We start from the raw sequence: 57,671 nt of genomic DNA on the forward strand, positions 1-57,671 counted from the left end.
GGGCCGTCGCCCAACCATTTTTTAGATTGCATTTTGTCTTCTGGATAATCGAAATATACCCCCGCTAAATCAACTACCCCATTGTATTCGTATTCGTATGCCAACTGAATTAACCCCTCGGCATCAATCGTCCAAACCACCTTTTGAAGAATACCGTGGTAATTCGCTTCAACCACCACTTTTCCTTTTTCTTCCTTTGCTGAAATATCCAATAGGCTTTCAGAACAATTCACTTCTTCATCCCAACATTCAAATTCTTTATAAATACGGTCTTCACCTTTTAGGAATTTCGGGTCGATGGTACCATCCAAGGTTCTATCCCCACGACGTGCCATAATGATTTTAGGACCATTGGCTAAACTGATGGTATTTCCGTTTTGTTTTACTTCAACTAATTTCCCGGAAACTTTATCAAATTTCACTTCGGTTTTAGAGGCTGAAACGGTGTAGGCTTCATCGGTTTCTTCCAGTTTTACTTTACCTGAATCTAGTTTTCTACCAGCTTTTTTATCCCAAGTGAAATCCCAAGTCCATAATTCATGGCCATTTTTATCCGTAACTTTTACATACAACACATCGGCATCCTGCCAATTATTTGGTAAATCTAATTTCAATTCACCTGTTCTGTGAGGCTCAATATTTGGTGCTTTTAGCGTTCCTTTTTTAAAGGTTTTACGTGCTACTTTTCCATCTAAAGGCGAAGCAAAATTAACCAACTCCCATTCAAATGTACACGTATTTGTGTTGGTGAAATCGTAACGGTTTTCGATTGTAAATGTTCCATCGAAATCATTGGGTAGTTCTGAATGATTCATAAACATAACTGGAGACCAAACTTCTTTCACAGTAAAGAAACTTCCTTCTTTTTCGTGATGCGGTCCTACTATACCATCGGCACCGTAATTGCCTTGGTTATCAATTCGACCGTCTTGGTCGGTGCGGGCAATGCCTTCATCAGCAAATACCCAAAGATACCCCCCAGCACTACGAGGGTGTTTACGCATCACTTCCCAATAATCGTTAAAACCAGCACCGTGACCTCCATCGTAAAGACCGTGAAGATACTCGGTTGGCATAAAAATATTGTCGTCTCTATAATACTCTAAGGTTTCACCATACGAACGGTAGTGCATGGTTTCAACACCATTGTGTTCCTGTTGGGGATGCAACACGGGACGTTTTTGTAAATCCCATATATCAAATTGATTGTCTAAATTGGTGTTCCAACCGCCTTCATTTCCATTAGACCAGAAAATAATACTCGGATGATTTAAATCGCGGGTTACCATTTCTTTTACTAACTTTTTCCCAACGGCATCATCGTAATGACCATGCCAACCACCAAGTTCATCCATTACATATAACCCTAATTCATCACAAGCTTGAAGGAATTCTGGATCTGGCGGATAATGCGATAAACGTACCGCATTCATATTCATTTCTTTGATTAAGCGAACATCGGCATAATTCAATTCTTTGTTTAGAGTTCTACCAGATTCTGGCCAGAAACTATGGCGGTTAATCCCTTTCATTAATACCCGTTGACCGTTTACATAGATACCATCACCTTCACGGATTTCAATTGTTCTAAAACCGATGGTTTCGGTAATTTGATGCACTACTTCGCCATCTTTTAAAAGTTTAATTTCTGCGGTGTATAAATTGGGGGTTTCTGCCGTCCACTGCTTTACATTTTTAAAATTTTCTGCTAAATGAATTTTATCGGCACCATCAATACCATCAGCTTTTATAGTTGAACCTAGCTTTTTTCCACTTTCATCTAAAATGGTGATTTCTGCTGAAATATTTTTTGCGCCACTCCCAAGGAATACATTGGCCTCAAAAGTTCCATCAGCTTCCGCTTTTAAGGCTGAATAATCAATATGCGTTGCAGGAAGTGCCTCTAAAAACACCGGACGGAAAATCCCGCCAAAATTCCAATAATCGGCACGTCTTTCTGCTAGATTAACACTGGCATTTTTTGATTCCTTACTTACCGTAACTTCAAGTAGGTTTTCTTTTCCGTATTTCAGTAAATCGGTGATTTCGTATTTAAAACGGTAAAAGGCACCTTGGTGTTCGTCTCCAGTAACTGAACGATCATTTATACGCACCTCGGTATCGGTCATGGAGCCATCGAAAACAATTTTGACGCGTTTATTTTCCCATGCTTTTGGCACTTCAAAAGTGTATTTATAGTAACCGACTTCGTCCGCAATGCCTTCAGGAAATGGTTTTCCGTAGAAACGGATACCATATTGATAGGTTCCAAAACCTTCCTGTTCCCAAACTGATGGTACACTGATTGTTGACCACTCGCCACTTTGTCGCCCATCGGAAACTTTAAATTCCCACTCTTTCGTGTCTTGGTAGCCTGTACCGGATAAATATTGAATTTCGGTGTTTTGAGCTATTACAGAAAATCCTGCAACCGCTAAGAAATAAGAGAGTTTATTGATAAATCTATTAATTTTTTTCATTTTTTAAAACTTGTTATTAAACCTAAGTCTAGGTGTGTAAAACAATCATATTACAAACAATCAAAATAAAAGAACAAACAAAAAATATAAAAAACCATCCATTTATAGTCAGACTATTATTTTTTAATATTTCTTCTCTATTTAAAATAAGGAATCTAATTTCAATAATACCTAAAACAATAAATATCCATAAATAAATGGTATAAAAAAGATACAAACCAATATGTTCTGCTCCTTTAAGATTTGTTAGAAATAAAAACAACAACAAAATTAAAATGTTAAGTATTCTTATTAAAGGATATTTTAGTTTAGAATCTTTTTCCATTAAAAAGTTAAAACATTTATAGTGCTTTATATTTGATTGAATATTCAGTATTTGGTTTAATTGTGATTTGATATTTATTTTCACCCAATACCGATAAAGTGCCATTATTTGCTGAAGGCTTGGTTTCACTATTGATAATTAGCGTGCCCTCGCCTTCTGAAGCTTTTACTTTTATCTCCTTTGTATTGCAGTAGACAGATACTTCGCCATTTGGTGTTGGTACTTTACCTTCCATCCACTTCAATCCACCTAAATTTGGCTTGATTTCATATTTGGCATATCCTGGCGCGGTAGGTTCTACTCCTAAATAATAGCGTCCGAATAAATAAATAGGACTTGCTCCCCACGCGTGACAAAGGCTTTTTCCATAAGGTCTGCCATACATAGCTAAATGTTCTTCTCCGCTTTGTTTAGGGTCGTACTTTTCCCAAAATGAAGTCGCTCCTAAATCTATCATGCCACCCCAATAATTGCGGATTTCATTTAAAACGAACTCCTGTTCGCCCATCGCACAAAGCGCTTCCAATTCGTAAAAACGCATGTATGGCGTGGTGATTTTTAAAATATCATCATTCAACAATACTTTGTTTTTCACATTCAGTTTTTGGTCTTCATTAAAATAGTTAAAAAAGATACCGAACATATTCGCATATCGCGTAACAATATCTTGCATTTCCCCATCAATACGCTGATGTTTCATGACGTTTGCTTCCTCATCCCAAAACACATCAAACAGTTTTTCTTTTAAATCATCAGCCAAATTTTTATACTTCTTTTGGTCTTCAGATTCACCAGCAATTTCTGCACTCACAGCAATCGCTTCCAAACTTCTTGCCAATAACATTTGCTCAAAACTAACCTCTCCTGTTTTTGGTAAACCGTCCGCCCAATCGATAAACACCCAATCGCCTTCCAATGGCTCTAAAAATCCACTTTCATTTCTTCTTCCCAAACAATAATCCATTAAGCTTTTCATGCGTGGGTAAAATGTTTTGATAAACTTCGTATCGCCCGTATATAAATAATAATCATAAATACCTACAAACCAATATAGTGAATAATCCATAATGATATTGATGTGTGCCGTTACAGGTTCTTTACCACGAAGTGCCGACAGCGTGCGTTCTACCGAAGGCGAATCGAAGAACAGATAATAGTTCATCAAATAACTTTGGTGGGCATCGCCGGCCCAAATCCAGCGGTCGCGTTTAATGCCATCGATAAAAAATTCGCGTGTGGTTAAGTGCATGGTGTATGCAGAAACATCCCAGATTTGGTTCAACAAATCATCAGAAGACTTGAAACTGCCACGGTACTCTAACGGCAGATATTCGTAAAGCATAGAAATGGAATCGTACTCTATAGAAGTGTCTTTTTGAACCTGTACGTAGCGGAATGCTTTTGAACCTTTTAACGTAAAGGTTTCTGGTTGTTTTCCGTCGAAAGTCAAGTTATCTAAGGTTTCACATCTATCAGTACTTAAGGCTTCTTCACGAGATTCGCCATAGTACAATGTTAATTTGCCCTTGCCTTTTAATCCATTTATTTTAATGTAGCCGAAGGTTTCTTTTCCGAAATCGATGAGCTCACCGCTATCGGCTTTTTCAGTAGACTTGGCTTTCCAAGGTTCTGTAGCCAATTGAAACTCGGACGGTTTTGCTTCCGGTGTATCAAAGTTCCATGACCCAACAGGCACCCATGGTGTACCGGATTGCTGCGCTTTACCTGCTTCATCAATCCAAAGTTTATCTTCGTTTGTTACTATCCAAGATGGGTTTGATTTCACGTATGTTCCATCAATATAAATAGCAGGCAATACTTCTTGATTATATACTTTAAAAGAAATTTTGTGTTTTCCGGCAGAAATTTTAATCGATTTGGGCTGCCCGTAAATCTGAACGTCATCTATCAATAGCTGAAAAGGGCCTTCGGAATGTATTTTCACATCATCTTCCTCCGGTAAATCAACCTCAGTTTGAAAAGTTACCAAAGGGTACGGAGTGTAATAACGCCACAGCGGTGGAAAAACCGCTTCACGCTCAGTACGCCTTACTTGCATTTTATTACTCAACCAAATTTCGAAATCGCCCGGATACCAAATCCAAGTTGAATTTGAAGTGGTATTCGGTAAATTAGATTTTTCCATCTGTTTAAATTTCTTTGTTTTAAAAATTTTGCTTTAAATATCGTCTCCGTATCGTTCTTCTGTTATCTGCTCCAGAGTTTTACCACGAGTTTTTGGGGTCCAAATTGTTCCAATTATTAACGCAACAATTAAAAGTCCAATCATAATGTGGGCCGCCATGTAAAATCCTTCTCCATTTTCTCCGTATATATAAACAAATCCAAATCCCCATACTGCCGCTATAGCTCTAACAACAAAGAACATAATACCTTGTGCTCCAGCACGATATTTAGCGGGAAAGAGTTCTGAAGCCCAAAGCGCATAAAATGCTTGTACACTTAGGCCTGCGTGAACGCCCCATAGAATGGTGAAAGCCCATAATGCGATATAGTTTTTAATACCAATAAAAATGAGGATACCCCAAGCGATAATTCCTATCAAGGTTCCAATAAAATAAAACCAACGTTGATTTACTTTATCTATAAACATGGAAAATCCAAAATAAGTAACTGCAATAATCACAATCCATTGAACCGCTGAAATCATATTTGCCTGCTCGTTGGAAAGTCCTCCAGCAGTTTCATAAATATGCTGTTGAAAAAAGCCCATTACAGAAGCAACCATGTTCCAGGTAACATAAATACCTGCAAGAAAAAGCATGGTGCGAATGTTTACTTTTTTGGTGAAAAGTGTTCCAAATGATGCAAAAACACTCGGCTGTTTCTCTTTACTTTGCTTTTGCCTTTGCTTAGCTTCTTTCCATTCTTCAGACTCATCAAGTTTTCGTTGCAGATTCCACGCGATAAACGCCACAATGAACAACGAACCAAAAATAAGTCGGCTACTGAATACATCAAAAGATTCAACACTGGCATCATTTCCTATAAAGAATGCTGCTATTTTTTTCACATAACCGAACAAAACACCGGCTGAAGCATCACCTTTGCCTGGCGCGAGCAACATTCCTAAAATTAAAATAATGGTTGGCCCCACACCCCAAGCAAACTGAGAAATACCCATATTGCGTCCACGATTTCTAACTTCTGAATTTTCAGAAATATAAGTCCATGACGCAGGAACACCAGCTCCTACGGATATACCCGTGATTAAAAACCCTGTCAATAACATCGGGAAATTTACAGTGAACATGATTATGGCTACCCCCAACATATATACAAGCATATTGTATGTATAAATGGTTTTCCGCCCATATTTATCCGCCAAAAAGCCACCTATAATCGCACCAATAGCAGCACCGAAAGCATTGGCACTAATTGCATTAAGTAAACCGAGGCTGCCCTCTGTAAGTCCGAGATAATTTTGCCAAAGTGTTAACCCACTTGCCCCAGCTACAATGGCACCCGCATCTAAATAATTAGTAAGTGATACCGTTATTGTACTTTTTAAACTTCCTTTTTGTTGTTCCATATTTTTTTGTGGTATTTTAAAGTAATTCTTTTTGGGCATCTTCCCAACATTCCTGAATAATCTCTTTATACAATAACGCTTGCTGCCAACGATCACCTTCTTCTTGTTCGGTTCCTTTTGCGTTTACAACAGTTCTTTCGTAAAATATTTCGGCTTTAAGCAATTCTACCGTAAAACAAATATAGTCTCCCGGTTTCGCAGACTTTAAAAAGCCTAAAAACGAACGTTTCCACATTTCTTTAAAATGCTGAACATAACTATCGTTTTTATCTTTTACATCAACTTGTATACAACCCGGATTTCCTATTCTGCCATGCATAAAACGCACCCGGTCGAACACTGGCTGAATGAATTCCCACTTATTTTCGATACCGCCATACACCATTTCCTGTCCGGTATACCAATGTGAAAAATCGCCATTAAAGCGAACATCGGGGAAACGTTTAGTCAGTTCCACCGTTCTGAATAAATCTTGTGTTATTGTAGCACGATGCGTTTCGATGTAAATAGGAAAGTTGAATTTTTCTGATTTTTCCATCACATAACGTACCAATTCATCCATTTCCTTATCAGATTCCATACCCCACCCTAAATGGATACTGGCGCAGTTATAATTTCCACTTTTCCAAATAGGCATCAAGTCGTCCAAATCACCCACTTCATTAATTCGGGCATGTGCAGTTAATTCTAAATTGAACTCTTCACACAGTTTTGGGTCGCCATCTTGAATACCCTTAAAACCTGCTTTGGCAATAGCTTCGTGTTTTTCCCTATCACTTCCTTTTGGTCCCGTTGAAATTGCAGGTAAGTCTTCACAGGTTCCGTAATTTATATCGATACGTAATGATGGTGCATTATTACTACCATCGTTGGTATTCTTTATCATTCTATTATAAATTTAATTTTATTTCTACTAGTTTCCGTTAAAGTATATATATAAACATATCATTGTTACAATGAGCGCTGCCCATAATATTTTTACTTTAGGAGCTACTTTGGTTAAGTTACTAAAATCCAATGTTGATTTAAATGGTTTACTTCTTTTATCCAACAAACTGATAACAACAATTACAGCCGACAAGAAAACAAAAATGTAAAATGACAGTAATAAAAAGTGCGGCCAGATTTTTACTGCGCTTTCAGGGTCGTTTGGAAACACCCATAAATATAGAATTCCGACTGTCAAACTAAATAAGGTTCCAAAAACCAAAATGCTGTTAGCCGCTTTGGCAGTTGTTTTTTTCCAAAGAACACCAAACAAAAATACCACCGACATAGGCGGAGCGATAAAACCTAAAACTGATTGAAATACGTCAAATAGATTTAATCCTTTAATACTATCGATGGCCAACGTAATGAAAATAGACAAAATAGCTCCTACCACCGTCACTATGTGCCCTACCTTCACAATACGCTTTTGACTTGCTTTAGGTTGAAATTTCTTTACATAAACATCCATGGTAAAAACCGTACTCAAAGCATTTAAGGATGAATCGATGGTGCTAACTAAGGCGGCAATTAAAACAGCCATAACCAATCCTTTCATTCCTGTTGGAAATAACTCGGTTACCATAGTCATGTATGCTGCATCTGGGTTTCCTAAATTTGGAAACAGTACAAAACACATAATACCCGGTAGAATAAATAAAGGGACATCAATGATTTTCAACCATGCCGTAAAATTAGCTCCCAACTGCCCTTCTTTTAAATTTTTTGCACCCAAAACCGATTGTACCATAGATTGGTCGGTACACCAAAACCAAACTCCCATAACTGGATACCCTAAAAGAATAGCGGTCCATGGGTAATTGGCATCATCACCGGGCAAAAATAAATTCCAGTAATTTGATGGTGTTTCGTTCACTAATTGACCAAAACCACCCACTCTGTCTAATCCTACCCACATCAGTGCAAATGACACTACAATAAGCAGCACCATTTGAATAACATTCGTATAAACTATAGTTTTTAAACCGCCTGCTAAAGTGAAAAATCCCGCTATCAATAAAAGGACTATTACTGATAACCACATAGGTAAATTAAGAATTTGTTGAATTAAAACACCGCCAGCAAACAACGTTAGTGATAGCCAACTAAGCAATATGGTAACTATAGTGTACCATGCTAATATATTTTGAGTTGAATTACCAAAGCGCTTACCCATAAATTCTGGTAGCGTTTGCACTCTTGCTCCTAAATATCTGGGTGCAAAAACCACAGCTAATAAGAGAATAAATATGAAGGCGTACCAAGAAAAATTTCCTGCAACAATACCAGTTGTGTAACCAATACTAGCATTGGCAATAAGCATAGAAGGACCTACATTGGTTCCCCACATATTAAAGCCTATACTTTTCCAACTTAATGAGTTGCCTGCCAAAAAGTAATTTTCGTCGGCACCTCTTTTATTTCTTAAACTAAACCATGCTCCCAAGCCCACTAAAACTATTAAATAAATGCCTACAACGGCAAAATCAAGGATATCTAATTGGTCGTATATATTCATGTTAAAACGCTTATTTTTTTGGTTAGTTTGGTTGTGGTATTGGCTGTTGGTATTTAAAAAAGCAAATACCCAAAATATGTTAAACAAAATATTTTGGGTACTTTAAAACTGCACTAATATGCACTAATTTTTTCACCTTCTTTTATGAAAGGCTCTGCCCAATACAATGGTTCGTTATCACTCTTCAATATAGGTTCGGCTGAATATTGAATTAAAAGTACACGCCTTGATTTATTTGTTGAATTAGAACCACTTCTATGGAAACACGTGCTTGAAAACAATGCCACATCACCTGCATTTAAAATTGCTGGGATACCTGGATTATCTCCAAAATAGCCAATTTTATCGTTGGTTCCTTCCTGCAAAACGTGATCAATTCTCTTCTCGGTTCCTGCTTCTTTGTATGGCAATAAATAAACTGTTCCGTTTTCTTCGGTAACATCATCCAACGGGCACCAAACAGACAGATAAGGTTTATGGTCAAAATCTAAATACCCAGAATCTTGATGCCAAGAGAAGGTCATGCCTTTATCTGCTGCTTTTACAACAAATTGCTCTAAAAACAAGTATACTTCTTCACCAAGAACCTTACGTGTAATTTCCTCTAATTCATTACCAAAAATAAGGTCTTGCATGGTTTTACTGTCTTTATAGCGCAGGGCTATAAAGTAGCGTTTTCCTTTGTGGTTAATTTCATCAACCTCAACCCCTTTTTTGTCCATTTCGTCATCTTTTTCCTTAATGAATCTTTGACATTCGTCTCGTAAACGCTCAATAAGTTCTTGAGGAATTACGTTTTTTACAATGCAAAACCCATCTTCTTTAAACTGGGCTAATTGCTCATCGGTTATAACTGCACTCATTTTTATTAGTTTTTAGTTAATAATATAATTGGTATTCTAATTTATGAAACCTAAATGTTCCCAGATTCCTTTAAAATTATGGTCTATTTTCAATATTATTGTTTTTTCTAAATCCATATCGTCTGTACAATTAACGTGCTCTGGATAAAGAGGAATTTCAGCACCTTCAACTATCCAAACAGGCATGTCTTTCATCGCTGCTTCAAAATTGCTTAGCCATTGGCCTCCTTTGGTTTTTTCACCTGTAAAAAAGTTAACCCAATTGCCCTCGGGTAAATAAACGTCTCTTTTGTTTTCTGAATTCATCATAGGGGCTACCAAAAAGTCATCACCAAAACAATATTGATCATCGATATGCCATGCCATTTTATCTTTAGGGTAATGCATTAACAAAGCCCGGATAACCGGAAAACCTGAAGATATTGTTTTTTCACTTTCCTTTAAAATATATGGAAGCAATGCATAGCGAAGTTTCCACCATTTTCTAACTATTGGAGCAATATTTGGGTAATAATACGGCTCGCGTTTAGAAGTGCCATGATAGCGGATATGCGAGGTGAAAACCCCAAATTGGGTCCATCGCACATATAAATCGTCTGGAATTACAGAATTCATAAAATTAGGCACACCATGAAAACCTGGTATATCATGGCTCCAAAAACCAAAGCCAGATAAGCCTAAATGCAAGCCTCCTTTTAACGACCCGGCCATACCATCCCATGAAGCTGCGGCATCGCCTCCCCAATGTATAGGGTAACGTTGGCAACCACTCCATCCAGCACGAGCCCAAATGATACCATCGCCAGTGACTTCTTTTGTTACTTCAAATGCAGCTTTTTGATATAATAAAGCATAAAGATTGTTGAGTTTCTCTGGCGACATATTGTAGTAATTGGCATCCAAATGAATTTCTTCACCAAAGTCCGTCTTTATACAAGTTACACCCATTTCCAGAAGTTCTCGCAATAAACCCTTATACCATTCTACGGCCTTCGGATAGGTGAAATCAATGCTTCCTGCATAATCTAGATTACTAAAATTAGAACCACCGCCCATTACTTCAGCATTTAATTTTCCGATATAGTTATTTGCTTTGGCTTCTTCGTACTGTTCGGCATCCTCAGATATATAAGGCATTTGCCATAAACTTACGCGATATCCATTTTTCTTTAAGTTTGAAACAAAACTTTTAGGGTCTGGAAAACGTTCAGCATTAAATTTCCATTCACACAACCAATCCGTTTTAAACCAGCCTGTATCTAAATGAATTACATCGCAAGGGTAATCTTCCTCTCGTAATCTATCGCAAATGGTATTCACTTCTTCTTCTGAAAAGTATGTCATTCTACTCATCCAAATGCCATAACTCCAAAGTGGTGGCATCGTAGGGAACCCTGTAATTTTTTTATATTGATGAATAATTTTATCTGGAGTATCATCTCCAATTAAAAACATATCAAGTACTGGTTCTTCTGTTAGCAATTGAACCGACCTGGTTGAAAAATCGGCCATTGAAAACTTACAATAAGTAGACGTGTGCAAAAACAGACCGTACATTTCACTGGACAAATAAAACGGAATGTTTTTGTAAGTCCGCTTGTTATTTACACCTTGCCCGTCCTGGTTTTTCATTTGAAAGGTGTTACCAGACAAATCCATTTTACTAAAGCGTTCTCCCGTACCAACAAATTTTTCATCAGGTTTGGCATGAAATGAAATGGAAGCTTTACTGGGTTTACCGTGTTGCTCTACAAACGATAAACACATAGCATCCATTCTACCAGGAAAAAATTGATCGTATGTACTTACTTTTATTTCTTTTTTTCCATCAGGGTAAAATGTGGCTTGCATAGACTCTTCAGGACTAGGCAACAAATCGCTCCAATAATCAATTTCAGGATTTGATAAATCGAAAATTGCTCGTGTTACTCCGTTAGAATCTTTAACTTTCCATTCACTTTCAAGCTTCTCGATATTCAATTTCATTTCTTTAATATCGTTGGCCATCTCAATCATAGGAGATGTTTCTTCTATTTCCTTTTCAAAGCCTATACTTACTCTTAGAATCTTATCGCTAAACGCCCTAACAAAAAGGTAAAAATCCTTTCGCGGTACACTTTCATCTGGTGTAATTTCGTTGGATAATAATTGGCATTGGAATGGCACCGTCAACACCACACCCAAGCCCGATATAGAAATATCGGTGGGCTTACATGCTTTCCAAAGTTTTGAAACGCCTTCTTCTAAAGAAAGGTCGGTGTTAAAATCTAGAAAGTCATAAAACTGATGGTTAGTTTGCTTCATTTAGTTTAATTTGTCTAAAAAGACCCAGGTTTCGTCAGGATTCGTTCCTTCAATTCCTGTTTGATATTTTTGCATTAACGCATTCCAATCGTTAACACGTGGGTTATTCTCCGTTGTTTTTGGATTTAATTTATCTAAGTTTTCTCCTTTAGGAATACTGATTACCAACATGAGTTGCCTACCATTTTTAAACACCTGTAATTGCTGGAAATTGGCGTTACAGAAGCCTTGAGCTACCTCGGGCCACTCTTCAAATTGAGTTTGGTGGTATTGCAAATATTCGTTTTGTAAATTTTTGTCTTCTACCAAATTTGCCGTTAAAAGTATGTGCTCCCACTCACTAGCTAGTTGGTTATCTTCACATCTTTCAGATTTACTGTAATTATAAATAGGAGTATTGTAAATCTTTATTTTAGCTTTTGGATATACGAGAGCCAATTCGTTTTTTAAATGCTCGATATGATTCAATTTGGCATATAAAACAGTGTGGTTTTTCCATTGATATAGCTGCGCATCAATAACACCATTAGTTTTTGCAATCTTTTTTATTTCAACTGAATCGAAACCTTTACCAATTAATTCTACCGCTGCAAAATGTGGCACCTCCTCCATAGGCCAATCGCTATCTACAACCATTTCTTTTAAAAGGTTTTTGTACGGACTACGAATTCCTGCATTTTGCTTTATAGAATCATTTACAAAAGCGTTGTTGTTTGTCCATAAGTTATTAGGTCCATTAGCATTTTGCAAAAACTTTTCAGCTGGAACCCAATTATCTTTTACCGTAAAATATGCCGACCCTTCGTCGGTGTACAAATAAAACCAATGGTACGGGTCGTGTGCATAAGGATTAAAATAAATGCTGTCAATTACATTTTCCTTTATAACACTTCCTGGTTGAGCTGATAGCGTATAAATACCGGCTGTATCATACAAATGCTTTCCGTAATGGTGAATATTGTTGGCAATGACTTTATTGCCCGACATGGCATTTATGGATTTGGTCCATCCCCAGCCTAACCCAATTCCCGTATAGGACACTTCGGAAATTTCATTGTGGGCAATCATAATATTTTTTACAAACCCAGCACTAATACCAACACATCCCCAGTCTTCATTGGTAACATCAGTAATAAGGTTATCCACAATAGTTTCGTTTGTACAAACCTCCCGAACATCTTTAGGGTTATAAGGCAAATGGGTTTCAAATGCTTCTTCTGAAAACACCCCAATATTTATGGCGCTCCCCCCAATATCTTTAAACAAATTCCCTTGAACCAAGTTGTTGCTTGTGCCTTTATTTAAATCTAAACCGGTTGACGATAAATACTGAAATTTACAGTTTTGAAAACGAAGGTTATTAGCAAAATTCACTTCGACGGCTGCTCGAGGCCTTCCTATCCAAGCTTGGTTTTCAAGTCCTGCTTTATCAGGTGTTCCGGGAGTTTTCAACTTATAGGCATCTAAAAGGTACATGCCTGCCTGAATGGGAACATGTCCTTGTTGAGATGGGCGCAACCAATTACTGTACTGAAACGAAATACCTTTAAAATTCACATGACTAACGGGGTAATCAACGGTTCCTTTAATTTCTACCAAAGATTCCAAAACGGGAGCTACTATTTTGACCGAACGTAATTTTTCTCCATTTTGTGGATAATAGTAAATCTTGGCCTTTTCTTTATCCAAATACCATTCCCCTGGTTCATTTAAAAGCGATTTGGCATTATTTAAATAAAACGCTGAATTACCTGTTTTTTCTGAAATCCATGGCGCTGGCCAAGGGTGCTCACTTTGAATACGACTTTCAGGCTGATGGAAATAGAGTTTTGCGCTATCGCCTTTAACCTCCATATCTTTAATCCTAAGATTGGCAATAGCCCACCACTGCTGAATGAACATTTCCATTCCTGGTTCGAAGTTTACCGATTTATCTTTAAAGGGAATCCAACAGGTTTGAGATGTTTTATCCCATGACAAAATCCGGTCCATTTTATCACCCGAAGTGCTTTTTGCTCTTGTAGCCTTCTTCTCGTTTACCCAAAGCTGTCTAAAATCCAAAAGATTACCTGCTTTTTTGGGGGCATCGGCCACCCAAACCACTTCTGGATTTAAACCACTTACCTGACTTGCTTTTTTCCAGCCAGTGATTTCTACCCCTCCATTTATTACCACCAAGGCATTACCATCTGCCTCAATAGTTGTTGGGCTTGTGGCAGTTCCTGAATCTTCCGGTCTAATAAAAATAGGCTCTTCAAGATTGTAATTACCGCCCTTTAAAACAATGCGGATACCGTTAGTTATTTTAGGGCTATTTAGCCTTCGCATATTCCTGGCTTTCCTCAAAGCCATATTTACAGTAGCAACTGGACTTTCCTTGGATCCGGAATTAGTATCTATTCCGTTGTTACTAACCCATATTTCTTGTGCGCTGCTTGAAAAAGCAACAGATAAAAGAAACAGGTAAATGGTTAACTTAAAATTGTTATTTATCCTCATTCTAATGCCTAAAAATTATAGTCAGTTGGTTTTTATTTCGTTCAACATGAACCTTGTTAAAAAACAAGCTAAGTAATTTAATAAATTACAGTTGAAAAAAATGGTTTTTGAAACAAAATCACACCTAAATTGGTGCAAAACGGACGAAATAATTCGTGCCCATTGTTACAATCAGCTAATATTTGCAATTTAACCCAAAAACAATGTTATTTTTAAGCGTCGGTCAATTTTATAAAGACCATCATTATAAGCCGTATTCTAAATTGATATCGGCAATTTTAACGGGCTTTCCGGTTTCCAAACTTCTTTCCATAGCCTGCAATAAAGCGACAGTACCTATCCCTTCCTCCATATTAGGATAAGCTGTATAGTTTTGCTCAATGCTGTCAACAAAATACTCTAGATAATTTTGGTATTCACCGGCATGATGAGATTGCCCTTCAAAACGGTAGTAATATTTAAGTTTTTCGTCGCCCCAGTACACTATTTTTTCTTCCCCATCCTTTGAAGTAAGCGAATAGCGCAGCTCATGGTAATCGGCTTGACTTGCGCCGAGTGTTCCTCGTAAAATACAACTCAATGGACTATCACGCTTTGTTGGTTGGGTTGGTGATGAATATACCCCACTAACTCTTGCTATATGTCCGTTTTTAGCCTTGAAGATAAAATGCATAGTATCCTCATTTTTCAACCCCGCTTGGCTTCCAGTTTGGCTAATCATACCATATCCCATTACCTCTTCAATATCCTTTAAATACCACCGTACGAAATCCACTGGGTGACTCAATCCTCCATAAAGCCATTTAAATGAATTTAACAACGCCCAATCTTTCTTTAAAAACCAGCGATTATCTGCATGATAATGAGCTTCAACCGTTATTAAATCACCTATATCACCTTTATCAAAATCCTTTCTTTGGCGTTTCATAGGTTCTGAAAAACGTGAACTCTGACCAATAAAAACCTTTTTGTCTACTTTATTGGATAAATCTAAAAGCTCTCTGGCATTTGCCAAATCGTCAATAAAAGGTTTTGTGCAAACAACATGTTTACCATGTATTAAGGCCTGCTTAACATGCTCGGCATGCAGATGATCTGGAGTATAAATAGCAACTATATCTATTGAATCATCTCCTAAAATATCGTGGTAATTAGTAGTCCATTTGTTAAAACCGAATTCTTTAGCGCGTAATCTACAAAGTTCTTCGCTTAAATCGCACACCTTTACTAGTTCTAATTTCTTACTCTCTAAGGCGGCCGACATAGTGCTACGCCCCTCTCCAAGACCTAGTATAGCAATGTTTAACATAGTTTTTTGTTTAGTTGAATATGAAAATTTTCACCACACATTATAGAATGTAGAAGTGGTAATTATTTAAACATAAAATTAACATTTTTACATTTTAATTATATTAATTTTATGCGATGGTCAATTTTATAAATTCTCTTTTGTTAAATAGATTTTTTTGATTATCATCGCATAAAACTTAACCCTTTTCAAACTAATTTTTTATCAAGAAAAAACCACTTTTAGTGCGTGTAAAACAAATAATAAAATGAGCAAACCTGGCATTTGGTGGCACAAAGACAATCCTGGACCTTTAGAAAATCTGCCTTTCATTATTCAGTTTGGTAGTATGAAGTTTTCAAAAGTACAATTGGATGAAACCATGCGTCCGCATTTTAATGACGGAATTGAAATTCATTTTGTAAATAGTGGTAAGTATAAATGGGTTGTAGATGATAGAGAAGTAGAATTATTACCTGATAATTTGTGTGTTACGGCACCATGGCAACTTAACGGAAGCCCAACGGGAAAAATGGATATTGGGCAAATAAACTGGATTGTCATCAAGCCTAAAAAATATACAAAGAACAGCCCACTCGATTTAGGGTCTTGGACAAAACTTTCCAGTAAGCTTCAAGAAAGTTTAGGGGCAATGATTGCTGATGATGATAATTTGGTGATTGAAAAAGCAAAACTTTTTAAAAAATACTTTGTTGAGCTTGAAAATGAATTACTCAATCAAGAACCTGGCTTTGAAATAATGGTTAGAAATATTATTGAGAACTTCTTTATTGACCTACATAGAAACCTGTCATTTAGAAAGCAAAAAATATATGAGGAGAACAACTTCATAGACAACCTTACTCAACTTGTTATGAAAGATTTGAACAAAAAATGGATAATTGACGATCTTGCTTACAAATTTGGAATGGGAAAAACCAAGTTTACTTACGAAGTAAAAAACCTAACTGGCTATCCGCCTAACAGTTTTATAATCAACCTAAAAATAGAAAAGGCCATTGATATGATTATGAAAGACGAATCGAGCATGTCTGACATAGCCTATGCTTGTGGCTTTTCTTCACTTCAGCATTTTACCTCAACTTTTTCTCAGCGAATTGGCATTAGCCCTGGTAAATACAAAACGCACAAGAAATAACAGTCGCTTCACTGTATTGTTAATCTTTTTAGGCAAATAATACTCTTAGTTTTTATTTTTACATTATAGCTTAGTTAATTTCATTTTTGCAAACCATAACCTATACCCTATTTACCTTTAAATTAAGGCTAAATAGCGTGATCCGTTTTTGGGGTGTTCAATACTTTTGGACTAATAAGTTGCTGGTCTTCTAAAACAGCCATAACAAGATTAACGTAATTGTTGATAGTCTCGTTTATCGATTTTGGGTCTACAATATCAATATAGCCTTTCCATATAAGTTCCCTATCTTTTGTTGGACAGATACAATACATTGAAGTTTCAGCATGATAAACCGTGTATTCATTGTAATAATCGGGGTTATAATATGCATCTTGATATTTTAAATAATCTTCACTAAACCTTTTATATGTTTCATCATAGCCATCATAATTTTCCTTATACGCGATTACGTCTTCTACACCAATTACTTTTGTAAATAAAATGGTGTCAAAACCATTAGACAGAAGCTTGTTTTCTAATTTTTTAAGATTTTCCTCTGTTTTCTCTTTTGTAGAAAATGAGTCGTCAAAAAATTCAAGACTCGTTACAGATTCTATTCCCCTCTCCGTAAATTCTGTTTTCAAATAATTTTCAAACTGCTTTCTAGCATTAGAATTAGAAGTCATACCTACCAACAAAACCTTATTGGGACTATATGAATCTATATCTGGATTTTTCCAGTTTTCAACTAGTTCCGTTGTTGAACAGCCTGATAGAAATATTATAACAATTATGAATTTAAATAGTTTCATTATATTTTTTATTGAAGCAACCGTCTTTGTTTACCCTCTTTTATAATATTTTTTACAAGTTCGAATAATTGTGATTTTAACATCCTGTAGTTTTCTGTAAACCTAGTTACTTTAGTTATAAGTTCTACGTGCTCGTTTTTATAAGCATCCTCTTTTTCCAATTGGTCCTTGCCATCAACCATAACTTTCAATTCTTTTTCATGTTTCAACACTTCTTTTAATAAAGTTTCGGTTTCCCTTTGTGAATCACTTAAACGTGCTACTATTTTTTTACTTTCTGAAAAGTGTGAAGAATCTATAAGTTGGAGTGTGTATGATTTGACCAAATCATCAAAAAACAATTGTTCATCTTTAATAAAATTCAATTCAGATAACCACTTAAGCGAATCATTATGCATAATTTCTGCGCTTAACCATGGTTGGTATTTTATGTTAATTTCTTTCGTTTTCATATTTATCTGCTTAAAATTCATGAAAAGCAGAAAGCACCGTGAGCGCAAAGCACCTTCTGCTTTAATCAACCTTTATTCTACCTCAATTACTTTTTTAGGAGTTTCTTTTTCTAACGACTCTTCTTTTTTAAGTAGTTTAAGTTTTAGGACACCATTTTTATAAACGGCTTTCAATTCTTGGTTTAAATCTACAGTCGGCGGAAGAACAATAGATTTTTCAAAGGATTGATAGTTGAATTCCTTGCGAGAATATCCATTTTCATTTTCCTCTTCTTCCTCTGTTTCTTTTTGTGCACAAACATGAAGCACATCGTCTTTAATAAAAACCTCAAAGTCCGACTTATTAAAACTAGGCGCGGCAAACTCAATTACAAAGTCTTTTTCATGTTCCTGAATATTCATTGCCGGCATCATACTGTCTTCTTCTAAAAAGTCATCATTAAAAATATCATCAAACTCCATTAATTTATTTAATCTTGAGTTAAATAGTCTACTTCCCCATGGTTTTAAAATATTAGTGTTCCACGGTGTTGGTAATTGGTTCTCAAATGGAGACAACCTATTACGTTTTCTGTGTTTTGTTAGTGTTTTCATAACATCGTACATTTTGGGTTAAACTAAATTTTTTCAAGTATAATGTATTAATTCAAAAAGTAACATACAATGATATATATCAGTTACTTAAAAATATTTTTAGTGTTTTTCACATCATAAAATCACTTTTTCTACGTCTGATAATTTAGGGATTTTAACCTGCCAATTATAGGTATCTGTTAGCTTAAGCCTAAAAGCATCTAAAGCATTTGGCTCTCCATGAACCAAGAAAACCGTTTCCGGAATATTTTTTATGTTCTGCAACCAATCCATAAGGTCATTTTGATCGGCATGTGCCGAAAGACTTTCAATACTGTGGATGGTTGCTTTAACGGGGTAATATTTTCCAAAAAACCTAATTTCGTGAGCCCCCTCTTGCAACTGCCGTCCTCTGGTGCCTTCGGCTTGATAACCAACTAACAAAACGTTAGTGGAGGGCTCATCAATAAGCTGCTGCAAATAAGTAAGCACACGACCACCAGTTACCATGCCACTTCCAGCTATTATTATTTTGGAACGCTTGTCGTCAATCGTTTCCCATGTTTCTCGATAAGATTGCACAATATTTACATGGTTGCACATGGCTTTGTAATCTGCCATTGACAGTTTGTGCCACTTTGGGTAACGTTGGAAAACCTCTAAAACATTATTGCCCATAGGGCTGTCAATAAATATGGGGATATTCGGAATTTTATTTTTCTTGTAAAGATTCCAAAGGAGGTACATGAGGGTCTGTAAACGTTCTACTGCAAAACTTGGGATAATGAGATTTCCTTTTTTAATAATAGTTTCTTTTACAAGTCGAGATAATATGTCTTCAATGTCTTCTTGCGGATGCAGTTTGTTCCCATAAGTGCTTTCTAAAAACAAAAAATCTGCCCATTCTGGTTTTTTGGGGTCATCGAGTAAATAATCATCCTTTCTGCCAATATCGCCCGAGAACACAAATCGTTTTCCGATAATATCCAATTCAATAAATGTAGCCCCTATTATATGACCATTATACTGAAAACGACAGGATATGTTCTTGGATATAGCTATCCATTTATCTGGCATTTCCACTTGAAACTGGCCTATAGTTTTTTCAGCTTCAAACTTAGTATAGAAAGGCAATGCTGGGTTGTGTTTGGTGTATTTCTCATCATTTGCTTTTTTGGCTTCTTCTTCATGTATTTTGGCACTATCTTTTAAAATAATTTCTGCAATGGCCAATGTAGGGGCTGTTCCCATTATTTTTCCTGTAAAACCTTGCTTTAGCAATCGAGGCAAATAACCAACATGGTCCAAATGGCCATGTGTTAGCAATACAACATCAATGGCCTCAACATCAACGGGTAAATCTTCCCAGTTAAGCTCTCTTAGTTGCTTTAAACCTTGAAACATTCCACAATCTATTAATATGTTTTTCTCTGAAGTTTCAATAAGAAATTTAGAGCCCGTTACAACTCCCGAAGCACCTAGAAAGTTTATTTTACAAAAATTGTCCATGGGTTTTAGCTATTGCATAGCATTTTTATTTCATTCAAAATTTTTTCTTTTCTAGTTTCTGAAACCCCAAGATGATCTAAATAAAAAACATCACCTATCAATTCTCTGCACAGTACAACTTCCCTACTTAATAGAAATTGTTTTTCTCTATTTGTTAGCAAAGTAGAAACTGTAATTGGGTAAAGGCCTAAGCGATCAATGCGGTCTTTTAGACCATCATTTTCTGGGTAATCCCAACTAAGCAAGTATAGATTAGCACAACTTCCATACTTAATGGCATCTTCAGTAAAACGGGTATTGGTAACCACCCACCCCTTTGTTAGCGTCGATTCATTTTCTGGATTAGTTTGCCATTGCGCTTTAATGTCCGTGTAACGTGAATTTATATAAAGTGGAATTTTTACATTGCACTTTAAACCTTCTTCATTGTGAAATTTACATTCTATAACTGTAGTCTCGTTATTTTTATGGGCAACAACATCTACTTCGTGCGCTACGCATTGACCCTGCAAAATTTGACCTACCTGCGTGTTATAACCAGAGTATTTTAAAATAGCACTTACAAAACGCTCAAAAGGAAATCCGGTAGGGCCCAACTCATAAATCGCTTTTTTAAGCTTATACTTTGAGGCTAGGTAACTTTTTTTCTTTTTTAGTAATGCAAATGCCCTATTATAGATTTCTTTGGTAGATATGCCTTGATACAATTCTTCTCTAACTTTATCAATAATCTGGTTAACCGTTGTTTCGTCTGCACTTGTACGTTTTAAGGAGGCCTTTAACTTACCTAGAGAAAACTTTACCTTTTCACCTGAAGACTTAATAATATCAATAGTACTGGGTTTCATAATCGGTATTTAAATATTTAAAAATAAGTCTGAAATTGAAAAAATCAATTTCTTAGGTCATGCATTACCAGCAAGGGCACTTTAGAGTCTCCCCCCATTTTCTTTGCCAAAGGATTTGTTAATATACTTTCAAAAAAGCTGTGCTTTTTATTTATAAAAGCGACCATATCGCTATCTCTGCTTTCTACAAAACAGTTTATAGCTGTTGGTATTTCTGTGTTACTAATTGTATGGAAGGTATGAGGAACACGATTAAAATATTCTTTTAAAAGCGCTTTATTACTAAGTTGCTGATCACTCAATTTATTTTCTTCTGAAATGTGCAGCACCCTAATGGCAGCATTACAATGATTAGTCAAATCAATTAAATAGTCAAGCTCTTTTCTTTTTAAATGGGTTTTATAACTTGTTGGGAATACAATTTCTTTTGGCAAGTTATGCTTTGCCAACTCTGGCACGACTATTACTGGACAATTCCTAACTTTTTCCATAACCATAATGGCCACACCACCAAATATTCTTGATTTTGATGCGGTTTTACCCTTGGTTCCCATAACAATCAAATCGATGTCTTTTTCTTCTACCACATTTTTAATAGCATCAACAGCGTGCGCATTAACTGAAACCGTTTCAAAATGATGTTTTGGGTTACCATAGTCTCTAAAAGCCAACATGTCTAATACCCTGGCCAAGCCGTTTTCCGACTCCAATTTGGCTGTTTCATACAATTCGCTTCCTGGTTCGGTACTAATTAAACCCTTTATAGCATGGCCAACCACCGAAAATGAATTTAAAACATAAAAGTCGCAATGCTCCTTTACGAATAATTTTAAAGCATAACCTATAGCTTGCCATGCATTTTTGGAAAAGTCGGTCGGCAATAATACTTTACGCTTCATGATATTTAGTTTTTCATGATTATTCAACTATAAACCAACTTATTGAAACAGTAAAATCTATATTAGTTTAGAGTTCATTCGGGAATGACCAAAAATGGAATTTTGGTTTGAAACCCTATTTTCTTAATTACTGGTTCATTTAGTATATTTTCAATAAAACTGTGCTTGTAGTTTACCATAACTAAAATATTAACATTCAATTCTTCAACAAAATCATGTATCTCCACTGCCTTTTTTGCGTAATTAGGCATCCAATGTAAACTGTACTGATAATCGCTTAAAGCATTTTGTAACGCCTTTAAATTATGGTTTTGAACCTCATTGAGCTCGTCATTATCGTGAATGTGCACCACCCTTATTTTAGAATTGTACAAATCTGCCAATTCTTTTATTGGTCCTAATTCTATCTCATTATAAAAGCGGTTGTAATCTGTTGGAAAGGCTATTTGCGAAGGTACTATGAAATCATAATCTTCTGGCACAATCAAAACAGGACATATTTTTAGTGTTTTTGCAATGTGAACCGTATTGGTACCAAAAAAATATTCTTTTGCTCCAGTCGCTCCTTTGGTTCCCATAACAACGAAATCGATAGATCTCTGTCTTACCACTTTTTTCACGGCTTCTTCTAGCTCATCGGTGCTCAATATTATTTGAAAATCGTGATTTGCATTGGCGTTGGATGTTTCAGCTAGGTTTTTTAGATCTGCCAACTCTTTAAAGGCTTCATCCTTCATAGTATTCAACAATTTATTTGAAAGATTGGAGAGCATGGAAACCCTAATGTAAGTGGAATTTAAAAAATAGAACGTACACACTTCATCCTCAAATAGTTTCAGGGCATAAACCGTAGCATTCCATGCGTTATCTGAAAAATCTGTTGGCAATAAAATATGACGTGACATGGTTTTAAGTTTTATAAGATTTAGTAGGAATGACCAAAAATGGAATATTTAAATGAAAGCCGATATGGCTAATCGTGGATTTGAAAAACAAATTCTCGAAAAACGAATGTTTATTATTAATCATAACCAACAAGTTCACCTTGGTCTTTAACTGAAAATTAGTTATGGCTTCAGGTACATCTTGGTTGCTTATACTGTGATACAAATGTGTGCTTTTGGAAAAGTATTTTTCTAATATTTCTTTGTTTTCCTTTTGTGTATCTGACAAATCATAACCATAGGATGCATTTAATATATTAATACGTGAATTGAAAAAGGATACTACATCAATTAGCGGTATTAAATGATGTTCTTTATATTCTATTTCATAATCTGTTGGAAACAAAACTTCGCTTGGCCTTTCAAAATAAAAACCATCTGGTATTGCTATTATAGGGCATTTCACATTATTAATTACATGGACGGTATTAGACCCCAATAATACCTCTGTAACTCCAGAAGCTCCTTTGGTACCCATGACCACATAATCTATGTTCTTTTCTTCAACAAGATTATTTATCTCCATTACTAAGGTATTGAATGCGGCTATACTCTCAACAGAATGTTTAGTGTTGTTAAAAGTTTTTTTTATCTTATTTTCAAAATCATTCAATTGTTTTAATACACTTTCGCGGATGGCATCTTCCAAACCAAACTGAGCCGGACTAACCAACAAGTATTCTACATGGTAAACCGCGGGTGTATAGGTATGTAACAAAAAGAATTTGCAATCTTCATTTTGAAAAAATTTTAATGCATATTCTATAGCATTCCATGAATTATCTGAAAAATCGGTGGGTAGCAGTATATTTTTCATTGTATTGTATTTTTAAACTCTTACCAATTTATAAAATCATTACTGTTTATAAAATGACATTAGTCACTTTTGGTGGCATGTTATCATAGTTTTTATCAATTTATTTATGCCATAATTGAGACTTTTTTAGATAAGCAAAAGCACAGTCAACTTATGGGCTTCTGCTGAAAAACCATACATAAAAGGATACAAATATCACCGCTACACAAAAACTTAAATAACCTGTTGCCTGTTGCCTGATTAATATCATAAACACATAGCCAGAAATTATGTAATTTTAATCAATAGAACTTTGGATAAAATGAAAACAAAAAAGAATACTCCAAAGGATTTTTACCAAAATCTAGGAAAGCTCTTTTATGCTATTGCGGCAGCTGATGGCAAAGTAGAGGAAGTAGAATTTAGAGAGTTAAAAAAGTTAGCAAAAAACCAATGGCAGCAAGTGGATTGTATTGACGAATCTGAAGAGGAATTTCACGAAACAGAACTAATTTTCGAGTATTTAAACACTAAAGATTATAACGCAGAAAAGTGTTTTAGTGATTTTGTTGAATTCAAGAATGAGAATCCTATTTTATTTACCCAAGACGTTAAAAAACTTATTTTAAAAACCGCGAGCGCCATTGCAAATTCTTTTTCAAGTTTAAACAAATCGGAATTGATTATGCTAGCAAAGCTCGATATTGAATTTAAAAAATGATATCGCAACCTTTATAAATCCAAACCTATGAGTATTCATATAGAAGCCAAAAAAAAAAAGAACAACCGCAGACGAAAGGGAGACCTCATTTAATATTATGATAAAAATTGCTTTGAATACACTTTAAATTTATTTTAACGGATGCAAAAACAGTACTCTACATAAACTATAATATGAAATTTTTCAGTTTTATAATACTAATTTTTATAGCGATGTCCTGCTCAGGTAAGCAGGATAAAATATTACCAGAGCAAAGAAGCTTAACAGAATCTGTTTATTCCTCAGTCATTATTCAACCAGATAGTTTATATCAAGTTTATGCCAATGTTGCAGGTATTTTAGATAACAATTTAGTTGAAGAAGGTGATGTGGTTTCAAAAGGAGAATCTCTTATCCAAATAATAAATAGCACACCCGAACTTAACGCTAAAAACGCAAAGCTTACTTTACAATTGGCCAAAGAAAATTATTATGGCAGCTCGGCCATTTTAAGCAGTATTCAAGAAGAAATTATTGCTGCAAAACTAAAATATACCAACGACTCCATAAACTATTTCAGACAAAGAAGTCTTTGGGAACAAGAAATCGGTTCCAAAGCTGTTTACGATACCAAAAAGCTTAATTACCAATTAGCATCGAACAGTTTAAAACTTTTACAAAGTAAATACGACCGAACAAAACATGAGCTCGAAACCGCGGTACAACAAGCGCAAATCAATTACGAAACGGCTTTAATTAGTTCTGAAGATTTTACAATAAAAAGTAAAATTGATGGTAAATTGTATGCATTGTATAAAGAACCGGGGGAAATAGTAACCACAATGGAACCACTTGCTGCTATAGGTAGTGTCAAAAATTTTGTGGTTGAAATGCTGGTTGATGAGGTTGATATTGTTAGAATTTCAAAAATGCAAAAAGTTATCATCCATTTAGATGCCTATAATGGAAAGGTTTTTACAGGGAAAGTTTCCAAGGTTTATCCCAAAAAAGATGAACGCAACCAAACATTTAAGGTTGAAGCTGTTTTTGAAAACCCTCCAGATATTTTATACCCTGGACTATCGGGAGAAGCCAATATCATCATTGACGAAAAAGATAAGGTCCTAACTATTCCCAAGACTTATTTGATTGACGACAACAAAGTAAAAACTGATGACGGGCTAATAACCGTTACAACCGGTTTACAAAACATGGAGCACATTGAAATACTATCGGGCATAACAAAAGATACGCCTATTTACAAACCTACGGAATGATTAATTGGAAGGTCATACTAAGCATTGCCAAAACCCATTTGCTCACTAAATTAAAGCAAACGTCAATAGCCGCTTTAGGCGTAACTTTTGGTATTGGGGCTTACATTACCTTAGTATGTTTCATGACTGGTTTAAATGCCATGCTTGATAATTTAATTCTTAACCAAACGCCCCATATTCATATTTATAACGAGATTGAACCTTCAGAAAAACAACCCGTTACTATGTACGATGGCGTTAAGGGAGGCTTCAATGTGGTACATTCCATAAAACCAAAATTAACTCAGAAAAAAATCCATAATGCTTTACCTATTATTAAATATTTGGAAGAAAACCCAGAGGTCCGGGGAGCGCTTCCACAAGTGAAAACACAAATTTTTTATATCGCTGGCTCCATCGAACTTGGTGGAAATCTAACAGGAATAAATCCCATTGATGAAGCCAGATTGTTTAACATGGATGATTATATCGTTGAAGGTTCTGCAGAAGATTTACACACTTCAGAAAACGGAATTTTATTGGGCATAGGTATAGCTAAAAAAATGTCGTTGAAAGTTGGTGACCGTGTTCAAGTGAGTCCAATTAACGGTGGTATTTTCCCTTTAAGAATTGTTGGACTCTATCAAAGTGGTATTGCCGATTTAGATGCTATTCAAAGCTTTACAAATATAAAAACGATACAACGTATTTTGGGTGAGGCAAACAACTATGTTACCAATTTAAATGTTAAGCTATTCGATATTGAAAAGGCCGTTCCTTTATCAAAAAAAATTGAACAGCAATTCAATTTAACGGCCATCGATATTAAAACTGCCAACGCCCAATTTGAAACAGGAACAACCATTAGAAACTTGATTACATATGCCGTTTCAATAACCTTGCTTATTGTGGCAGGGTTTGGTATATATAATATATTAAACATGCTCATTTATGAAAAAATGAACGATATTGCCATACTAAAAGCCACAGGTTTCTCTGGAAAAGATGTACAGTACATATTTATGAGCCAAGCCATGATTATTGGTTTTGTTGGCGGCACTTTAGGCTTAATTCTTGGATTTGGTTTAGTTAATATTATAGATAATATTCCGTTTAAAACTGAGGCCTTACCAACCGTTGAAACCTATCCCATAAATTTAAATCCCGTGTTTTTTATCATAGGTTTTTCTTTTGCCATGTTATCAACATTTTTGGCGGGCTATCTTCCAGCAAAAAAAGCAAAACGAATAGATCCAGTAAAAATAATAAGAGGCCAATAGTATGAGTACGGTTTTAGAAGCAAGACATATTAACAAATACTTTAAAAAGCCTGTTCTTTTTCATGTTTTAAAGGATATTAATTTCAAAATTGAAAAAGGTGAATTTGCCTCAATTATGGGTAAATCGGGCTGCGGAAAGTCCACATTGCTCTATATTCTTTCAACCATGGATACCGATTACGAAGGCGAGCTTTTTTTAAATAACAAATTGGTTTCAGGCCAAAACAAAAACCATCTTTCACATATCAGGAATAAACATATCGGATTTGTTTTTCAGTTTCATTATTTATTATCTGAATTTTCAGTTTTGGAAAATGTGATGCTACCTGCTAAAAAACTAGCTAAAAAATCAACTGAAGAAATTGAACATAACGCCTACGAAAAACTTAAAATGTTGGATATTGAGCATTTGGCAAAAAAACGAGCATCGAGAGTTTCTGGTGGCGAAAAACAGCGCATAGCCATTGCACGGGCATTAATAAACAATCCCTCTATTATAATGGGCGATGAACCCACAGGTAATTTGGATAGTTATAATTCTCAAAATGTCTTTAATATATTCAAAAGGCTTTGCAAGGAACAAGGCTTATCACTATTAATTGTTACCCACGATAAAGATTTTGCAAAAAAACAGATCGTATCATAAACATGGCAGACGGTGAAATCATGTTATAACATTTCCTTGATGATTAATATCATTTTTTTTATCTTAGAAGGATAGTATCTTTCAGATTAAATTTTTACGAAAATGGCCTTCTTAGACTACTATAAAATTTTAGGGATTGCAAAAAGTGCATCAGAGAGTGATATCAAAAAGGCATATAGAAAATTGGCTCGAAAATATCACCCTGATCTCAACCCCAATGACACTGTTGCCGAAAAAAAATTCAAGGAAATTAACGAAGCCCACGAAGTATTAAGCAACCCGGAAAATCGTAAAAAATACGACCAATATGGCGAGCATTGGCAACATGCTGAAGAATATGAAAAAGCAAAACAACAGCAATCACAACACCAAGGAAGCTACCAAAGCAGCTCTGGCAGATATTCGGCAGAAGATTTCTCTGATTTCTTTCAAAACATGTTTGGTGGTGCATCTCGAGGAACTGGCGGTAGACAGGTTAAATTTAGAGGCCAAGATTTTAATGCCGAACTTCAACTTGACTTAAAAGATGTTTATACAACCCACAAACGTACATTAACCGTTAACGGCAAAAATATTAGAATTACTATTCCTGCCGGAGTTGAAAACGGACAAATCATAAAAATAAAAGGTCACGGAGGAAAAGGTATAAACGGTGGCCCAAATGGCGATTTATTTATTCAGTTTTCAATAGTCAATCATTCAAAATTCAAAAGAGATAAAGCCAATCTTTACGTAACCGTGAATCTAGATATATACAAAGCCTTATTGGGCGGTGAGTTAATGGTTGATACGTTTGACGGAAAAGTAAAACTTAACATAAAACCTGAAACCCAAAATGGCTCTAAAGTAAAACTAAAGGGCAAAGGGTTTCCTGTTTACAAAAAAGAAGGACTATTTGGAGACCTGTATATTACCTACAACCTAAATATACCCACCAAGTTATCAAGTAAAGAGAAAGAATTAATTAAGCAGCTGCAAAAACTACGGTCATGATGGAAACACAAAATTTAATTCCGGTAAAACTGATTTGCAAACATTATAAAATCCCTGTATCCTTTATAAATACTTTACAGGAATTTCAGCTCATAGAATTAACTATTGAAAAAGATGACTTTTTTATCCACAAAACTCAAATAAAGGAGGTTGAAAAAATAGCACGTTTACATTATGACCTTGATATAAATATAGAAGGCATCGATGCTATTTACAATTTACTAAAGCAAGTGGACGACTTAAAACAAGAAATAAGGAGTCTACACAACAGATTAAGACTATACGAAGACTTATAAATAAAATGGAACAACTGAACAATTGGATTATTGAGAACCCCACCTTATACAGTATTTTCAAATTCATACTACTGGTTGGCTTTGTAATGCTTATAATTCAATTTGTTAGGCGATTTTTAAGAAAGCAAGTTGCAGATACATCAATACGGTATAAATCACAGAAAGGGATTGAAATTATTGGATACATTATATTAGTCCTCCTATCGCTTTCATATTTTACGGGTAACATAAAAGATTTTACGCTTGCCATAGGCCTTTTAAGTGCAGGTATTGCATTAACGCTTCAAGAACTTATTTTAAGCGTTGCTGGGTCGCTATACATCTTTATCGTCAAATTGTACAAACCTGGTGATAGAATCGAAATTAACAACATTAAAGGCGATGTTATTGATGTAGACGGCGTTTATACCACTATGATGGAAATTGGAGAATGGGTGAGCAGTGACAACTATAGTGGCCGTATTGTAAAACTAAGCAACGCTTTTGTGTTTAAAGGCCCCATTTACAACTACTCTCAAGATTTTCCATTTATATGGGATGAATTTAACCTTCCCATTAGATATGGTTCTGATGTAGAATTAGCAAAAGCAATTATCATTAAAACTGCCGAAGAAATCCTTTCTGAATTCTCCACCAATTCTGAAGCACAATGGCAATCTGTTGTCAAGAAATATTACATTGAAGATGCCATAGTTGACCCTACATTAGCTATTTCCATAACAGATAATTGGATTCAGTTCAACCTAAGATATATTGTCGATTATAAAAAGCGGCGTTTTACCAAACATGCGTTAAATGATAAAATAAACACAGAAATTGAAAAAACAAACGGTAAAGTAGTTTTAGCATCTTCTACTTTAGAAGTAATAAAACTACCGGAAGTAAAAATAGACCTCAAAACAAAACAATAATTAATATGCTCACCTTTAAAAACTTTAATGTAGCTGATTGGTTTTCGTTTTACAGAATTATAGCAGCGCCAGTATTGGCAGTTTTTATCTTGCTAGACTGGCGTTTGATTTTTGCATTTTTCCTCTCCATCAGTTACGCAACAGATGCTATTGACGGATTCTTAGCTAGAAAATTAAACATTACAAGCCCCAGAGGTTCTCAACTTGATTCTTTCGGTGACCAAATTACCCTAATTATTGGTCTGGCCGGGTTATTTTATTTTGAAACCGAATTTATAAAAACCAATTCTACCCTTATAGGCATTGCGTTCATACCTTATATCGCACAAATGCTAATTGCCTATTTTAAATATGGGAAGGCAACCGCTTTTCATACCTACTTAGCTAAAGCATCAGCTGTAATACAAAGCGTATTTATTCTGTGGTCGCTATTCTTTACACCAGAATATGCACTTTTTTATATCATGATTGCTATGGGCATTTTAGAAACTATCGAAGAAATCTCCCTTATCTTTATGTACGATGAATGGGTTTCTGATGTCAAAAGTATTTTTTGGGCGAAAAAAGATAAAAGGCGAAAAAAATATGATAAAAAATTATAAACTGATTATTATCATTTATTAAAAACATAACTTTTGATAAATTCACTCAATAATCTAGGAGTTTTAATCATGATATTCTAAAAAGGAATAGCCGCTCCAATACACCTTTTTTTAATATGGAACCCCTCACTGAGCTGATTCCTTATCAGCCTCACCTTATACTAACTGAATAATATAGAAATCATGATAAAAAGTATAACAAAAGCGGAATGTTTAAAAATACTTGAAAACAATTGTATAGGGCACTTGGCATATATTTATAAAAACTCGCCTTTTGTTGTTCCTATTACTTATTTCTATGATAAAAAAAGTAACTCAATTATAGGTTACACGGGTGAAGGGCATAAAACTAAAGCATTAAAAAAAAATAAATTCGTCGCGCTCGAAATCGCTGAAATTAAATCCATTGACCATTGGAGAACAGTTTTGGTACACGGTACTTATGAAGAACTTAAAGGGCCGGATGCCAAATTTGAGTTGCACGAATTTTCACTAGCTGTTAAAAACCTCATTTCAGAAAAAGAACAAAAAGAATATCAATTTATTCCTCAATTCTCAGATAAAACACATCCAGAATCACAACCGATTGTTTACCGCATAAACATTATGGAAGTTACAGGGAAATCTAAAGGTTAATCTTTATACGATTCGCTTAAAAACAAAAACACTGTTAATCAAAAGACTAACAGTGATTTTTATTATTTGAATTTGTCGGGGTGGCAGGATTCGAACCTGCGACCTCCGCGTCCCAAACGCGGCGCGATAACCGGGCTACGCTACACCCCGAGTAAGATTGAAATTGAATTTTTATAATTTAAAAAACAAATTTCAAAATTTATTGTACCTATCAGAGCGTAGTTTATGCCGCACATAATGCGGTACTACTCCCCGAAAGAAATAAAATTTGCGGAGAGACCGGGATTCGAACCCGGGCAACACTTACGCGTTGACAGATTAGCAATCTGCTCCATTACCACTCTGGCACCTCTCCTAAATTTTAATAAGAACCTATGCAATAAAATTGCGGTTGCAAATGTAATTCATACCTAAGAAGCACACAACTATTTTTCAACTTTTTTATAAATTTTATTCGGGATATTCAATTCTTAAATGGTAAATATTTGCAAGCTTGTGTTTTAGTACTTTTTTTATGGACTCAATTTCTTTAAACGTAATGTTGGCATTTAAAAATTGGCCTTCCTCAATCTGTTTATTTATAATATTTTCAACAAAAGCTTCAATTTTAGTCGAGGTGGGTTCTTTCAAACTTTTTGATGCAGCCTCAATACTATCGCACATCATTAAAATAGCGGTTTCTTTACTAAATGGCTTAGGACCAGGGTAACTAAAATCCTTTCGGTCCGCTACCTCAAAATCCTCTTTTTCCTTCATATAAAAATAATACACCAAACTGGTACCATGGTGGGTTCTTATAAAATCAATCACCCTATCTGGTAGATTGTTTTTTCTGGCGATTTCAATACCATTTAAAACATGATCTGTGATTATTCGAGCACTTTCTTTAGCCGAAAGCTCATCATGTGGATTGATTCCGGTAGATTGGTTTTCTGTGAAATAGGTTGGATTTTTCATTTTACCAATATCGTGGTACAATGCTCCTACTCTCACCAACATGGCATTGGCCCCTATTTCATTAGCCGATGCTTCAGCTAAATTTGCAACATTAAGGGAGTGGTGAAACGTACCAGGAGCTAGATTAGAAAGCTCTTTTAAAAGCTTTGTATTAGTATCTGACAACTCTAAAAGCGATACATCTGAAACCAAACCAAAAAGTTTTTCATACGCATAAATTAATGGCTGAACGAATAAAGTGGCCAAGCCGCCCAAAATAAACCAAATAAAGGTTTCCCAACGTAAAGTTTCCACGCTACCTTCATGTATCACAAAAAAAGCAAAATATGCAATGATATAAATGAGCGTAATTTGACCAACGGAAATAAACAAATTAGCTCTTTTATACAATTCCGAAACGGTGAGAATAGTAACAATTCCAGCGATGGTTTGAAGAAATACGTATTCAAAACTATTGGGTACAATAAAACCTAAAAGCAATACGGTTAATACATGAGCAAAAAGCCCTAGCCGTGCATCAAAAAATGCTTTAAAAACCAACGGCAAAATACAAATGGGAACGATATAAATATACTTAGCATCATAGTTTACAACCAATGTTGTAATGAAAATAAGCAACGAAATATTAAAGAAAATAAAGGTGACTTTAGTATTATCTTCAAAAACTTTAGGCCTGTATTTTCGTAAAAACAACAGGAGCATGAGCAACGCCAGAGCAACAAGTAAGGTATAGGCAAACAGAATCCAATTGTAATTGGATTGACTCCAAATCTGAGACTCGTATTCAGACTGTAGCGACTTCAGGATTTGATATTTGTTGCCTTCAACCACTTCCCCTTTTGATACAATTAAGGTTTCTTTCGCAATACTTCCTTTTGTATATGAAATTTTACTTAAGTCGTCCTGAAGAACATTATCAGTTATCGATTTGTTATACAATAAATTAGGTTCCACCAAATCAAAAAATAACGAAACAAAGGCTGTTTTGTAATTAGTAAGATTATTTTTTATTAAAACTTGTTCAATTACTTGGGTTACACCTTCTTGTTCAATTAAATTTGAATAAAACCCTTCTTTTATTTTTTCGCGACCATCAAGTATGGCGACTCTCTTATTTTCAGAAAAATCATGACTTTCATTTAGTATTCCGAAATCGTAGAGTTGAGAGATTATTGTTGTTCCTGCGTCATTCAGTTTATCCGAAATACTTCTGGGTAGGGAGTCTGAAATGTTCGATTTAAACTGAGCTTTATAATTTTCTCTTACCTGCTCTTCAACCGATGTATCCAAATCAAAATACAGAACGGCATTATCAACAATTTCCTTTTTTTCAGTAGAGATTTCCTCATCGGTCTTCTTTATAGCAAAATCAAATGGCGCCTGTAAGCTTTCAGACTGCCAAGGTTTTCCTTTTTCAAAACTGTACCTAAACTTTCCGCTTTTCGGAAATAAATACACAATCAAAATGGTTGTGCCTAAAAATAGTAGGGTCTTATAGATTAAGGAATGGTTTCTATATAGCTTATTTATAAAGTCTTTCATCTAGAAATCAAATGTAATAAATTTATAGAGGTTTAGGTTCTTTTATAATGGTGCAATCGTTCATATATCTGTCAAAAAATCGTTATTTTCGCAAGTACTAAAGTAAAGATTTTAAACTAATGGATAACGAAGTTGTTATTGTTTCTGCTGCAAGAACACCAATCGGTAGTTTTTTGGGTGCTTTGTCCACCATACCAGCCCCCAAATTAGGAGCCATCGCCATTAAAGGGGCATTGGCAAAAATCAACCTTAAGCCAGAACTTGTTGAAGAAGTTTTAATGGGCAACGTGGTTCAAGCAGGTACAGGACAAGCACCAGCAAGGCAAGCTGCTATTTTTGCCGGCATACCTGATAGTGTGCCTTGCACAACGGTAAACAAAGTTTGTGCCTCGGGCATGAAAGCCGTTATGCAGGCTGCGCAAGCAATTTCTTTGGGAGATGCCGATATTGTGGTAGCTGGTGGCATGGAGAATATGAGTTTAATTCCCCATTATTTACATGCGCGTACAGCAACGAAATTTGGCCCTGCTACTTTGATTGATGGTATGCAAAAAGATGGGCTGGTTGATGCCTACGACCAAAATGCCATGGGCGTTTGTGCCGATGCTTGTGCTACCAAATATGAGTTCTCAAGGGAAGAACAGGACGCTTATGCCATTCAATCTTACCAGCGCTCTGAGGCAGCTTGGAAGACTGGTAAGTTTAACAATGAAGTAGTTCCGGTACAAGTACCTCAGCGACGTGGCGAACCCACCATAGTGATTGAAGATGAAGAGTACAAGAATGTAAGAATGGACAAAATTGCGCAGTTACGCCCAGCTTTTTCAAAAGATGGAACCGTTACTGCCGCTAATGCTTCTACAATAAATGATGGTGCCGGAGCTATGGTTTTAATGAGTAAAACCAAAGCAGATGAATTAGGTTTGAAAGCTTTGGCCACAATAAAAAGCTATGCCGATGCAGCCCAAGAACCCGAATGGTTCACTACAGCTCCAGCAAAAGCATTACCTAAAGCTTTAAATAAGGCTGGAATAACCATAAAAGATGTTGATTATTTTGAGTTTAATGAAGCTTTTTCTGTGGTAGGATTAGCCAATATGAAAATTTTAGGGTTAAATGACGCTAATGTTAATGTAAATGGCGGCGCGGTTTCTTTAGGTCATCCACTTGGCTGTTCGGGTGTGAGGATTTTAATCACTTTACTGAACGTTTTAGAACAGAATAATGCAAAAATTGGTGCAGCGGCCATTTGTAATGGTGGCGGCGGTGCATCAGCAATAATTATTGAACGGAATTAATAGTATTTAATGCAATACGGAATTTGTAATTTAAGCATTGTTCCTCTAAGATGTGAACCTGCAGATACCAGCGAACTTGTTTCACAGGTGCTTTACGGTGAGTTTTTTAAGGTGCTGGAAAAACGTAAAAATTGGAGTAGAATACGCCTTTCTTTTGATAAATATGAAGGCTGGATAGATAACAAACAATATATTGAAATCAGCGAAGAGCATTATAAAAGTTTAAACAGTAAACCCAATAAACTTTCTACCGATTTAGTTGAATTCATTGAAGATACCGAACATCAAATTTTCCCTATCCCTATTGGTTCTAATTTAAAAGGACTATCGCTTTTAGGCCACACTTACGACGGGCAATTTTCTGAAAGCAGAAAGGATAAATCAAACATTGTGAAAACAGCATTTTTATATTTGGGAGCACCCTACTTATGGGGTGGAAAAACGCCTTTTGGTATAGATTGCTCTGGTTTCACGCAAATGGTTTATAAACTTAATGGCCATAAGCTTCTCCGTGATGCTTCACAACAGGCCACACAAGGCGAAGCGCTTAGTTTTATTGAAGAAAGTGAGCCCGGTGACTTAGCTTTTTTTGATAATCAAGAGGGAGTAATCACTCATGTAGGCATCATTATGAAAGACAACTACATTATTCATGCCCACGGAAAAGTGAGAATTGACCGATTGGACCATTCTGGTATTTATAATGCCGACCGAAGGATGCACACCCATAAACTTCGCGTCATCAAGAAAGTTATCTGAGCCATACTGCTAATCCTTGTTTACTAGCGTTAAATAAAAACAAAAAAGCACCTAAATAATTAGATGCTTTTTAAAGATTTATTTTTATTCGTAATTACTTTACTTTCATCAACTCTACATCGAACACTAAAGTTGCGTCAGGTGGAATAACACCTCCTGCACCTCGGCTTCCATAACCTAAATGACTTGGTATTACCAAACGTGCTTTATCACCTACTTTTAAAAGCTGAATACCTTCATCCCAGCCCGGAATAACTTGCCCTACTCCTATTGGGAATTCTATAGGCTCATTGCGTTTGTATGAAGAATCAAAAACTGTTCCATCAGAAAGTTGACCTTTGTAATGAACGGAAACGGTTTTGCCTTTTTCGGCTTTCACCCCATTTCCTTCCTGTAGAATTTGATAACGCAGTCCGCTATCTGTCTTTTTAAAACCTGCTGCAATTTTATCCAACTCGGCTTCGGCGGCTTTTTTCTCTTCAGCCAATCTTTCTTTTCTAGAACCTTCAAAAACTCGGAATGCCTCAACAGCGTTGAATCCTTCTGCGTCTTCTCCTACTCTAACAATCTCCAAAGATTCAATTTTATCACCCTGCTCAATGGCATCAACCACTTCTTGACCATGTGCAACCTTACCAAAAACGGTATGTTTATTGTCTAACCATGGGGTTTCAACGTGCGTTATAAAAAACTGGCTTCCGTTGGTTCCTGGTCCTGCATTGGCCATAGATAATACTCCTGGGCCATCATGCTTTAAATCTGAATGGAACTCATCATCAAATTGGTAACCTGGATTTCCGGCTCCAGACCCCTGTGGGCATCCACCTTGAACCATAAAATCTGGAATTACCCTGTGGAATTTAAGTCCGTCGTAATAAGGCGTTCCTTGAGGTTTTACCTTATTCTCTAAATTTCCTTCGGCCAAAGCCACAAAATTACCGACAGTTCCCGGTGTTTTTTTGTACTCTAAAGCAACTAGGATTTCTCCTTTTGTTGTATTGAATTTTGCGTATAATCCGTCTTGCATTGTTCTAATTTTTAAGAAAGTGCAAAGATAGGGAATGAAGCCCTAACACGGAAGTTTGCAAAAAGATTGTTTTAAAAAAATTAGTTGGCTACTTCGCTAATAAATTTGATACGGTACAAACGTAGTTCTTCGTCATCGTAGTCGCCATCAAACTCATCGATGGCCGTATCGATATCATCAGATTCAGACTCCATAAAATATTCATGGATTTCTTCTTGCTGATCTTCATCGAGAACTTCATCAATCCAGTAGTTTATATTAAGTTTGGTTCCAGAATAAACAATAGCTTCCATTTCTTTAATGAATTCATCCATGGACATACCTTTTGAAGATGCAATATCATCTAACGGAAGTTTTCTGTCTACATTTTGAATGATATAAAGCTTGTTTGAAGAATTAACTCCGGTAGATTTAACCACCAAATCATCAGGTCTGATAATATCGTTCTCTTCAACATAATTAGCAATTAATGCGACAAAATCTTTACCATATTTTTTGGCCTTTCCGTCACCAACACCATGCACATTACTAAGTTCTGATATGGTTGTTGGGTACTTTAAAGCCATATCTTCTAATGATGGGTCTTGAAAAATAACAAATGGCGGCACCCCAAGTTTTTTGGCGTTTTTCTTTCTCAAATCTTTCAGCATCTTCATTAATGCTTCGTCGGCAACAGCTCCACCACCTTTGGCAGCTGTTATAATACTGCCATCTTCCTGTTCACCTTCATAAACATGATCTTTGGCCATCATAAAGGACTTGGGGTTCTTAATAAAATCTTTACCCGCTTCAGACAGCTTTATAACACCATAAGTCTCTATGTCTTTTTTAAGATAACCTGCCACCAAGACTTGCCTTAAAAGAGCCATCCAATATTTATTGTCTTTTTCTTTACCCTGACCAAAAAATGGTTGATTGTTGGTTTTATGCGAATTAATCAGAGCGTTTTCTTTGCCTACCAAAACATTTACTAAATCTTTCGATTTATATTTTTGATTAGTTTTTTCAATGACTTCCAATAGTAATTTAACATCATCTTTGGCTTCAGTTTTCTTTTTAGGATGCCTAACGTTATCATCCATATCTCCACCTTCACCAGTTTGGTTATCAAATTCCTCTCCGAAATAATGTAAAATAAATTTTCTTCTGGAAATAGACGTTTCTGCAAAAGCGACCACTTCCTGAAGTAAAGCTTGGCCAATTTCTTGTTCAGCAACGGGTTTACCAGACATGAATTTTTCAAGTTTCTCGATGTCCTTATAGGCATAAAACGCCAAACAGTGCCCCTCGCCGCCGTCTCGACCTGCCCTACCTGTTTCTTGGTAATAACTTTCAATACTTTTTGGGATATCGTGATGGATTACAAACCTTACATCTGGCTTGTCAATACCCATACCAAAGGCTATGGTTGCCACCACCACATCAACATCTTCCATTAAAAATTGGTCTTGGTACAACGAACGCGATTTAGCGTCTAATCCGGCATGGTATGGCACGGCTTTTACCCCATTAACTTGTAAAACTTGTGCCAGTTCTTCAACACGTTTTCTGCTTAAACAATAAACAATGCCAGATTTGCCTTCGTTTTGTTTTACAAACCGAATGATATCTGCATCTACACTTTTTGTTTTTGGCCGCACCTCATAGTACAGGTTCGGTCTATTAAACGAAGCTTTAAAGGTTTTAGCCCCTGTAATAGCTAGGTTTTTAATAATATCTTCTTGCACCTTTGGCGTTGCCGTTGCAGTTAAACCAATTATAGGAATGTTATCACCTATCCGGCCAATAATATTACGCAGGTTTCGATATTCTGGTCTAAAATCATGTCCCCATTCACTAATACAATGAGCTTCATCTATGGCTAAAAATGAAATTTTTACCGTTCTTAAAAACTCAACATTCTCTTCTTTTGTTAACGATTCCGGTGCTACATATAACAACTTGGTTATACCATTAACAATATCTTCTTTTACCCTTTTTACCTCTGTTTTGTTAAGCGAAGAATTTAATACATGTGCTATACCATCTTCTTTTGAAACCCCTCTAATAGCGTCTACCTGATTTTTCATCAAGGCAATTAAAGGCGACACAACAATGGCAGTACCATCAGTCATTAAAGCAGGAAGTTGGTAGCAAAGAGATTTACCGCCACCTGTTGGCATAATAGCAAACGTATGATTTCCTGATAAGAGACTATCTATAACATCTTCTTGTAGTCCTTTAAACTTACTGAACCCAAAATATTTTTTTAGAGCATCATGCAAGTTAGTTTTTGTTATTGACATGAACTGAATTAAAATTTTTTACTATTAAAAATAACTATAAAAAACACGCAATTTAATTTAATATAGCATTTGAAGAACCCTCATATTTTTTTCGTTAGTTTTGTAACGAAAATCCAAATTACAACAATTTTCAATTTTGATTATCACTAAAGATAATAAAATCTTTAAACATCAACTTAAAAATAACAAAATTTGAAAGACAAAAATTCTATTCTGAGCCTTGCAAAACAAACTATTGATATGGAAAGCAAGGCCATTTTAAATTTGTCAGGTTTAATAACGAACGACTTTGCCGAAGCCGTGGAGCTAATTTATAACGGAAACGGGCGTGTTATTATTACAGGAATAGGCAAAAGTGCCATTATTGGAAACAAAATAGTGGCCACCCTTAACTCTACGGGCACACCGGCTATTTTTATGCATGCCGCAGATGCCATTCATGGCGATTTGGGCTTAATCTTAAAAGATGATATAGTGATTTGCCTTTCTAAAAGTGGAAACACCCCAGAGATTAAGGTCGTGGTGCCATTGATAAAAAGGGTCAACAATAAACTTATCGCCATTACCGGAAATAAAGATTCATTTTTGGGGCAACATGCAGATTTTATTCTAAACACTTATGTAGAAAAAGAAGCCTGCCCAAACAATTTAGCACCAACCACCAGCACAACAGCCCAACTTGTAATGGGAGATGCTTTGGCTATTTGTTTACTGGAATTACGTGGTTTTTCAAGTAATGATTTTGCAAAATACCATCCTGGAGGAGCTTTGGGTAAAAAATTATATTTAAGGGTTAGAGATATTTCTTCAGCTAACCAAAAACCAAAAGTTGAAGTTGGTACAAGTATAAAAGATATTATTGTTGAAATTACCGAAAAAATGCTTGGTGTTACCGCTGTGGTTGAAAATGATAAAATCATTGGAATCATTACCGATGGTGACTTACGCCGAATGCTTACCAAGGTTGATGATTTTTCTAATCTCACTGCCAAAGATATTATGAGCTACAACCCAAAACGCATTACGGGTACGTCTATGGCTATTGATGCGATAGAACTTATGGAAGCTCACGAAATCTCGCAGTTGCTGGTTGAAGAAGATGGCAAATATGCTGGTGTGGTACACTTGCACGACCTAATAAAGGAAGGAATAATATAATGGCTAAAAAGGATATTAATGAGATGTCTTTTTTAGACCATCTTGAGGATTTACGGTGGCACTTAATTCGGATATGTTTGGCTGTTGTCATAGTGGCTACTTTGGCTTTTATTTTTAGCCGATTTATTTTTGACCAAATCGTATTCGCTCCATTAAAAATGAGCTTTCCCACGTACCATTTTTTATGTAATGCTGCGAATTTTATAGGATTGGACACCACTTTTTGTGCGGAAAAAATGCCTATGATTATTCAAAACCGTACTATGGCCGGACAATTTTCGGCAGATATTTGGACAGCAATTTTAGGAGGTTTCATCATATCTTTCCCTTATGTTATTTATCAACTTTGGAAATTCATAAGCCCTGGGTTACACGAAAATGAGCGTAAACATTCGCGCGGTTTTATTATTATTTCGTCAATACTGTTTTTTATTGGTGTGCTTTTCGGTTATTATATTGTTACGCCTTTATCCTTAAACTTTTTGGCCAATTACAGTATTTCTGATGTGGTTGACAATCAAATCGATATTAGTTCCTATATCGCCTTGGTTCGCTCTTCAGCTTTAGCCTCAGGCTTGATTTTTGAATTACCAATAATCATTTATTTTTTAACTAAAATAGGATTGGTAACACCGCAGATTTTAAGGAAATATAGAAAATATGCTTTGGTGATTGTATTGATTCTTTCGGCTATAATCACCCCGCCAGATATTGCCAGTCAGGTTATTGTGGCCATTCCTATTTTAGTACTTTATCAAGTGAGTATTTATATTTCTAAAATTGTTGTTAGAAACCAAAAACGCAAAGAAAAACATCAGCAAACCGTAAAATAAAACTTGTGCTTTAATAGTTGAATATGATTTTACTATTTTTAGCGTTTAGTAAATAAGAATATGATTTTAGAGGCCAAAAATTTAATGAAGTCCTACAGTGGGCGAAAAGTAGTAAAAGATGTTTCCCTTAAAGTTGAACAGGGTGAAATAGTTGGACTTTTGGGCCCAAATGGCGCAGGGAAAACCACATCCTTTTACATGATTGTTGGATTGATAAAACCCAACGGTGGCCATATTTTCTTAGATAATACCGAAATTACAAAATACCCGATGTACAAACGTGCTCAAAATGGTATTGGCTATTTGGCACAAGAAGCCTCTGTGTTTAGAAAATTAAGTATTGAGGACAACATTTTAAGCGTACTACAGCTTACCAAACTCAGTAAGAAAGAACAACACCATAAAATGGAATCGTTGATTGAAGAGTTTGGCTTGGGGCACATACGTAAAAACCGTGGTGATTTGCTATCGGGTGGTGAGCGTCGCCGAACTGAAATTGCGCGAGCTTTGGCTACCGACCCCAGCTTCATTCTTCTAGATGAGCCATTCGCAGGGGTCGACCCCGTTGCTGTTGAAGATATTCAGCGTATTGTGGCGCAACTCACCAAAAAAAATATTGGTATTTTAATTACCGACCATAACGTGCAAGAAACATTGGCCATTACTGATAGAACCTATCTCATGTTTGAAGGCAGTATTCTTAAAGCCGGTGAACCAGAAGAACTGGCCAACGATGAAATGGTACGTAAAGTTTACCTCGGACAAAATTTTGAACTTCGAAAAAAGAAGATTCGGGATTAAAGCCTTACTACACTTATTTAAAGGTCTCATTATTTGAATTTAAGGTCGTTCCTGCGAAGACAGGAATCCCACAGCCTTTATTTTGGTCTCCCTAAGTACAAGTAGACCAGTCTGCCCTATTTATTTAATAAAAACCTATGTCTTTGCTAAAATAATTAGAAAGATTATGAATTCTTCTTTGATTCATATTAAATTTTATTATATCTTTATGATATCAAATCAACATCATTTTAAATTATACAGAATCATGAAAGCAGAAAAAATAATCACACCGGCTAATGGCTACCTAATGCTATTAATTTTCTTTGTAATGCTAATAGGAGGTATTGTAGCAATCAATATTACAGAAAACTTTTTCTTTATTATAGTAATATTACTAGCCGTAACTATTGCTTTTGGCTTTATAATGGTTCAACCAAATAATTCCAGAGTATTATTACTTTTTGGAAAATATGTAGGCTCTATAAAAGAAAGTGGGTTTTACTGGGTTAATCCATTTTATTCTAAAAAGAAAATTTCACTTAGGGCTAGAAATTTTGACAGTGAACGCTTAAAGGTTAACGATAAGCTTGGCAACCCAATCATGATAAGTACCATATTAGTTTGGCGTGTTAAAGACACTTTCAAAGCTGCTTTTGATGTTGACAATTATGAAAACTTTGTTCGTGTACAAACAGATGCCGCTGTTCGTAAACTGGCAAGCATGTATCCGTATGATAATTTTGCCGATGAAGGGCATGATGAAGACATTACGCTGCGATCGAGTGTTAATGAAGTTAGCGAAGCACTTGAAAAAGAAATACACGAACGCTTATCTATTGCTGGTATTGAAGTGTTAGAAGCAAGAATAGGTTATTTGGCTTATGCGCAGGAAATCGCAAATGCTATGTTAAAACGCCAACAGGCCACTGCCATTGTTGCTGCAAGACATAAAATTGTAGAAGGTGCCGTAAGCATGGTTGAAATGGCACTGGATGAATTAGGAAAAAAAGATATAGTTGATTTGGATGAAGAGCGAAAAGCTGCTATGGTTAGTAACTTAATGGTTATATTATGTGGAGATAAAGACGCGTCTCCCGTATTAAACACTGGAACTTTAAACCAATAAAATGAGAATTTTTAAAGAAGAACAAAGGTTTACCCAAAAATGGTTAATTATATTATTAAGCATCAGTGCTGTTGTACCCTTAGTAATCATTAGCAAAATCTATTTTGAAGGACAAATGAATTTAGCGCAATTTACTGGTACAACAGCGTTGGTTTTAGCATCAATCGGATTGATTTTTATATTTAAATTAGAAACTAGGATAGATGAAATAGGTGTACATTATCAATTTTTTCCATTTCATTTAAAAATGAAAACTATATTTTGGAAAGATGTTAAATTTGCAAAAACAAGAACTTACAATGCTATATCCGAATATGGAGGCTGGGGCCTAAAAGGCGGTTGGCCCTTCAACAAAAAAAAAGGCATAGCAATAAATGTTAAAGGAAATATTGGCATACAACTTACTCTTAAAAACGATAAAAAAATATTAATTGGCACACAAAAAAAGTATGATGCCGATAATGTTATTGCCAGGTATTTGCATAAAATATAATTATGGCGAAGAAAAAAGCTTTTGCATTACGTGTTAATGAGGATATGCTCAAAGCAATTGAAAAATGGGCTGCAGACGAATTTCGAAGCACCAATGGCCAAATTGAATGGATGCTTAACGAAAGTCTTAAAAAGGCCAAACGTGGCCCAAAAAAAGATGCCTCAGAATAATTAAACAACTTAACTATTCTTAGCCTCCTGCTCTTTCAATAATTTCTTCTGATAACGCCCTTGAACAATATCGGTAATCACCAAAATGGCAATTACGAAATAAAACGTGGTTTTGCTCATTGACTCAACCGGATTTCCAAAAAGCTCTAAATGAGCCAAGTGCCCGCCTTCAGTAACTAACATTATTCCTACTATAAAAAGAATAAATAAACCAAGGACTTCATACATTCTGTTTTTAGTCAAAAATACAGAAATTCTATCTGCTAAAACCAGCATTAGCAAACCACTAATTACAATGGCAATGGCCATTACAATAAATGCCGTTGTTGAATTTTCAATCTCATTAGTGAGACCGATAGCCGCCAAAATAGAATCGAAAGAAAACACTAAATTCATTAAAACAATACTAACAATAACTGCGTTAGATGATTTTTTTCCTTTGGTTTTATCTTCACCTTCCACATCATAACTCATATCATGAATAGCTATCATATGCCAAATTTCCTTGATGGCCGTGTAAATTATAAAGCCTCCTCCTGCTAAAACAATTAAACTATGTCCGTTAAAAGCAAAATGTGTAACACCTTCTATTTTACCCGTAAGAAAAGAAAAAGGCTCCTTAAAATAGCCGATAAGGGATACCAAAACAAACAATAATACTATTCTCAATGCAATAGCAATTAATATACCTACTTTCCTAACTCTTTTTTGGTCATTTTGAGGTGCTTTTTTTGACTCCAATGAAATGTATAATAAATTATCAAAACCTAAAACCGCTTGAAGCAACACAAGCATTAATAGGGTGAAAATGATTCCTAGCATTTGTTAAAATTATTTGGAAGTTAAATTGTCTAAAACAGACATTACAATATAAAGTAAGATAATAATAGGTATGGATGCAAATTGTAAAACAATAAGCAAAACGATGCATAAAATGATAAAAATATAGCGTGTTGCGTTATTCTTAAAACTGAAATCTTTAAATTTTAATGCGAACAGTTTAATGTTTGAATTTAATAAATAGCAACTCAAGATTGTTAAACCAATTAAAAACCATTTATTTAAAATAATATGGTTAATGGCATCGCTATTTTGAAACTCGATAATTAACGGTAATGAAATAATCAACAACGCATTGGCGGGTGTGGGCAGGCCTTTAAAATAAGTTTGTTGCTCTTCGTCTATATTAAATTTTGCCAAACGATAGGCCGAAGCCAAGGTGATGGCCAAACCAAAAAAAGCAGTAATTGATACACTGTAGGTAACCCCATAAAAGTCGGTACCCCAACCTTCCGAAAAGCTAAATGATTCTCCAGAACCAATAGACAACCCTAATAATTTAAACATAATAATTCCGGGAACGACTCCGCTGGTAACAACATCAGCTAAAGAATCTAATTGTAACCCTAATTCGCTTTGCACATTCAATTTTCGTGCAGCAAAACCATCAAAAAAGTCAAAAAATACACCAATAAACACGAATAATGCAGCAGCCACAAAATGGTTGTTCACTGCTAAAATCACCGCAATACAGCCAGATAACAAGTTTAAAAGTGTAAGTGCATTGGGTACGTATTTTTTCATACAACTTAGTTTAGTTTGTAAAAATAGCAAACAATTTTCGTCTAAAGCAAGTAATAAACAATATCTATGGCAATTTCAAGTTTATAGGTTTGTAAATTATGTGCATATTTGTAAAAAAAATTGGGATTGAAACCATACTTAACCACATTATTCTGCTTACTATCTGTCACATTGTTTAGTCAAACCGTAAGAAAATATTCTAACGAGTTTATGAACATTGGCGTTGATGCCGCTGCATTGGGCATGAGTAGCGCTGTAACATCGCATACTTCAGATGTTAATTCTGGCTATTGGAATCCAGCTGGCCTATTAAAACTTGAAGATAACCAACTGGCGCTCATGCATTCCAGTTATTTCGCCAATATTGCCAATTATGATTATGCAGCATTCGCCATGCCATTGGATAGCCAAAGCGCGGTTGGCATATCATTAATTCGTTTTGCTGTTGATGACATTTTAAACACCACCCAACTTATAGATGAACAAGGCAATATTAATTATGATAGAATCAGTTTATTTTCTACGGCCGATTATGGATTAACATTTTCGTACGCTCGTTCTATGCCCGTACAGGGTTTGAATTATGGTGTGAATGCCAAAGTGATTCGGAGGATTATTGGTGATTTTGCCTCTTCATGGGGATTTGGGTTGGATTTCGGGATGCAATTTGAAACCGATAACAATTGGAAATTTGGTGTTATGGCCAGAGATATCACTACTACTTTTAATGCTTGGGCCATTGATGAAGATGAATTTGAAACTATCAAGGATGCTGTTGAAGGTCAAAACCAAGAATTACCCGAAACTACTGAAATTACCATCCCAAAATTGCAGATTGGTATTTCAAAACTAATTGATTTCAACTATGATTATACCTTACTCACTTCATTGAACTTAAACGTTCGCTTTGAAGAAAACAATGATATTATTTCCACGTCTGTAGCAAGTATAAACCCTGCTTTAGGTTTTGAGTTTGGTTATATCGACATGGTATATTTACGTGCAGGTATGGGGAATTTTCAAAATGAAACCCAGTTTGACAATTCTGAACAGTTAAGCTTCCAGCCCAGTTTTGGTTTGGGCTTTAAATATAACGGTATTCAGGTCGATTATGCTTTTACTGATATTGGTGACCAAAGCGTTGCTTTATATTCAAATGTGTTTTCGTTAAAACTCGATTTTAGTATCTTTAGATGAGTCCATAATGGGCATTGAACAAACCAGACTCACTGCTGCCCAAAGTAAATAATACAACTGAATGATTGATCAAAAAAACAATACATGAAAAAAACATTACTTTTTTTATTATTAGTTTTTCTTTCTTTTTCCGCTTTTGCACAACAAAATCAATTATCTGAAAGTGCTCAAATCAGTGTGCTAACGGTTGGCCCCGGGGCTTCTTTAAACGATTCCTTTGGACATAGTGCGTTTAGGATAAAGGACAAAAAAAAGGGTATTGACGCCGTTTATGGCTATGGCGAATATGATTTTGAAGCGCCTAACTTTTATTTAAAATTTGCTCAAGGAAAACTGCACTACTTAATAAGTAAAACCAATTTTAATCGATTCTTTCAAGTTTATGTTTACTTCAACAGGTCCATAAAAGAACAGGTTTTAAACCTTTCGGGGGAAGAAAAACAACGGTTGTATGATTATCTAATCAATAACTACAAACCCGAAAACAGAAAATATCTGTATGATTTCTTTTTTGATAACTGCGCTACCAAAATCAAGGATGTGGTTAAAGTAGCTTTGAATGATTCCATTACATTTTATCCGCCTAAAGATTATAAAGAAGCCTCTTTTAGAACATTAATCCAAAATAATTTAAACAGAAATTCGTGGGGAAGTCTAGGTATTGATATAGCCCTAGGCTCTGTAATCGATAGAACGGCTACAGCCGAGCAGCATATGTTTTTACCGGAAAACATTTATACTTTTTTTGAAAATGCTGCCATAAAAAACAACAACCAACCTTTGGTAAAGCAAAGTAGAGTGATTTACGCTAAAAAAGAAATTCCGCAAACAAGTTCATTTTTTACTAGTCCGTTGTTTATTTTAAGCATTGTATCACTATTCATAATTTTTATAACCTATAAAGATTACAAAAGCCAAACAAGATACAAGTGGCTGGACATAGCCCTTTTCAGTATCACTGGGCTCATCGGAATTTTTATTTTACTGCTATGGTTTGCAACAGATCATTTAGGAACACATCAAAACTATAATTTACTTTGGGCCTTTGCACTTAACATTTTAGTACTAGGCCAGTTGTATAAGAAAAAAGTAAGCCCATGGTTTAAAAAGTACCTTAAGCTTCTAATCATTCTACTTTGCCTTTTAACTTTACATTGGATAATTGGTGTTCAGGTTTTTGCCATAGGATTAATTCCGTTATTGATTGCACTATTTTTACGATACATATTCCTTGTAAAGCACTTTAATAATATTGGTTAACAATACTCAAGAGTACTATTGGCCTCTAAAGAAAATAATGGTACTCAATGTTTTTATTAAAACATTGGCGTCAAGAAAAAAGCCTCTATGTTTAATATAATACAAATCGTATTGAAGTTTTAATAAACTATCGTCAACCGATGAGCCATAACGTGTTTTTACCTGCGCCCATCCGGTAAGGCCGGGTTTTACCATATGCCGTGTTTCGTAAAAAGGCAGCATTCGAGACAATTCTTTTACAAAAAATGGTCGTTCGGGCCTTGGGCCAATCAAACTCATTTCCCCTTTAAGGATATTTATAAATTGTGGAATTTCGTCTATCCGGGAATGCCTCAAAAATTTACCAAAAGGTGTAATCCTAGCATCTCCCTTTGTTGCCCAAACAGCACCCGATTGTTCCGCATCTATGATCATAGTACGGAATTTAATAATTTTAAAAATGTTTCCATTTTTCCCAACGCGTTCTTGAGTGTATAACAATGGGCCTCTATTAGCCAAAAGGTTTCCTAATAAAACTATCGGTAAAAATATTATTCCGGCAATAATTCCTAAAACTGAAACCATCACATCAAAAAGACGATGAAAAAACAAATACAATTTATTTTGGTTGTTTCTACTAAACGGAAAATATTTATAAAAATCTTTGCCTACAAACTGCACTGGAACACGCTGGGTTAAATCTTCATAAACCTGTGTGTATTCATTAATGGGAAAACCTTCTTCAAGTAATTTTATAAGCGTATAATAAATTTCGGGAGTTATGTTTTCCGTGCTATAGCTTGCTACCACAATCTCTGATAAATTTTCTTTTTCAATAACTTCACGAATCTGTTTTGGACTATATTCGGGAACCGAATTAAATTTTATGTTCACTCCTGTTTTGGCTTCGCAATTAACAAAACCCACTATTTTATAATTGGGGTCTGAAGTCTTAAATGTTTCATAGATTGATTCAATATTGGATGTTTCGCCAATTATCAATACCCTTTTATAAAATCTTGGAGAAACAACAAATGAAATGTATGCCCACCGCCATAAGAACAACGCTACTAAAATTGAAAAATAAAAGAATAGTATCTGCAACCGATTATCAGGCAGTACAGGTGTAAAAAACGGAGTTAAAAAGTAAAAAAGTACAGTGGTAGATACCGTAAACACAATACTTGTGGCAACCTTTTCAATTTTACTGGACTTTTGCAAATCATACAATTCGAAAATGGTTCCAAAAAGCGATACATATAAAATAAGAACGAATATCCACCTCCAATTTTCCTTGGATACGGTGAAATAATCAAAATGAAAAGTGTTGCTTACAGCATATAGTACTGCGAGTATCGAAATAATATCGAAAAACCGTAAAAGAATTTTACGTTCAGATATATTAAAATGTATACCAGTACTGGACATATTATAGCGCTAACTTGAGACATGTAAATATAGTAAGTAAATTTTATTAAGCTAGAGCAAATTAAATCATTCACACATAAAGCCTTTTCATAAATTCACCTTTCTGGTACTCGTAAATTACTTTTACCTTTAGAAGGTTTGCCCTTAGTTTTATATTGTATGTTCAACAAACACAAACCATAAACAAAAGCTGGAGCCGCAATACGCATGGCTGAATGGTTAATAGTAAGCAACCAAAAAATATAAAAAGAATAAAAAAACAAGTTTGATTTATCGCTTATCCTATGCATCAAAGGCACTAAAAGTAAAATTGAAAATGCCATGATGCCCAACAAACCATGTTCGGCAACAATCCGGCTCATTTCATTGTGCGAAGCTGCTTCAACACCTGTTTCACTCAATCGTACTTCCTTAACCTTACCAACCCCAATTCCCAAAAAAGGATTCTCCATAAACTCCCCAAACTCAAAAGCGAGCAAATCGACTCTCCCGGTGGTGATGTCTTCTTTCTCCCTTCCAGCGGCATCTTGATTGGCATAGCGTTTATCTAAAAACCCGCTGGTTTGAATGGAACTCACTATCCATATAAGTCCAACTATAAACAAAAAAATCAAGGCAGAAAGTTTAATTTTTAACTTAGTCTTAAAATTAACCTTTAAGTAATACAAACCTAAAAAAAACAAAATCATAACTACTGCAGTTATAACGCCTCCCCTACTGAATGTAACAAGGGCTCTAAAGCCGAATATTCCCAATAAAAATAAGTCAAAAAGCCTGTGAACATATAATTCTTTTGATATGAAAAACTTCGCTGCGGCAATAAATATTCCTATTCCTAAAACAGTGGCCACCTGATTGGGACCAAAGCCTCCAGAAGCCGCAAAATTGGAATTTGTTCCCGTAACAACCTCTTGCAAATTGGGCGTATATAAAAACAAATAAACCGTCATGCTAACCAAGGGTAATAAAAAAGCTGCTAAAATCAATTTTAACTGATTGAATCGTATGGTGCGTTTATAACAATAAACAGCCGCTATTCCCAAACAAACAGGACCACTTAAATTAAAAGCCACCGCTCTTCTTATGTCCGATTCAAACCCCAACGAACTAACCGCTACATATATGCCTGGTATCAATAGCAATATATACACCACATATATAAGTGCTTTATTTGAAAATCCGTTACTGAGCAACCCCAAACCAATAAACCCAATAACCAAATATTTACTGGCTTCATAAAAAACAGTACCACCATTCATCCTTAAAAACACCTCACTCCCTACCACATAGGCACAAGCCAGCAAAACATAAAATGATTTATATGCCTTGGAGGCCATTAAAATTTTATACCCAAAAAAAGCAGTACTCAACAAAAAAAAGCCCAATGCCAATGGTCTATACAAAAACACCCCTAATCCCAACAAAACATGAAAGATGAGTAATTTATAATAGATAGATAACTTCATGAATCATATTTTTTATAAATGCACATTAACTTATCAATCATACTAGCCTCAGAAAAATCATGAGTAACTTTTCTTTTTAAATTTTGTCCCATGAATTCCCTTAAATCTTTGTTTTCAATTAAACGAACTAAAGCTGCTGCCAACAAATCTTCACGCTCTGGTTCAATCAATATACCATCATCTGCGGTTGATATAACCTTTTTGCAATCCCCTACATTGGTAACAACAACTGGCAAACCCGCTAAGCCATATTCCAATAAAGCCAAAGGTAAGCCTTCAGATTTTGATGCCAATACCCCAATATCAGATTGCTTTAAAACATGTAAAGTATCAGAACAGCTGCCATATAAAAAAACACAATGGGCTAAATTATTTTCACTTATAAACCTTTTAACAGCATTAGAATAGGCATCTTCAAAATCCTGTCCAACCAAATGTAAAGTCCATGTATCATATTTTTCTACCAACAATTTAAACCCATTCAACAAATTGATATGATCTTTTTGAGGTCTTAAATTAGCCAAACAAACCATACGTTTGCCAGGCTCGCCTTGCAACTTTGTAACAGGCTTTGCTTCATTTAACTGTGCGAAATTCGGCAAATAACTTACTGTATTTACTTTAAGATGTTCTTTTGCCCAATGTTTTAATTTAGTATTAACGCAAATAACATGATTGAAAAACAAAGCGGAACATTTTAAAATCCATTTTGGCCTTTTACTTAAATAGTCACTGTTTCCATAATGATCATGCCAAATTAAAATCAGTTTAGGGTTTAATAGCTTCATCATAGTTCCTAAAAAATAAGAGGTGCTATGGGCATGAACCAAGGTTATTCTATGTTTTTTGATGTAGCTATTCAGTTTAAAAACAGCTTTTAAATCTAATGTGGATGTTTTATCTAAAAACAAATAACCGACACCATTTAAAAGATTGCCTTTCAATAACCCTTCTTTTCTTGTCGCGCACAAAAAAGAACCGTCGGTACAATTTACCAAGGCGTTTGCATAATTTACAGCTACCCGTTCTGTCCCTCCTAATTCCAAAGAGTCTATGAGCTGTATAACTTTCATGAATGTTGTAGCAATTTAGAAATCTCGGTTTCAAAAACATCTAAGGTATAGTGTTGCGACCACTTACTTGCTGCTTCAGACATTTTCTGTAAAGTAGCCTCATCATCCAAATGCGTATTTATAGTATGTATAGCATGGTCTAATTCAGCGGTTATTAAAATACCTCTTTTACCGTAATCTAACATATCTGGCACACAAGATATTGGAGCCGCAATTGGAATGGCACCAAAAAACATGGCTTCAGCAATAGCTTTTGGCCAGCCTTCCGATTTTGAAGGCAATATTAAAAAATGGGCTGTTTTTAAAACGGCTTTTATAAGTACTTTTTGCTGATTGCCATGCCATTTCACGATGCTTTCTAGATGCTTATCTATAATGTATTGTTCTAAATCATTTTTTAAAATGCCATCACCATAGATATCTAACCTAACTTTTCTACCTTGTTTGCTTAATGCTTCAACCACTTTAACGGCAAACAGGGGCCGTTTACCTGCTACCAAACTCCCTATAAAAACGAAGTGTAAAACAGCATGGTAATGCCGTTTTATCGGTACTTGCTTTTCTTCATCCTTAAAAGTGGCCGTAAAAAAAGGTTTGATATTTTTGCTTTGGTTTTCCCAATGTCCATAAACCAAAACTTGCATGTTTTTGGTTAAAAAGGTATGGCTTAGCAACCATTTTTGAAACCTATAACTCAAAGGCTGTTTTGCTTTGGGATCCCAATTGCCAGCATATTTTGCTGTTTTTGTCTTATGTGGAAAAAAAATTTGAACCAAACACCCTAAGAGTCCAATATTACCTGGGCATCTCAAATGGATATGATCGGCCCTTAAGCAAGCTTTGAATATTTTTATACTGATTTTTGGAATAAGCAACATAGAAAATATGGCACGTTTAAAACTAACGAAAGCAATCTCTGGAATTCTTGTGAACTTAATAGCACCGTGTTGGTATGCCATATCAATATGGGTCGGCTGTTCTTTGTCGCATGGCGCTACAATCTCAACCTCATCCACATATTTTAACCACGCATTCATTTCCCTAACATAAGGCGCATAGGCAAACCATTGGCTATCATGCCGCTTGTGTATCACATGTGTTAGGATTAAAAATTTCATCTCTCTACTTTAGGCGGATTAAAGATAATGGAAAACCAGCCAACCATACGCCCCAAACTTTCGGTTAGGGCCTCTTTTTTTTTGGAAGTTGTTAAAACATTTAGTGCTCTTATTACAGTTAACAACAAGGCTGTTAAATGCCATTTAGAATACGCTTTAAATGATACATTTTCATATTTAACACGCCACACATACCAGCCGTTCCTAACTACCATTTTACCATATTTAAATTGGTTTGGTCTTCCAGCCCCCTCATGGTAATGGGATAATCTGGCACTGGTATTAACATACAAAGCACCTAATTTGGCTAATCGCAAAGAAAAATCGGCATCCTCATACAATCCATAACCTTCAAAATAAGTTGAAAACGACAAGGTATCAAACACCTCTTTTTTATAACTGGACACCCCGCCCATAAGTTGTTCTACTTGATACGTCTTACCAGATGGCGGTAAAAAGCTAATAGCCCTTCCATGGGAAAATGTGGGCATAAAACCGGGTGGTGCATCGGGCAGCAAACCAATTTTGCGTCTTAGTTTAAAACGGTAAGGTTCTTGTCGCATCCAGCCATCATAATAAAATTTTGATGAATTTTCCGTATTGTCTGATGGTTCCCATTTAACTTCATTTGTAATATAACCACCTACGGCTAAAGCATTAGGTTTGTCTGAATATGTTTTTATTAAATTTTCAAAATACTTAAAATCTAAAACAATGTCATCATCCAAAAAACAAATAATCTCGGAAGTTTCGGAAATTTGTTGCACTCCATAATTTCGCTGTTTGGTAAGCCCTCTTAGTGTTTTATCGACTTTAAAATATTTTAAACTTCTAAATGGGTTTTCATTTAAAATAACCTTGGTGTCATTATTACTAGAACCATCAACAATTAGTATCTCATTCGGGTACAAGGTCTGCGCCTCCACCGATTCCAACAAGTTAAGCAATGGTTGGGAGCGCATATACGTACATACAATCAACGAAAACCGCATTAGGAATTATTGTTTTTTAATTGGTTAGCATATTTCAAACTTTGACTCCATTGTTTTCTTAATGTCTTATAATATTTAAAGGGATTTTTAATGGATTGGTTTTTATAGTATTTTAAAAATAATAGCGTTTTATACCCCCATTGCTGCTCTTTTGTTTTATGCAATAATTGGTATAACATAATGGTTGGTGATGGTTTTGGCTGAACCGCTTCCTCTTGCCATAATAATTTGGGTTTGGTTCTAAAGCCGCCCATTGGCGCTTTTAGATGTAATATGGAGGGTTCTGGAACATATATAACATCAATACCCTTATTGCGAAGCTGCATTCCGAAATCGGAATCTTCTCCAAACCCATACTCGTAGGCTTCCGAAAAAGAACATCCATTTAAAGCTTTTCTTTGTACCACACTACAACCAGAACCAAAAGCGTCCCATTGTCTCAACTTATTAAACTCTTTCGGTTCCCCTTTTAAATAACAACGAAAAGTAAATGCCTTATAAGGCAACTGATTAACAGTGCGGTGGAGTTTATATAAAAAATCCTTTTCAATAACAATATCATCATCCGCTAAAAACACCCACTCACTTTTAACCTGTTGTAAAGCCTTGTTTCTTGCTTGGCAAGCCCCTGTTTTATGGGTAAACATATGTGATATTTTAAAAGGCCAAGATTCCGATGTTAGATAATCCAATTCTGAGCGACTACCCTCTATCGGATTTTGCTCTACAATAATGACGTTTTGGGGAAGGTAGGTTTGATTCCGCAAATCACACAGCACATCATATAAGTATGTTTTCCTTCCTATGGTTGGAATGATGACGTCTATGTTTGCTTTTGCCATGATGTCTTTTGTAGACTGAACCGCTATGGACTCCAGGTTTATAGCGGCCTTCGTTCGTTTCTTAAAACAAAGTCCGTATAAAAAAGGAAATAGCGCCACCCTTTTTTCATATAACAAAAGGTTTAATGCCAACAAAAAGAGCCATCGGGTTTTATAATGCTGTTTGACGAACTTGAAAAGCGTCCATATATTTGTTTTGCTTTCACTAGGCTTAATAGGATCTCCACGCAACAAGCGAGGTTCAGAGTAACAAAACAATCCTAAAGGCATGGCCAGCTTTGCAACGGAGTTAAGATAATAATCAAAGTCGGAATCTAATGGGATACTATCGTTTATTTCCAATAAAACAGACCCATGAATAACACCAACCGCACTACTCATTTGCCAAGTGGGATAGGATACTTTTTTATTGACATTTATAAAAACAGACGCATCCACATAGCCCAAACGCTTATCCATAAAATGATTCTGATAGGGATGATAGGAGAGCATTAATTTATGATGATGATATACCGTTTCAATCGCCTTGACATCAAAGTGATCTTTGTAATCCAGATGACACCATACTATTTTTTCATTTGGAAATCGGTTGGCCAAATGGTGCAAGCCCTTAGCAAGCGTCAAATTTTTATCAAAATCAATGTTCTGATGCCCCGTAGCTACTAGGTCTTCAATCTTATTATGATTATGATAAAGTACAACCAAAGCTTAATGAATTAGTTCTTTATAAAAATTCAAACTTTGCTTTGCCACAATTTCCATACTAAATGTAGCCAATACTTTTTCTCTGGCCGCTTCTCCGAATTGTTTTTGCTTACCGGTATCATCAAGCAGATCCAAAATACAATCCGCATACTGCGCATGATTTGTTGGATCTACCAAAAAGCCTTCTTTACCGTTTTCAATCACTTCAGTGGCCCAACCAATGTTAGAGGCTACGATTGGTTTCTCCATGGCCATGGCTTCCAGCCAAGACACCGGTAAGGCTTCTGCAAAAGACGGAAATACACAAACTGTTGCTTTTGTAATAAGGTCCTGGATTTCAGAATAAGGAACCCCTCCCAAATAACGTACTTGGTTAAAAGCGGATGCATCAAACAAGGGCTGCATTAATTGCCATGTTGACGAAGCCCCTGTTTTAATATCCGCACTGTCTTTCCCTACAAGAATCAATCTAACTTTTTTATTGGTTTTATGAACCAAATTGAAAATTTCAGCTAATTCCAATAGCCCCTTTTTTCTTATTAGGGTTCCAAAATAGAGAATCGTCTGTTCTTCACTTTTATCGGTATTGTTTGCACCAAATAACGTGGTATCAATACTATTAGGAATCACCTTAAAGTCTCTATTCAGCCCGAATAAGGTGTTCGTCAACTTTCCTGTAAATGCACTAACACTTATAATCCCATCTGCGGTAACAAGAGCCCGCTTCTCTAAAAACTTATTTTTAAATTTAACGGGACGTTGTTCCAAATGACAAAAATAGGTATCACTACCATTTTCTCTAATAACCAGTGGGCATTTCGGGTTCACAAAGGCTGTAAACCCTGTCCAATCTGGTGCTTCAACGATATCCATTTTGCCCGATTCGTATAAGGAATTTAGTAACCTTTCTACCTTTTTTTGAGTAAAAATAAGTGATAGGCCTTTTACCTTTATATTTTTTATTTTGTAAAAACGGAGGCCATCATCCATAAAATAGTCATCACAATCTTGTCCATAAACAAGGATGCTTATTTCATGTCCCAAACCAAGCAAAGCATTTGCCAAATTAAAGATACTCGTTCCTATACCTCCAGCGCTACCAGTATTTGGGTGGGGGTATTCGGGTGTTAGGAAACCGATTTTCATTTATAAATAATTTAAATGTTTGGCTAATTTTTTAGAACCAAGTTCAATTCCCTTTTGCACTAAAAAAGAATGTTTTTTCCTGTTTATAGGGTTGAATAATTTTGTTTTAGGCAAAGAATCCCATATCCGTTTAGCACCTGTTTCTTCTATAAAAGAAGTGTTTATAACTTCTATAGCATCAATTTCATTCATTATTTGTAATAAAGGTTTTTTTGTGTTGAACTTAACTTTTAACTTATTTAATACTTTATCATTTTTCAGTACTAAATCTTCATAACGCAACACAAAATGTTCTTTGGTTATTTTTGGCATATCACTTAAGACCTTTCGGGTTACCTTTCTACAATAAAAATAGGGGTATAACCCTAAGGGAGTTGTTATACGCTTGATAAAATTTTTAACTCCCTTTTTCTTAAATTTCATCCCTTTAAACAAAGAACCAAAAACGTCTTGTGGATGCCTAAGTAATATGATATGAATATCATCGGGAAAAACTTCGCTTAAATATTTCACACCTTTAAAAGAAGTATCCTTTATCATGACATACTCTTTTTCAGATTCGTTTATAATGTTTTTCCTAATGTCATTTAAAATAATTTTGTCAAAAAAGTCTTTATCTGATTCATAATAAATAATGTTATTGTAAATAGAATAATAAGCCTCTAAAAACGTCGATAATCTGGTCTCACTTCGATGATGGGCCAATACTTCGTGGTCTGTGAATATTTTTAGAACCTCTGAAGCAAAATTATGTCCTGTCCTAGGGGAAAAGGAATTTGAAAAAATTATTTTTTTATTCATTTTTATAGGTATTACTAATTCTAAATTAAGAGCATCTCTGCTTAATTAGTCCAAAAGCCTAAGATAATTATCAACCATGTCTTCTATTGAAAATTGAGTTTTTATTAAATCCCTTGTAGACCCTTTAATATACTTATTCCCATTAATTACATTCTCTAATAATACTGTTAACTGTTTAATATTTTTTGTCTTAAAAACAAACCCATTTTCACCCTCTTTAACCACCTCCAAGTTCCCACCTACTGGTGTTGTAATTACAGGAACATTTGCTGCCAAACTTTCTAGGATTGACAAGCTAAAACATTCCATATAAGTAGGTTGAACCATATAATCATAATATTGATACAATTGATTAACATCTGAATGGCTACCTTTAAAATTAAAATTGGTTTCTAATTTATAGTTTTCAACTAATTGATATAACTGCTTTCTATAAGGCCCGTCGCCGTAAACATCAATCTTTAGATCAACTTTTAAATTGTCTGGCAGTAAATACACCGCTTCAATTAAATCGTGAATACCTTTAGATTCACGTAA

At 35.4% G+C, this 57,671-nt stretch carries 51 protein-coding genes, 2 tRNA genes and 1 pseudogene (2 of these 54 running past the window's edge); 20 read left to right on the forward strand and 34 right to left on the reverse strand.

Going from position 1 to position 57,671, the window contains the following annotated elements:
• The 10 genes from ACIEHO_RS08655 to ACIEHO_RS08700 form a co-directional block, all read right to left on the reverse strand.
• Positions 1-2,480 carry the 5' portion of a glycoside hydrolase family 2 protein gene (locus ACIEHO_RS08655; RefSeq protein WP_406970708.1) on the reverse strand. Its footprint begins 385 nt before the window's first position, so 2,480 of the gene's 2,865 nt are visible here — the first part of the coding sequence; it begins with the start codon at positions 2,478-2,480; its stop codon lies off the left edge, out of view.
• A 28-nt stretch (positions 2,481-2,508) separates the two neighbouring features.
• On the reverse strand, positions 2,509-2,805 hold the full coding sequence (locus ACIEHO_RS08660; RefSeq protein ID WP_406970710.1) for a hypothetical protein: 297 nt from the start codon (positions 2,803-2,805) through the stop codon (positions 2,509-2,511).
• 16 nt (positions 2,806-2,821) lie between these two features.
• Positions 2,822-4,951 (reverse strand): family 78 glycoside hydrolase catalytic domain, encoded by a 2,130-nt coding sequence (locus ACIEHO_RS08665; RefSeq protein ID WP_406970712.1) that lies wholly within the window; start codon positions 4,949-4,951, stop codon positions 2,822-2,824.
• A gap of 33 nt (positions 4,952-4,984) precedes the next feature.
• Positions 4,985-6,358, reverse strand: a complete 1,374-nt coding sequence (locus ACIEHO_RS08670; protein WP_406970714.1) for an MFS transporter — start codon at positions 6,356-6,358, stop codon at positions 4,985-4,987.
• Positions 6,359-6,374: 16 nt separating this feature from the next.
• Positions 6,375-7,244 carry a hypothetical protein gene (locus tag ACIEHO_RS08675; protein WP_406970716.1) on the reverse strand — a complete coding sequence of 290 codons (870 nt, stop codon included), beginning with the start codon at positions 7,242-7,244 and terminating at the stop codon, positions 6,375-6,377.
• Positions 7,245-7,271: 27 nt separating this feature from the next.
• Positions 7,272-8,864, reverse strand: a complete 1,593-nt coding sequence (locus ACIEHO_RS08680) for a sodium:solute symporter (protein WP_406970718.1) — start codon at positions 8,862-8,864, stop codon at positions 7,272-7,274.
• 113 nt (positions 8,865-8,977) lie between these two features.
• Positions 8,978-9,727 carry a phytanoyl-CoA dioxygenase family protein gene (locus ACIEHO_RS08685; protein WP_406970720.1) on the reverse strand — a complete coding sequence of 250 codons (750 nt, stop codon included), beginning with the start codon at positions 9,725-9,727 and terminating at the stop codon, positions 8,978-8,980.
• A 36-nt stretch (positions 9,728-9,763) separates the two neighbouring features.
• The gene (locus tag ACIEHO_RS08690; RefSeq protein ID WP_406970722.1) at positions 9,764-12,031 is read right to left on the reverse strand and encodes a glycoside hydrolase family 31 protein; all 2,268 of its coding nucleotides are present in this window, start codon (positions 12,029-12,031) and stop codon (positions 9,764-9,766) included.
• Positions 12,032-14,530: an L-rhamnose mutarotase gene (locus tag ACIEHO_RS08695; RefSeq protein WP_406970724.1), complete on the reverse strand. Its 2,499-nt coding sequence runs from the start codon at positions 14,528-14,530 to the stop codon at positions 12,032-12,034.
• Between the two features lie 244 nt (positions 14,531-14,774).
• Complete coding sequence (locus ACIEHO_RS08700) at positions 14,775-15,839, reverse strand: Gfo/Idh/MocA family protein (protein ID WP_406970726.1); 1,065 nt, start codon at positions 15,837-15,839, stop codon at positions 14,775-14,777.
• A gap of 247 nt (positions 15,840-16,086) precedes the next feature.
• On the opposite strand from ACIEHO_RS08700, the gene ACIEHO_RS08705 reads away from it, so the two are divergent.
• Positions 16,087-16,977 (forward strand): helix-turn-helix domain-containing protein, encoded by an 891-nt coding sequence (locus ACIEHO_RS08705; protein ID WP_406970728.1) that lies wholly within the window; start codon positions 16,087-16,089, stop codon positions 16,975-16,977.
• Between the two features lie 128 nt (positions 16,978-17,105).
• Here ACIEHO_RS08705 and ACIEHO_RS08710 read toward each other — a convergent pair whose 3' ends face one another.
• From ACIEHO_RS08710 to ACIEHO_RS08745, 8 genes are all read right to left on the reverse strand, one after another.
• Positions 17,106-17,771, reverse strand: a complete 666-nt coding sequence (locus ACIEHO_RS08710; protein WP_406970730.1) for a hypothetical protein — start codon at positions 17,769-17,771, stop codon at positions 17,106-17,108.
• An 8-nt stretch (positions 17,772-17,779) separates the two neighbouring features.
• Positions 17,780-18,223: a hypothetical protein gene (locus ACIEHO_RS08715; protein ID WP_406970732.1), complete on the reverse strand. Its 444-nt coding sequence runs from the start codon at positions 18,221-18,223 to the stop codon at positions 17,780-17,782.
• Positions 18,224-18,295: 72 nt separating this feature from the next.
• Positions 18,296-18,817: an Hsp20/alpha crystallin family protein gene (locus ACIEHO_RS08720; RefSeq protein ID WP_406970734.1), complete on the reverse strand. Its 522-nt coding sequence runs from the start codon at positions 18,815-18,817 to the stop codon at positions 18,296-18,298.
• 114 nt (positions 18,818-18,931) lie between these two features.
• Entirely contained in the window at positions 18,932-20,305 is a 1,374-nt protein-coding gene (locus tag ACIEHO_RS08725; RefSeq protein ID WP_406970736.1) for an MBL fold metallo-hydrolase RNA specificity domain-containing protein, read from the reverse strand.
• Positions 20,306-20,310: 5 nt separating this feature from the next.
• Positions 20,311-21,153 (reverse strand): ATP cone domain-containing protein, encoded by an 843-nt coding sequence (locus tag ACIEHO_RS08730; protein WP_406970738.1) that lies wholly within the window; start codon positions 21,151-21,153, stop codon positions 20,311-20,313.
• Between the two features lie 44 nt (positions 21,154-21,197).
• Positions 21,198-22,052: a universal stress protein gene (locus ACIEHO_RS08735; RefSeq protein ID WP_406970740.1), complete on the reverse strand. Its 855-nt coding sequence runs from the start codon at positions 22,050-22,052 to the stop codon at positions 21,198-21,200.
• 74 nt (positions 22,053-22,126) lie between these two features.
• Positions 22,127-22,957 (reverse strand): universal stress protein, encoded by an 831-nt coding sequence (locus tag ACIEHO_RS08740; RefSeq protein ID WP_406970742.1) that lies wholly within the window; start codon positions 22,955-22,957, stop codon positions 22,127-22,129.
• A gap of 4 nt (positions 22,958-22,961) precedes the next feature.
• Positions 22,962-23,813: a universal stress protein gene (locus ACIEHO_RS08745; RefSeq protein ID WP_406970744.1), complete on the reverse strand. Its 852-nt coding sequence runs from the start codon at positions 23,811-23,813 to the stop codon at positions 22,962-22,964.
• Between the two features lie 301 nt (positions 23,814-24,114).
• Here ACIEHO_RS08745 and ACIEHO_RS08750 point away from each other — a divergent pair, with 301 nt between their 5' ends.
• The 9 genes and pseudogenes from ACIEHO_RS08750 to ACIEHO_RS08790 all read left to right on the forward strand — a co-directional run bounded on the left by ACIEHO_RS08750 (position 24,115) and on the right by ACIEHO_RS08790 (position 31,112).
• The gene (locus tag ACIEHO_RS08750) at positions 24,115-24,513 is read left to right on the forward strand and encodes a hypothetical protein (RefSeq protein ID WP_406970746.1); all 399 of its coding nucleotides are present in this window, start codon (positions 24,115-24,117) and stop codon (positions 24,511-24,513) included.
• Positions 24,514-24,686: 173 nt separating this feature from the next.
• Positions 24,687-25,769, forward strand: coding sequence for an efflux RND transporter periplasmic adaptor subunit (locus ACIEHO_RS08755; RefSeq protein ID WP_406970748.1), 1,083 nt, complete (start codon positions 24,687-24,689; stop codon positions 25,767-25,769).
• Positions 25,766-27,028: an ABC transporter permease gene (locus ACIEHO_RS08760; protein WP_406970750.1), complete on the forward strand. Its 1,263-nt coding sequence runs from the start codon at positions 25,766-25,768 to the stop codon at positions 27,026-27,028. The genes ACIEHO_RS08755 and ACIEHO_RS08760 overlap by 4 nt, the downstream gene beginning before the upstream one ends.
• Position 27,029: 1 nt before the next feature.
• Positions 27,030-27,703 (forward strand): annotated as a pseudogene (locus ACIEHO_RS08765) (ABC transporter ATP-binding protein).
• A gap of 73 nt (positions 27,704-27,776) precedes the next feature.
• A complete protein-coding gene (locus ACIEHO_RS08770; protein ID WP_406970752.1) occupies positions 27,777-28,667 on the forward strand; it encodes a DnaJ C-terminal domain-containing protein in 891 nt (296 codons plus the stop codon).
• Positions 28,664-28,963, forward strand: coding sequence for a chaperone modulator CbpM (locus ACIEHO_RS08775; protein WP_406970754.1), 300 nt, complete (start codon positions 28,664-28,666; stop codon positions 28,961-28,963). Before ACIEHO_RS08770 ends, ACIEHO_RS08775 begins: the two co-directional genes overlap by 4 nt.
• 5 nt (positions 28,964-28,968) lie before the next feature.
• Entirely contained in the window at positions 28,969-29,874 is a 906-nt protein-coding gene (locus ACIEHO_RS08780; protein ID WP_406970756.1) for a mechanosensitive ion channel family protein, read from the forward strand.
• A 5-nt stretch (positions 29,875-29,879) separates the two neighbouring features.
• Entirely contained in the window at positions 29,880-30,476 is a 597-nt protein-coding gene (locus tag ACIEHO_RS08785) for a CDP-alcohol phosphatidyltransferase family protein (protein ID WP_406970758.1), read from the forward strand.
• A gap of 183 nt (positions 30,477-30,659) precedes the next feature.
• Positions 30,660-31,112 carry a pyridoxamine 5'-phosphate oxidase family protein gene (locus tag ACIEHO_RS08790; protein ID WP_406970760.1) on the forward strand — a complete coding sequence of 151 codons (453 nt, stop codon included), beginning with the start codon at positions 30,660-30,662 and terminating at the stop codon, positions 31,110-31,112.
• A gap of 75 nt (positions 31,113-31,187) precedes the next feature.
• Here ACIEHO_RS08790 and ACIEHO_RS08795 read toward each other — a convergent pair.
• The 3 genes from ACIEHO_RS08795 to ACIEHO_RS08805 all read right to left on the reverse strand — a co-directional run bounded on the left by ACIEHO_RS08795 (position 31,188) and on the right by ACIEHO_RS08805 (position 33,611).
• Positions 31,188-31,262, reverse strand: a tRNA-Pro gene (locus ACIEHO_RS08795).
• Between the two features lie 121 nt (positions 31,263-31,383).
• Positions 31,384-31,467, reverse strand: a tRNA-Ser gene (locus tag ACIEHO_RS08800).
• A gap of 95 nt (positions 31,468-31,562) precedes the next feature.
• Complete coding sequence (locus tag ACIEHO_RS08805) at positions 31,563-33,611, reverse strand: HD family phosphohydrolase (RefSeq protein WP_406970762.1); 2,049 nt, start codon at positions 33,609-33,611, stop codon at positions 31,563-31,565.
• 119 nt (positions 33,612-33,730) lie between these two features.
• On the opposite strand from ACIEHO_RS08805, the gene ACIEHO_RS08810 reads away from it, so the two are divergent.
• Positions 33,731-34,909 carry an acetyl-CoA C-acyltransferase gene (locus tag ACIEHO_RS08810; protein WP_406970764.1) on the forward strand — a complete coding sequence of 393 codons (1,179 nt, stop codon included), beginning with the start codon at positions 33,731-33,733 and terminating at the stop codon, positions 34,907-34,909.
• Positions 34,910-34,918: 9 nt separating this feature from the next.
• Positions 34,919-35,668, forward strand: coding sequence for a C40 family peptidase (locus tag ACIEHO_RS08815; protein ID WP_406970766.1), 750 nt, complete (start codon positions 34,919-34,921; stop codon positions 35,666-35,668).
• A 94-nt stretch (positions 35,669-35,762) separates the two neighbouring features.
• Here ACIEHO_RS08815 and ACIEHO_RS08820 read toward each other — a convergent pair whose 3' ends face one another.
• Positions 35,763-36,695, reverse strand: coding sequence for a peptidylprolyl isomerase (locus ACIEHO_RS08820; RefSeq protein WP_406970768.1), 933 nt, complete (start codon positions 36,693-36,695; stop codon positions 35,763-35,765).
• A gap of 80 nt (positions 36,696-36,775) precedes the next feature.
• Positions 36,776-38,980, reverse strand: coding sequence for a DNA helicase RecQ (recQ, locus tag ACIEHO_RS08825; protein WP_406970770.1), 2,205 nt, complete (start codon positions 38,978-38,980; stop codon positions 36,776-36,778).
• Between the two features lie 192 nt (positions 38,981-39,172).
• On the opposite strand from recQ, the gene ACIEHO_RS08830 reads away from it, so the two are divergent.
• The 6 genes from ACIEHO_RS08830 (at position 39,173) to ACIEHO_RS08855 (ending at position 43,543) form a co-directional block, all read left to right on the forward strand.
• Positions 39,173-40,138 carry a KpsF/GutQ family sugar-phosphate isomerase gene (locus tag ACIEHO_RS08830; protein WP_406970772.1) on the forward strand — a complete coding sequence of 322 codons (966 nt, stop codon included), beginning with the start codon at positions 39,173-39,175 and terminating at the stop codon, positions 40,136-40,138.
• Complete coding sequence (tatC, locus tag ACIEHO_RS08835; RefSeq protein ID WP_406970774.1) at positions 40,138-40,971, forward strand: twin-arginine translocase subunit TatC; 834 nt, start codon at positions 40,138-40,140, stop codon at positions 40,969-40,971. Before ACIEHO_RS08830 ends, tatC begins: the two co-directional genes overlap by 1 nt.
• Positions 40,972-41,031: 60 nt before the next feature.
• Entirely contained in the window at positions 41,032-41,772 is a 741-nt protein-coding gene (gene lptB, locus ACIEHO_RS08840; protein ID WP_406970776.1) for an LPS export ABC transporter ATP-binding protein, read from the forward strand.
• Between the two features lie 247 nt (positions 41,773-42,019).
• On the forward strand, positions 42,020-42,880 hold the full coding sequence (locus tag ACIEHO_RS08845; protein ID WP_406970778.1) for an SPFH domain-containing protein: 861 nt from the start codon (positions 42,020-42,022) through the stop codon (positions 42,878-42,880).
• 1 nt (position 42,881) lies between these two features.
• Positions 42,882-43,373 carry a hypothetical protein gene (locus ACIEHO_RS08850; protein ID WP_406970780.1) on the forward strand — a complete coding sequence of 164 codons (492 nt, stop codon included), beginning with the start codon at positions 42,882-42,884 and terminating at the stop codon, positions 43,371-43,373.
• 2 nt (positions 43,374-43,375) lie between these two features.
• Complete coding sequence (locus tag ACIEHO_RS08855; protein ID WP_406970782.1) at positions 43,376-43,543, forward strand: Arc family DNA-binding protein; 168 nt, start codon at positions 43,376-43,378, stop codon at positions 43,541-43,543.
• Positions 43,544-43,552: 9 nt separating this feature from the next.
• Here the strand turns inward: ACIEHO_RS08855 and ACIEHO_RS08860 are convergent, their stop codons facing one another.
• Positions 43,553-44,365, reverse strand: a complete 813-nt coding sequence (locus ACIEHO_RS08860) for a TerC family protein (protein ID WP_406970784.1) — start codon at positions 44,363-44,365, stop codon at positions 43,553-43,555.
• Positions 44,366-44,374: 9 nt separating this feature from the next.
• Positions 44,375-45,127 (reverse strand): CDP-alcohol phosphatidyltransferase family protein, encoded by a 753-nt coding sequence (locus ACIEHO_RS08865; protein ID WP_406970786.1) that lies wholly within the window; start codon positions 45,125-45,127, stop codon positions 44,375-44,377.
• Positions 45,128-45,253: 126 nt separating this feature from the next.
• Here ACIEHO_RS08865 and ACIEHO_RS08870 point away from each other — a divergent pair, with 126 nt between their 5' ends.
• Together ACIEHO_RS08870 and ACIEHO_RS08875 are read left to right on the forward strand one after the other, a co-directional pair.
• Positions 45,254-46,324, forward strand: a complete 1,071-nt coding sequence (locus ACIEHO_RS08870) for a putative type IX sorting system protein PorV2 (protein ID WP_406970788.1) — start codon at positions 45,254-45,256, stop codon at positions 46,322-46,324.
• Positions 46,325-46,408: 84 nt separating this feature from the next.
• Positions 46,409-47,584, forward strand: coding sequence for a lipoprotein N-acyltransferase Lnb domain-containing protein (locus ACIEHO_RS08875; protein ID WP_406970790.1), 1,176 nt, complete (start codon positions 46,409-46,411; stop codon positions 47,582-47,584).
• 15 nt (positions 47,585-47,599) lie between these two features.
• Here the strand turns inward: ACIEHO_RS08875 and ACIEHO_RS08880 are convergent, their stop codons facing one another.
• From ACIEHO_RS08880 to ACIEHO_RS08920, 9 genes are all read right to left on the reverse strand, one after another.
• Positions 47,600-48,991, reverse strand: a complete 1,392-nt coding sequence (locus ACIEHO_RS08880) for a sugar transferase (RefSeq protein WP_406970792.1) — start codon at positions 48,989-48,991, stop codon at positions 47,600-47,602.
• A gap of 95 nt (positions 48,992-49,086) precedes the next feature.
• Positions 49,087-50,457, reverse strand: coding sequence for an O-antigen ligase family protein (locus ACIEHO_RS08885; protein WP_406970794.1), 1,371 nt, complete (start codon positions 50,455-50,457; stop codon positions 49,087-49,089).
• Positions 50,454-51,530 (reverse strand): glycosyltransferase, encoded by a 1,077-nt coding sequence (locus ACIEHO_RS08890; protein ID WP_406970796.1) that lies wholly within the window; start codon positions 51,528-51,530, stop codon positions 50,454-50,456. Before ACIEHO_RS08890 ends, ACIEHO_RS08885 begins: the two co-directional genes overlap by 4 nt.
• Positions 51,527-52,648, reverse strand: a complete 1,122-nt coding sequence (locus ACIEHO_RS08895; RefSeq protein WP_406970798.1) for a glycosyltransferase family 4 protein — start codon at positions 52,646-52,648, stop codon at positions 51,527-51,529. The genes ACIEHO_RS08890 and ACIEHO_RS08895 overlap by 4 nt, the downstream gene beginning before the upstream one ends.
• Positions 52,645-53,640: a glycosyltransferase family 2 protein gene (locus ACIEHO_RS08900; protein ID WP_406970800.1), complete on the reverse strand. Its 996-nt coding sequence runs from the start codon at positions 53,638-53,640 to the stop codon at positions 52,645-52,647. Before ACIEHO_RS08900 ends, ACIEHO_RS08895 begins: the two co-directional genes overlap by 4 nt.
• Entirely contained in the window at positions 53,640-55,187 is a 1,548-nt protein-coding gene (locus ACIEHO_RS08905; protein ID WP_406970802.1) for a glycosyltransferase family 2 protein, read from the reverse strand. Before ACIEHO_RS08905 ends, ACIEHO_RS08900 begins: the two co-directional genes overlap by 1 nt.
• Before the next feature lie 3 nt (positions 55,188-55,190).
• Positions 55,191-56,333: a glycosyltransferase family 4 protein gene (locus ACIEHO_RS08910; RefSeq protein WP_406970804.1), complete on the reverse strand. Its 1,143-nt coding sequence runs from the start codon at positions 56,331-56,333 to the stop codon at positions 55,191-55,193.
• Positions 56,334-57,134: a sulfotransferase gene (locus tag ACIEHO_RS08915; protein ID WP_406970806.1), complete on the reverse strand. Its 801-nt coding sequence runs from the start codon at positions 57,132-57,134 to the stop codon at positions 56,334-56,336. It lies immediately after the preceding gene.
• Positions 57,135-57,179: 45 nt separating this feature from the next.
• On the reverse strand, positions 57,180-57,671 hold the final stretch of the coding sequence (locus tag ACIEHO_RS08920; RefSeq protein WP_406970808.1) for a glycosyltransferase family 4 protein. 591 nt of this gene lie beyond the right edge of the window; the window shows 492 of its 1,083 coding nt (coding positions 592-1,083); its start codon lies off the right edge, out of view; the stop codon is at positions 57,180-57,182.

This window comes from Flavisericum labens (assembly GCF_045446075.1).
Classification (GTDB): domain Bacteria; phylum Bacteroidota; class Bacteroidia; order Flavobacteriales; family Flavobacteriaceae; genus Flavisericum; species Flavisericum labens.

Bases quoted from the DNA above. Each gene is read 5' to 3' on its own strand.
- ACIEHO_RS08790 (WP_406970760.1), top strand. From the start codon at position 30,660: ATGATAAAAAGTATAACAAAAGCGGAATGTTTAAAAATACTTGAAAAC.
- ACIEHO_RS08810 (WP_406970764.1), top strand. From the start codon at position 33,731: ATGGATAACGAAGTTGTTATTGTTTCTGCTGCAAGAACACCAATCGGT.
- tatC (WP_406970774.1), top strand. From the start codon at position 40,138: ATGGCTAAAAAGGATATTAATGAGATGTCTTTTTTAGACCATCTTGAG.
- ACIEHO_RS08665 (WP_406970712.1), bottom strand. From the start codon at position 4,951: ATGGAAAAATCTAATTTACCGAATACCACTTCAAATTCAACTTGGATT.
- ACIEHO_RS08875 (WP_406970790.1), top strand. From the start codon at position 46,409: ATGAAAAAAACATTACTTTTTTTATTATTAGTTTTTCTTTCTTTTTCC.
- ACIEHO_RS08815 (WP_406970766.1), top strand. From the start codon at position 34,919: ATGCAATACGGAATTTGTAATTTAAGCATTGTTCCTCTAAGATGTGAA.
- ACIEHO_RS08670 (WP_406970714.1), bottom strand. From the start codon at position 6,358: ATGGAACAACAAAAAGGAAGTTTAAAAAGTACAATAACGGTATCACTT.
- ACIEHO_RS08915 (WP_406970806.1), bottom strand. From the start codon at position 57,134: ATGAATAAAAAAATAATTTTTTCAAATTCCTTTTCCCCTAGGACAGGA.
- ACIEHO_RS08715 (WP_406970732.1), bottom strand. From the start codon at position 18,223: ATGAAAACGAAAGAAATTAACATAAAATACCAACCATGGTTAAGCGCA.
- ACIEHO_RS08745 (WP_406970744.1), bottom strand. From the start codon at position 23,813: ATGAAAAATATACTGCTACCCACCGATTTTTCAGATAATTCATGGAAT.
- ACIEHO_RS08900 (WP_406970800.1), bottom strand. From the start codon at position 53,640: ATGCGGTTTTCGTTGATTGTATGTACGTATATGCGCTCCCAACCATTG.
- ACIEHO_RS08910 (WP_406970804.1), bottom strand. From the start codon at position 56,333: ATGAAAATCGGTTTCCTAACACCCGAATACCCCCACCCAAATACTGGT.
- ACIEHO_RS08740 (WP_406970742.1), bottom strand. From the start codon at position 22,957: ATGTCACGTCATATTTTATTGCCAACAGATTTTTCAGATAACGCATGG.
- lptB (WP_406970776.1), top strand. From the start codon at position 41,032: ATGATTTTAGAGGCCAAAAATTTAATGAAGTCCTACAGTGGGCGAAAA.
- ACIEHO_RS08885 (WP_406970794.1), bottom strand. From the start codon at position 50,457: ATGAAGTTATCTATCTATTATAAATTACTCATCTTTCATGTTTTGTTG.
- ACIEHO_RS08675 (WP_406970716.1), bottom strand. From the start codon at position 7,244: ATGATAAAGAATACCAACGATGGTAGTAATAATGCACCATCATTACGT.
- ACIEHO_RS08780 (WP_406970756.1), top strand. From the start codon at position 28,969: ATGGAACAACTGAACAATTGGATTATTGAGAACCCCACCTTATACAGT.
- ACIEHO_RS08680 (WP_406970718.1), bottom strand. From the start codon at position 8,864: ATGAATATATACGACCAATTAGATATCCTTGATTTTGCCGTTGTAGGC.
- ACIEHO_RS08685 (WP_406970720.1), bottom strand. From the start codon at position 9,727: ATGAGTGCAGTTATAACCGATGAGCAATTAGCCCAGTTTAAAGAAGAT.
- ACIEHO_RS08750 (WP_406970746.1), top strand. From the start codon at position 24,115: ATGAAAACAAAAAAGAATACTCCAAAGGATTTTTACCAAAATCTAGGA.
- ACIEHO_RS08805 (WP_406970762.1), bottom strand. From the start codon at position 33,611: ATGAAAGACTTTATAAATAAGCTATATAGAAACCATTCCTTAATCTAT.
- ACIEHO_RS08850 (WP_406970780.1), top strand. From the start codon at position 42,882: ATGAGAATTTTTAAAGAAGAACAAAGGTTTACCCAAAAATGGTTAATT.
- ACIEHO_RS08730 (WP_406970738.1), bottom strand. From the start codon at position 21,153: ATGAAACCCAGTACTATTGATATTATTAAGTCTTCAGGTGAAAAGGTA.
- ACIEHO_RS08770 (WP_406970752.1), top strand. From the start codon at position 27,777: ATGGCCTTCTTAGACTACTATAAAATTTTAGGGATTGCAAAAAGTGCA.
- ACIEHO_RS08860 (WP_406970784.1), bottom strand. From the start codon at position 44,365: ATGCTAGGAATCATTTTCACCCTATTAATGCTTGTGTTGCTTCAAGCG.
- ACIEHO_RS08700 (WP_406970726.1), bottom strand. From the start codon at position 15,839: ATGTTAAACATTGCTATACTAGGTCTTGGAGAGGGGCGTAGCACTATG.
- ACIEHO_RS08725 (WP_406970736.1), bottom strand. From the start codon at position 20,305: ATGGACAATTTTTGTAAAATAAACTTTCTAGGTGCTTCGGGAGTTGTA.
- ACIEHO_RS08760 (WP_406970750.1), top strand. From the start codon at position 25,766: ATGATTAATTGGAAGGTCATACTAAGCATTGCCAAAACCCATTTGCTC.
- ACIEHO_RS08690 (WP_406970722.1), bottom strand. From the start codon at position 12,031: ATGAAGCAAACTAACCATCAGTTTTATGACTTTCTAGATTTTAACACC.
- ACIEHO_RS08695 (WP_406970724.1), bottom strand. From the start codon at position 14,530: ATGAGGATAAATAACAATTTTAAGTTAACCATTTACCTGTTTCTTTTA.
- ACIEHO_RS08880 (WP_406970792.1), bottom strand. From the start codon at position 48,991: ATGTCCAGTACTGGTATACATTTTAATATATCTGAACGTAAAATTCTT.
- ACIEHO_RS08865 (WP_406970786.1), bottom strand. From the start codon at position 45,127: ATGAAAAAATACGTACCCAATGCACTTACACTTTTAAACTTGTTATCT.
- recQ (WP_406970770.1), bottom strand. From the start codon at position 38,980: ATGTCAATAACAAAAACTAACTTGCATGATGCTCTAAAAAAATATTTT.
- ACIEHO_RS08775 (WP_406970754.1), top strand. From the start codon at position 28,664: ATGATGGAAACACAAAATTTAATTCCGGTAAAACTGATTTGCAAACAT.
- ACIEHO_RS08705 (WP_406970728.1), top strand. From the start codon at position 16,087: ATGAGCAAACCTGGCATTTGGTGGCACAAAGACAATCCTGGACCTTTA.
- ACIEHO_RS08895 (WP_406970798.1), bottom strand. From the start codon at position 52,648: ATGAAATTTTTAATCCTAACACATGTGATACACAAGCGGCATGATAGC.
- ACIEHO_RS08820 (WP_406970768.1), bottom strand. From the start codon at position 36,695: ATGCAAGACGGATTATACGCAAAATTCAATACAACAAAAGGAGAAATC.
- ACIEHO_RS08845 (WP_406970778.1), top strand. From the start codon at position 42,020: ATGAAAGCAGAAAAAATAATCACACCGGCTAATGGCTACCTAATGCTA.
- ACIEHO_RS08890 (WP_406970796.1), bottom strand. From the start codon at position 51,530: ATGAAAGTTATACAGCTCATAGACTCTTTGGAATTAGGAGGGACAGAA.
- ACIEHO_RS08785 (WP_406970758.1), top strand. From the start codon at position 29,880: ATGCTCACCTTTAAAAACTTTAATGTAGCTGATTGGTTTTCGTTTTAC.
- ACIEHO_RS08660 (WP_406970710.1), bottom strand. From the start codon at position 2,805: ATGGAAAAAGATTCTAAACTAAAATATCCTTTAATAAGAATACTTAAC.
- ACIEHO_RS08735 (WP_406970740.1), bottom strand. From the start codon at position 22,052: ATGAAGCGTAAAGTATTATTGCCGACCGACTTTTCCAAAAATGCATGG.
- ACIEHO_RS08855 (WP_406970782.1), top strand. From the start codon at position 43,376: ATGGCGAAGAAAAAAGCTTTTGCATTACGTGTTAATGAGGATATGCTC.
- ACIEHO_RS08720 (WP_406970734.1), bottom strand. From the start codon at position 18,817: ATGAAAACACTAACAAAACACAGAAAACGTAATAGGTTGTCTCCATTT.
- ACIEHO_RS08710 (WP_406970730.1), bottom strand. From the start codon at position 17,771: ATGAAACTATTTAAATTCATAATTGTTATAATATTTCTATCAGGCTGT.
- ACIEHO_RS08755 (WP_406970748.1), top strand. From the start codon at position 24,687: ATGAAATTTTTCAGTTTTATAATACTAATTTTTATAGCGATGTCCTGC.